The organism is Polaromonas sp. P1_H6, from assembly GCF_056405195.1.
Map to the genome: position 1 here is coordinate 1 of NZ_JBFUCN010000029.1, position 56,865 is coordinate 56,865.

49 protein-coding genes (1 of these 49 only partly in view) are annotated in these 56,865 nt (G+C 66.6%); 18 read left to right on the forward strand and 31 right to left on the reverse strand.

What is annotated here, in order from left to right; all coding sequences use genetic code 11:
- Window positions 1-271: 271 nt before the first annotated feature.
- On the reverse strand, window positions 272-1,108 hold the full coding sequence (gene pyrF, locus AC1D1F_RS20695; protein WP_477679343.1) for an orotidine-5'-phosphate decarboxylase: 837 nt from the start codon (window positions 1,106-1,108) through the stop codon (window positions 272-274).
- A gap of 80 nt (window positions 1,109-1,188) precedes the next feature.
- Between pyrF and AC1D1F_RS20700 the strand changes: the two genes are divergently transcribed.
- On the forward strand, window positions 1,189-2,076 hold the full coding sequence (locus tag AC1D1F_RS20700) for a DMT family transporter (protein WP_477696589.1): 888 nt from the start codon (window positions 1,189-1,191) through the stop codon (window positions 2,074-2,076).
- Between the two features lie 7 nt (window positions 2,077-2,083).
- Here the strand turns inward: AC1D1F_RS20700 and AC1D1F_RS20705 are convergent, their stop codons facing one another.
- Genes AC1D1F_RS20705 through tsaB form a run of 3 tightly spaced genes read right to left on the reverse strand, consistent with a single transcriptional unit; the run spans window position 2,084 to window position 4,085 of the window.
- Window positions 2,084-2,857, reverse strand: a complete 774-nt coding sequence (locus tag AC1D1F_RS20705; RefSeq protein WP_477679120.1) for a uracil-DNA glycosylase family protein — start codon at window positions 2,855-2,857, stop codon at window positions 2,084-2,086.
- Entirely contained in the window at window positions 2,854-3,333 is a 480-nt protein-coding gene (rimI, locus tag AC1D1F_RS20710) for a ribosomal protein S18-alanine N-acetyltransferase (RefSeq protein WP_477679121.1), read from the reverse strand. The genes AC1D1F_RS20705 and rimI overlap by 4 nt, the downstream gene beginning before the upstream one ends.
- Window positions 3,330-4,085, reverse strand: coding sequence for a tRNA (adenosine(37)-N6)-threonylcarbamoyltransferase complex dimerization subunit type 1 TsaB (gene tsaB / locus AC1D1F_RS20715; protein ID WP_477696590.1), 756 nt, complete (start codon window positions 4,083-4,085; stop codon window positions 3,330-3,332). Before tsaB ends, rimI begins: the two co-directional genes overlap by 4 nt.
- A 111-nt stretch (window positions 4,086-4,196) precedes the next feature.
- Here tsaB and dacB point away from each other — a divergent pair, with 111 nt between their 5' ends.
- Window positions 4,197-5,714, forward strand: coding sequence for a D-alanyl-D-alanine carboxypeptidase/D-alanyl-D-alanine endopeptidase (gene dacB, locus AC1D1F_RS20720; RefSeq protein WP_477677246.1), 1,518 nt, complete (start codon window positions 4,197-4,199; stop codon window positions 5,712-5,714).
- A 176-nt stretch (window positions 5,715-5,890) separates the two neighbouring features.
- The gene (cutA, locus tag AC1D1F_RS20725; RefSeq protein WP_477677245.1) at window positions 5,891-6,265 is read left to right on the forward strand and encodes a divalent-cation tolerance protein CutA; all 375 of its coding nucleotides are present in this window, start codon (window positions 5,891-5,893) and stop codon (window positions 6,263-6,265) included.
- Between the two features lie 79 nt (window positions 6,266-6,344).
- Here cutA and AC1D1F_RS20730 read toward each other — a convergent pair whose 3' ends face one another.
- From AC1D1F_RS20730 to purE, 4 genes are read right to left on the reverse strand one after another with little or no spacing between them, the layout of a single operon-like run.
- Entirely contained in the window at window positions 6,345-6,968 is a 624-nt protein-coding gene (locus AC1D1F_RS20730) for a LysE family translocator (RefSeq protein WP_477677244.1), read from the reverse strand.
- A 60-nt stretch (window positions 6,969-7,028) separates the two neighbouring features.
- Window positions 7,029-8,027: an L-threonylcarbamoyladenylate synthase gene (locus AC1D1F_RS20735; RefSeq protein WP_477677243.1), complete on the reverse strand. Its 999-nt coding sequence runs from the start codon at window positions 8,025-8,027 to the stop codon at window positions 7,029-7,031.
- The gene (locus tag AC1D1F_RS20740; protein ID WP_477696592.1) at window positions 8,027-9,268 is read right to left on the reverse strand and encodes a 5-(carboxyamino)imidazole ribonucleotide synthase; all 1,242 of its coding nucleotides are present in this window, start codon (window positions 9,266-9,268) and stop codon (window positions 8,027-8,029) included. The genes AC1D1F_RS20735 and AC1D1F_RS20740 overlap by 1 nt, the downstream gene beginning before the upstream one ends.
- A complete protein-coding gene (purE, locus tag AC1D1F_RS20745; protein WP_477696593.1) occupies window positions 9,265-9,774 on the reverse strand; it encodes a 5-(carboxyamino)imidazole ribonucleotide mutase in 510 nt (169 codons plus the stop codon). The genes AC1D1F_RS20740 and purE overlap by 4 nt, the downstream gene beginning before the upstream one ends.
- Window positions 9,775-9,948: 174 nt before the next feature.
- Between purE and trxA the strand changes: the two genes are divergently transcribed.
- Complete coding sequence (gene trxA / locus AC1D1F_RS20750) at window positions 9,949-10,842, forward strand: thioredoxin (protein WP_477696594.1); 894 nt, start codon at window positions 9,949-9,951, stop codon at window positions 10,840-10,842.
- A 3-nt stretch (window positions 10,843-10,845) separates the two neighbouring features.
- Here trxA and AC1D1F_RS20755 read toward each other — a convergent pair whose 3' ends face one another.
- The 5 genes from AC1D1F_RS20755 to AC1D1F_RS20775 form a co-directional block, all read right to left on the reverse strand.
- Window positions 10,846-11,235 carry a hypothetical protein gene (locus tag AC1D1F_RS20755; RefSeq protein ID WP_477677239.1) on the reverse strand — a complete coding sequence of 130 codons (390 nt, stop codon included), beginning with the start codon at window positions 11,233-11,235 and terminating at the stop codon, window positions 10,846-10,848.
- A gap of 25 nt (window positions 11,236-11,260) precedes the next feature.
- Window positions 11,261-12,169, reverse strand: a complete 909-nt coding sequence (locus AC1D1F_RS20760) for a phosphoribosylaminoimidazolesuccinocarboxamide synthase (RefSeq protein WP_477700817.1) — start codon at window positions 12,167-12,169, stop codon at window positions 11,261-11,263.
- Between the two features lie 103 nt (window positions 12,170-12,272).
- Window positions 12,273-13,337 (reverse strand): class II fructose-bisphosphate aldolase, encoded by a 1,065-nt coding sequence (gene fba / locus AC1D1F_RS20765; RefSeq protein ID WP_074579197.1) that lies wholly within the window; start codon window positions 13,335-13,337, stop codon window positions 12,273-12,275.
- A gap of 144 nt (window positions 13,338-13,481) precedes the next feature.
- Window positions 13,482-14,819 carry a histidine kinase dimerization/phospho-acceptor domain-containing protein gene (locus tag AC1D1F_RS20770; protein ID WP_477677237.1) on the reverse strand — a complete coding sequence of 446 codons (1,338 nt, stop codon included), beginning with the start codon at window positions 14,817-14,819 and terminating at the stop codon, window positions 13,482-13,484.
- A complete protein-coding gene (locus AC1D1F_RS20775; protein ID WP_477677236.1) occupies window positions 14,816-15,511 on the reverse strand; it encodes a response regulator in 696 nt (231 codons plus the stop codon). Before AC1D1F_RS20775 ends, AC1D1F_RS20770 begins: the two co-directional genes overlap by 4 nt.
- Window positions 15,512-15,638: 127 nt before the next feature.
- On the opposite strand from AC1D1F_RS20775, the gene AC1D1F_RS20780 reads away from it, so the two are divergent.
- On the forward strand, window positions 15,639-16,382 hold the full coding sequence (locus AC1D1F_RS20780; protein WP_477677235.1) for a phosphatase PAP2 family protein: 744 nt from the start codon (window positions 15,639-15,641) through the stop codon (window positions 16,380-16,382).
- Window positions 16,383-16,398: 16 nt separating this feature from the next.
- Here the strand turns inward: AC1D1F_RS20780 and pyk are convergent, their stop codons facing one another.
- The 6 genes from pyk to def form a co-directional block, all read right to left on the reverse strand.
- Complete coding sequence (gene pyk / locus AC1D1F_RS20785) at window positions 16,399-17,832, reverse strand: pyruvate kinase (protein ID WP_477677234.1); 1,434 nt, start codon at window positions 17,830-17,832, stop codon at window positions 16,399-16,401.
- 115 nt (window positions 17,833-17,947) lie between these two features.
- Window positions 17,948-19,141 carry a phosphoglycerate kinase gene (locus AC1D1F_RS20790; RefSeq protein WP_477677233.1) on the reverse strand — a complete coding sequence of 398 codons (1,194 nt, stop codon included), beginning with the start codon at window positions 19,139-19,141 and terminating at the stop codon, window positions 17,948-17,950.
- Window positions 19,142-19,257: 116 nt separating this feature from the next.
- On the reverse strand, window positions 19,258-19,593 hold the full coding sequence (locus AC1D1F_RS20795) for an AzlD domain-containing protein (RefSeq protein ID WP_477696596.1): 336 nt from the start codon (window positions 19,591-19,593) through the stop codon (window positions 19,258-19,260).
- Window positions 19,590-20,342, reverse strand: coding sequence for an AzlC family ABC transporter permease (locus AC1D1F_RS20800; RefSeq protein ID WP_477696597.1), 753 nt, complete (start codon window positions 20,340-20,342; stop codon window positions 19,590-19,592). The genes AC1D1F_RS20795 and AC1D1F_RS20800 overlap by 4 nt, the downstream gene beginning before the upstream one ends.
- A 7-nt stretch (window positions 20,343-20,349) precedes the next feature.
- Window positions 20,350-21,336, reverse strand: coding sequence for a methionyl-tRNA formyltransferase (fmt, locus tag AC1D1F_RS20805; RefSeq protein ID WP_477677230.1), 987 nt, complete (start codon window positions 21,334-21,336; stop codon window positions 20,350-20,352).
- An 82-nt stretch (window positions 21,337-21,418) separates the two neighbouring features.
- Entirely contained in the window at window positions 21,419-21,940 is a 522-nt protein-coding gene (gene def, locus AC1D1F_RS20810; RefSeq protein WP_477683203.1) for a peptide deformylase, read from the reverse strand.
- Window positions 21,941-22,169: 229 nt separating this feature from the next.
- On the opposite strand from def, the gene AC1D1F_RS20815 reads away from it, so the two are divergent.
- The 3 genes from AC1D1F_RS20815 to AC1D1F_RS20825 all read left to right on the forward strand — a co-directional run bounded on the left by AC1D1F_RS20815 (window position 22,170) and on the right by AC1D1F_RS20825 (window position 25,190).
- Window positions 22,170-23,393 (forward strand): LysM peptidoglycan-binding domain-containing protein, encoded by a 1,224-nt coding sequence (locus AC1D1F_RS20815; protein ID WP_477678761.1) that lies wholly within the window; start codon window positions 22,170-22,172, stop codon window positions 23,391-23,393.
- A gap of 96 nt (window positions 23,394-23,489) precedes the next feature.
- Window positions 23,490-24,596, forward strand: coding sequence for a DNA-processing protein DprA (gene dprA, locus AC1D1F_RS20820; RefSeq protein ID WP_477678760.1), 1,107 nt, complete (start codon window positions 23,490-23,492; stop codon window positions 24,594-24,596).
- A gap of 78 nt (window positions 24,597-24,674) precedes the next feature.
- A complete protein-coding gene (locus AC1D1F_RS20825) occupies window positions 24,675-25,190 on the forward strand; it encodes a Smg family protein (protein WP_477696598.1) in 516 nt (171 codons plus the stop codon).
- A 71-nt stretch (window positions 25,191-25,261) separates the two neighbouring features.
- On the opposite strand, the gene AC1D1F_RS20830 is transcribed toward AC1D1F_RS20825, so the two are convergent.
- From AC1D1F_RS20830 to AC1D1F_RS20850, 5 genes are all read right to left on the reverse strand, one after another.
- Complete coding sequence (locus AC1D1F_RS20830; protein WP_477696599.1) at window positions 25,262-27,976, reverse strand: DUF1631 family protein; 2,715 nt, start codon at window positions 27,974-27,976, stop codon at window positions 25,262-25,264.
- A gap of 27 nt (window positions 27,977-28,003) precedes the next feature.
- Window positions 28,004-28,957 carry a protein translocase subunit SecF gene (gene secF / locus AC1D1F_RS20835; protein WP_477679018.1) on the reverse strand — a complete coding sequence of 318 codons (954 nt, stop codon included), beginning with the start codon at window positions 28,955-28,957 and terminating at the stop codon, window positions 28,004-28,006.
- Between the two features lie 37 nt (window positions 28,958-28,994).
- A complete protein-coding gene (secD, locus tag AC1D1F_RS20840) occupies window positions 28,995-30,872 on the reverse strand; it encodes a protein translocase subunit SecD (RefSeq protein ID WP_477696600.1) in 1,878 nt (625 codons plus the stop codon).
- Between the two features lie 106 nt (window positions 30,873-30,978).
- A complete protein-coding gene (gene yajC, locus AC1D1F_RS20845; protein ID WP_477655865.1) occupies window positions 30,979-31,326 on the reverse strand; it encodes a preprotein translocase subunit YajC in 348 nt (115 codons plus the stop codon).
- Window positions 31,327-31,545: 219 nt separating this feature from the next.
- Window positions 31,546-35,112, reverse strand: a complete 3,567-nt coding sequence (locus AC1D1F_RS20850; RefSeq protein ID WP_477696601.1) for an indolepyruvate ferredoxin oxidoreductase family protein — start codon at window positions 35,110-35,112, stop codon at window positions 31,546-31,548.
- Between the two features lie 340 nt (window positions 35,113-35,452).
- On the opposite strand from AC1D1F_RS20850, the gene AC1D1F_RS20855 reads away from it, so the two are divergent.
- Window positions 35,453-35,926, forward strand: a complete 474-nt coding sequence (locus tag AC1D1F_RS20855; protein WP_477683197.1) for an Lrp/AsnC family transcriptional regulator — start codon at window positions 35,453-35,455, stop codon at window positions 35,924-35,926.
- Between the two features lie 71 nt (window positions 35,927-35,997).
- Here AC1D1F_RS20855 and AC1D1F_RS20860 read toward each other — a convergent pair whose 3' ends face one another.
- Window positions 35,998-36,393 carry a hypothetical protein gene (locus AC1D1F_RS20860; RefSeq protein WP_477696603.1) on the reverse strand — a complete coding sequence of 132 codons (396 nt, stop codon included), beginning with the start codon at window positions 36,391-36,393 and terminating at the stop codon, window positions 35,998-36,000.
- Between the two features lie 159 nt (window positions 36,394-36,552).
- Here AC1D1F_RS20860 and AC1D1F_RS20865 point away from each other — a divergent pair, with 159 nt between their 5' ends.
- The gene (locus AC1D1F_RS20865) at window positions 36,553-37,206 is read left to right on the forward strand and encodes a hypothetical protein (RefSeq protein WP_477675746.1); all 654 of its coding nucleotides are present in this window, start codon (window positions 36,553-36,555) and stop codon (window positions 37,204-37,206) included.
- A 73-nt stretch (window positions 37,207-37,279) separates the two neighbouring features.
- Here the strand turns inward: AC1D1F_RS20865 and AC1D1F_RS20870 are convergent, their stop codons facing one another.
- Together AC1D1F_RS20870 and mltA are read right to left on the reverse strand one after the other, a co-directional pair.
- Window positions 37,280-37,672 carry a hypothetical protein gene (locus AC1D1F_RS20870; RefSeq protein ID WP_477675747.1) on the reverse strand — a complete coding sequence of 131 codons (393 nt, stop codon included), beginning with the start codon at window positions 37,670-37,672 and terminating at the stop codon, window positions 37,280-37,282.
- 20 nt (window positions 37,673-37,692) lie between these two features.
- Complete coding sequence (gene mltA / locus AC1D1F_RS20875) at window positions 37,693-38,934, reverse strand: murein transglycosylase A (protein WP_477675748.1); 1,242 nt, start codon at window positions 38,932-38,934, stop codon at window positions 37,693-37,695.
- Between mltA and AC1D1F_RS20880 the strand changes: the two genes are divergently transcribed.
- Entirely contained in the window at window positions 38,882-39,025 is a 144-nt protein-coding gene (locus AC1D1F_RS20880) for a hypothetical protein (protein WP_477655858.1), read from the forward strand. The two genes, mltA and AC1D1F_RS20880, sit on opposite strands and share 53 nt — an antisense overlap.
- Before the next feature lie 13 nt (window positions 39,026-39,038).
- Here the strand turns inward: AC1D1F_RS20880 and AC1D1F_RS20885 are convergent, their stop codons facing one another.
- The 4 genes from AC1D1F_RS20885 to AC1D1F_RS20900 are packed head-to-tail and all read right to left on the reverse strand — an operon-like array spanning window position 39,039 to window position 46,820.
- Entirely contained in the window at window positions 39,039-39,665 is a 627-nt protein-coding gene (locus AC1D1F_RS20885) for a response regulator transcription factor (protein ID WP_477675749.1), read from the reverse strand.
- A 9-nt stretch (window positions 39,666-39,674) separates the two neighbouring features.
- Window positions 39,675-41,762 carry a two-component system sensor histidine kinase NtrB gene (locus tag AC1D1F_RS20890; RefSeq protein WP_477675750.1) on the reverse strand — a complete coding sequence of 696 codons (2,088 nt, stop codon included), beginning with the start codon at window positions 41,760-41,762 and terminating at the stop codon, window positions 39,675-39,677.
- 13 nt (window positions 41,763-41,775) lie between these two features.
- A complete protein-coding gene (locus AC1D1F_RS20895; RefSeq protein ID WP_477696605.1) occupies window positions 41,776-42,582 on the reverse strand; it encodes a carbon-nitrogen hydrolase family protein in 807 nt (268 codons plus the stop codon).
- 2 nt (window positions 42,583-42,584) lie between these two features.
- Window positions 42,585-46,820 carry a YhdP family protein gene (locus AC1D1F_RS20900; RefSeq protein WP_477675752.1) on the reverse strand — a complete coding sequence of 1,412 codons (4,236 nt, stop codon included), beginning with the start codon at window positions 46,818-46,820 and terminating at the stop codon, window positions 42,585-42,587.
- 73 nt (window positions 46,821-46,893) lie between these two features.
- Here AC1D1F_RS20900 and glnE point away from each other — a divergent pair, with 73 nt between their 5' ends.
- From glnE to AC1D1F_RS20935, 7 genes are all read left to right on the forward strand, one after another.
- A complete protein-coding gene (gene glnE, locus AC1D1F_RS20905; RefSeq protein WP_477675753.1) occupies window positions 46,894-49,665 on the forward strand; it encodes a bifunctional [glutamate--ammonia ligase]-adenylyl-L-tyrosine phosphorylase/[glutamate--ammonia-ligase] adenylyltransferase in 2,772 nt (923 codons plus the stop codon).
- A gap of 45 nt (window positions 49,666-49,710) precedes the next feature.
- Window positions 49,711-50,469 (forward strand): CerR family C-terminal domain-containing protein, encoded by a 759-nt coding sequence (locus AC1D1F_RS20910; RefSeq protein ID WP_477675754.1) that lies wholly within the window; start codon window positions 49,711-49,713, stop codon window positions 50,467-50,469.
- Window positions 50,456-51,226, forward strand: a complete 771-nt coding sequence (locus AC1D1F_RS20915) for a TolC family protein (RefSeq protein WP_477700818.1) — start codon at window positions 50,456-50,458, stop codon at window positions 51,224-51,226. The genes AC1D1F_RS20910 and AC1D1F_RS20915 overlap by 14 nt, the downstream gene beginning before the upstream one ends.
- Window positions 51,169-51,756, forward strand: a complete 588-nt coding sequence (locus AC1D1F_RS20920) for a TolC family protein (protein ID WP_477700819.1) — start codon at window positions 51,169-51,171, stop codon at window positions 51,754-51,756. The genes AC1D1F_RS20915 and AC1D1F_RS20920 overlap by 58 nt, the downstream gene beginning before the upstream one ends.
- A gap of 25 nt (window positions 51,757-51,781) precedes the next feature.
- Window positions 51,782-52,972, forward strand: coding sequence for an efflux RND transporter periplasmic adaptor subunit (locus AC1D1F_RS20925; protein WP_477675756.1), 1,191 nt, complete (start codon window positions 51,782-51,784; stop codon window positions 52,970-52,972).
- Between the two features lie 10 nt (window positions 52,973-52,982).
- Entirely contained in the window at window positions 52,983-56,099 is a 3,117-nt protein-coding gene (locus AC1D1F_RS20930) for an efflux RND transporter permease subunit (protein WP_477675757.1), read from the forward strand.
- 144 nt (window positions 56,100-56,243) lie between these two features.
- Window positions 56,244-56,865, forward strand: the 5' portion of a protein-coding gene (locus AC1D1F_RS20935) for an SDR family oxidoreductase (RefSeq protein WP_477696608.1). 425 nt of this gene lie beyond the right edge of the window; 622 of the gene's 1,047 nt are visible here — the first part of the coding sequence; it begins with the start codon at window positions 56,244-56,246; its stop codon lies off the right edge, out of view.

The following is a 56,865-nucleotide window of genomic DNA, read 5'->3' on the forward strand; positions in this document are numbered from 1 at the left end:
CCCACCCCTTGTGGATGCGCCGAGGAGCGCAGGTTCAGGCGGATCAGGGATCGCGTTGTTTGAGCCGAAGGCGAGTTTAGCGAGACCCCGCCTGAACCGAGCACCGCAGGTTGCCCGTAGCGCAGCGAAGGGACGCAGCAACCAGGGTCGCSKTTTCTTTTKCTTAMTTTTMTTTTKGCGAAGCAAAAGAAAAGTGAGTAGCCGCCGGGCTACCCCCGGCCAGCAACCCTATGCAGAGGGCGAGCGCGCAGAGACCGGCGCAAGACCCGGCCTACTTCGAAGCCTCACCCCGAGCCGCCTCCAACACATCCCGAGTCCGAACCGCCTCGCGCCGCGCAGCATCAGCAAAATCATCCCCACTGGACGCATACAAGATAGCCCGAGACGAATTCACGATGATGGGCGCCCCGGCCCGCCAGCCGGCTTTGACAGTGGCAACAGCATCTCCACCCTGCGCCCCAACACCGGGAATCAGCAAAGGCAGGACAGGCGCCACGACCCGCACACGCTCGATCTCCGCCGGATAGGTCGCCCCCACCACCAGCCCCAACTGGCCGTTGAGGTTCCACGGTCCCTGCGCCAGGCGCGCCACATGTTCATACAGCAGAGGCTGGCCTTCGATGGAAGCAAAACGCTGGTTCTGCAGGTCGTCGCCGCCGGGGTTGGAAGTGCGGCACAGCAAAAACGCACCCTTGCCTTCGTACTTCAGATAGGGCGCGACCGAGTCGAAGCCCATGAAGGGCGAAAGCGTCACCGCGTCGGCGCCGTAGCGCTCAAACGCTTCCTTCGCGTATTGCTCGGCGGTGGAGCCTATGTCGCCGCGTTTGGCGTCCAGGATGATGGGTACTTGCGGCGCGACGCGGCGCATGTGTTCCATCAGGCGTTCGAGCTGGCCTTCGGCGCGGTGGGCGGCGAAGTAGGCGATCTGCGGCTTGAAGGAAATCACCAGGTCGGCGGTGGCGTCGACGATCGCGGCGCAAAAATCGTAAATCTTGTTGGCGTCGCCCTTGAGCTTGCCGGGGAACTTGGTGGGCTCCGGGTCCAGGCCGACGCAAAGCATGGAATGGTTTTGGCGTTCTGCGGCGCCCAGCATGTCGAGGAAAGTCATAGCCCGTATTGTAAGAAGGTGGCTCCCCGAGCAGGTTTTGCCTCAAACCGGGACAATCGCGCAAAACCACCCGCCCACCCATGCAACTCTCCCGCCGCCAGCTCATACTTCTCGTCCTCCTCACCCTGGTCTGGGGCTTGAACTGGCCGGTGATGAAGATGGGCATCGCGGACTATCCGCCGCTGACCTTCCGGGCGATTTCAATCTGGCTGGGGATTCCGGTGCTGGGGCTGGCGATGGTGCAGCTCAAGGTGCCGTTTCTTGTACCGCGCAACAAGTGGCGCGAGCTGTTCTGGCTGGCGGCGGCAAACATGTTTGTCTGGCATGCGCTGATCATCCTGGCGGTGAAAAACCTCAGCAGCGGGCGCGCCGCCATCCTGGGCTACACCATGCCGATTTTTTCGGCGCTGCTGGGCGCCTGGTTTTTCGGCGCGAAGCTGAAAACCCGCAACTGGCTGGGTGTGGCGGCGGCCGCGGTGGGTGTGGCGCTGCTGCTCTGGTATGAGCTAACGAATCTCTCCGGCCGCCCGTTGGGGGTGCTGTGCGCGCTGGTGGCCGCCGCGGTGTGGGCGCTGGGCACGCAGATGCTGCGCAAGACCACGATACCAGCCGCCACGCTGACACTGTCGTTCTGGATGACGGTGATGACGGCCGTGATACTGACCGTGCTGGGCACCGTCTTTGAAATGCCGCAGTGGAAGGCGCCCTCTCCCACGACCTGGGCGGCGATTCTCTACAACGCGGTGCTGATCTTCGGTTTTGCCCACGCGGCCTGGTTCACCTTGGCGCGCGCACTGCCGCCGGTGGCCTCGACGCTGAGCGTGATGATGATTCCCATCCTGGGCGTATTTTCAGGCGCGCTGGGCCTGGGCGAGGTGCTGCACTGGCAGGACTGGGCGGCGGTGGTGTTGATGGTGGCGGCGATCGCCTCGGTGCTGGCGCCCAGCCGGGACACCGCCAAGGCCTGAAGCGGTCTTAACCGGCTGCGGGCCCGGCCACACGGCCCATGGCCAGGCACAGGTCGTCCCAGGCCTTGGCCTTGTCGGACGGGTTGCGCAGCAAATAAGTCGCGTCGTAAGTCACCACCGTGTGAGCGCCGTGCAGGCCGTGCACCTGGCCGCGCAGTTTGCCGAAAGGCTCGCTGGACTGCAGCAAAGCCTGTGCGGCCAGGCGGCCCATGACCAGCACCACGTCGGGTTGCGCGCTGGCCAGCAGGGTTGGCAGGGCCTCGGGCAGGGCGGCGCCCACACCGGCCGCCGCGCCACGCACCAGCGGCGCCAGCAGTACCACGCCGGCCTTGTGCAAGCGGGCGGCGCGCAGCATGTTGTCGAGCAGCTTGCCGGCCTCGCCCTCAAACGGGTTGAAGGGTTCGCGCTGGAGCGCGGCCGCCGGCGTTTCGGCCAGTACCAGCCAGCGAGCGCCCTCGGCATGGGCGGCCTCGGCGTACAGCGCCTGCGCGGCACCCATGCTCCAGGCACCGGCGGTGTACGCCGCGACGGCTTCACGCGCCTCGGCCGGCGCCGCGGCCACCACCGGTGGGCGGGGAGGCTGGGTGCGCACAGGCGGCGGGGCCTCACGCATGACGGGCACGGCGGGAGCCGGCGCCGGCCTGGTTTCCTGCGGGGCAAGCGCTGCCTCCACCACCGCCTCGACAGCGGTAACAGCAACAGGTTCCGACACCGGCAGCCACACGCGCACGCCCATCTCGCGCAGCATGGCGCGATGGCGTTTGTCGAGGTCCAGGCTCATAGGGCCAGGCTCATGACGACGGCGTCTTCGCGCGCCGACGCGCCGTTCGGGTAGTAATTGCGGCGCGTGCCGACGTGGCGAAAGCCGTAGCGTTCGTAAATCGCCTTGGCGCGCACATTGCTCACGCGCACCTCCAGCCACAGCCATTGCGCGCCCTGCGCACGCGACCAGATAGCCAGCGCATCGAGCATGATGCGGGCCCAGCCCTGGCGCTGGTGCTGGGACGCGACAGTGATGTTGAGCAGGTGCACCTCGTCCACGCCCTTCATGGCCACGAAGTAGCCCAGCAATTCGGCATCAGGCGGGTTGCCGCCGGTGAGCAGCTGCGCCTGGTAGCCGGCATTGAGCGAGTCGGTGAAGTTGCCCTGGGTCCAGGGGTGGTCGTAGGCACCCTGTTCCACGCGCACCACCGCATCCAGCCATGCGGGTGTCATGGCTTCGAACTGGGCTTCGAGGGGCTTGAGGATGGCGTTCATGGTGAAGGGGGCTGCGCGGCGAGTTTGGCGGCCTTGACCCGCTCGCGTTCTTCGGTGGTGAGCGCTACTTTATCGCGAACGTAGAGCGGCAGGGCGAGGTCGGCGCTCACACACTGCCCGGCGGCGGCCAGTACGGGCGCCAGGCGCAGCAGGGCGGCGGCCGTGGGCAGGGCCTCGGCCTGCACCGACAAGCCGGCCGGCAGGCGATCCGCGTAGACCGAAAACACATTGCCGGCGAGCAGGTCGACGGCGGCATCGGGCACAAAATCCTCGGGCCGGACCAGTTCGCATTCGCCCAGCGCGCGGCATTGCCCGCCGCTGAATTCAAAGCGCTGGACATACATCTCGTCCATGCGCGCGTCCAGCAGCGCCGTGATGCCGAACGGCCGTTCGGCGGCCGGCGCGCCGGCCTGCTGAAAGCGCGCTTCCTCGGCCACGGCCATCAGCGTGTCTATGGGCAGCACCGGCATGCCCGCGCCGTCCCGTGCACCCAGCGCCAGGCCCTGCGCCACGGCGCAGGCGGTGCGCAGGCCGGTGAAGGAGCCCGGCCCGCGCCCGAAGGCGATGGCATCCAGCTCGCCGAGTGCCAGCCCGGCCTCGGCCAGCAGCGCGAGAATGGCCGGGATCAGCGTGGTCGAGGCCTGCGCGCCGCCGGGGCCGCTGTGCTGCCAGTTGCGCACGCCGTCGGTCACCGCCACCGACATGCGGTCGGTGCTGGTGTCAAAGGCGAGGAATTTGAGGAATTGCGGCATTCGGTCAGAGCGGGTCTACCAGGGGCCGGCAGCGCTTGAATCAAGGACTACCGGGCATATGCACCCGATTATCCCCGCCAATGGCCGGTGGGCTGCCGCGATAATCCTCGCATGACCCAAGACCCGCCGCGCCCGCGCACGCCGCACCCTGTTGCGCTGCGCCTTCTGGCCGCCGCGCTGATCGCCGCCCTGCCCTTCGTCCCCCGCGCCGCCCTGGCGCAAGCCCCGCGCCTGCCCGCCCCGGTTGAAAAAGCCCTGGCGCGCGCCAAGGTGCCGCGCGACGCGGTGTCCATGCTGGTGGTTGAAGCGGCCAGCGGCAAACCGGTGCCGCGCCTGAGCTGGCGCATCGACACGCCGATGAACCCGGCTTCGGTCATGAAGCTGGTCACTACCTACTCGGCGCTCGATGCGCTGGGGCGCGATTTCACCTGGAAGACCCGCATCATCCTGGACGGCAGTACCTCGGGCGGGCTGCTCAACGGCAACCTGGTGGTGCAGGGCGGGGGAGACCCGAAGCTCGTCGTCGAGCGCCTGCAGGCCCTGCTGGCCCAGGTGCAGGCCGGCGGCGCGCGGGTGGTCCGCGGGGACATCGTGCTGGACCGCAGCGCCTTCAGCGTGCCGGCCACCGACCCGGGCGAGTTCGACGGCGAGCCGCTGCGCCCCTACAACGCCAGGCCCGATGCACTGCTGATCAACTTCAAGTCCATCGTGATGACGTTCACGCCGGACCTGCCCAGCGGCCGCGCGCTGGTGCGCTACGAGCCGCCGCTGGCGGGCGTGCAGGTGGGCGCCAGCGTGCCCCTGGTGCGCGTGGCCCGCTGCGGCGACTGGCGCAGCGAATTGCGCGCCAGCGTCGAGAACCCGGTCAACATCGAATTCCTGGGAACCTATTCATCGGCCTGCGGCGAAAAGATCTGGCCCAGCGCCTATGCCGACCCCGCCAGCTTTGCCGCGCGCGCCATCGAAGGCTCGTGGCGGCAACTGGGCGGCCTGTTGACCGGCACGGCGCGCGACGCCACGCCGCAGGAACTGGCCATGCTGCGCAGCACCGGCACGATCTCGGGCGAAAAAGCCTCGATACGCTTTGAGCACCAGTCGCCGCCGCTGCTGGAAGTGGTGCGCGACATCAACAAATATTCCAACAACGTGATGGCCCAGCACCTGTTTTTGACGCTGGGCTTGCATGCCAGCCTCGGCCAGCCCAAAAGCGGCACGCTCGACTCGGCGCACGCCGCGCTGGCCGCCTGGTGGAAAAAAAACCTGCCGGGCACGCCGCCGCCGGTGATGGACAACGGATCGGGCCTGAGCCGCCAGGAGCGCGTGACGGCGGCAGGCCTTGGGGCCCTGCTGCTGCATGCCGCCAGAAGCCCGCTGGCCGCGGACCTGGCTGATTCGCTGCCGGTGGCGGGCGTGGACGGCACGCTGCGCGAGCGCGGCAAGAACGTGGCGGGGCTGGCCTTCCTGAAAACCGGTTCGCTGCGCGACGTAACAGCCATCGCGGGCTACGCCAACGGCCACAGCGGCGCGCGCTATATCGTGGTGGGCCTGATCAACCATCCGAACGCTGGCGCTGCGCGGCCAGCGCTGGATGCGCTCCTGGAATGGGCGGTGAAAGAAGTACCACGCTAGGCCTGAAGGCCCGAGTTATCCCTGCCGCCTGTGGACAAGTCTGTTGATGACGCCGGGGCTGGAAGACGAGAGCACCATTTGGCGCGGCCTGCGTCACAATGCCTGAAATTTGGGCACTTTCCGCGCTTCCCGCGGTTTCTGTCTGTCTATACCGACAACCCACCGGAGCTCACGGCATGTCAAGCTTCAACGAACCCGGCTATTGCCTGGTCCTGACCACGGTTTCCACCGTGCAGCAAGCCGAGGCACTGGCGCGCCGGATCGTCGAGGCCGGGCTGGGCGCCTGCGTTCAGATAGAGGCCATCCGCAGTATTTATCGCTGGCAAGGCGTGCTGTGCGACGAACCGGAACAGCGCCTGTCCGTCAAGACGAGGACCGCGGGTTTCAAGGCGCTGGAATCTTTTATCCGGGCGCACCACAGCTACGAGACGCCCGAGATCGTGCAGATCCCGATCACCGCGGGTTCAACTGCTTACCTGCAGTGGATTGGCGAAGGAAGCCGGGGCGGGCCGGATGAGCCGGAGCCCGACGCGCAATTCGCGTTGCCCTGAGAGCCGCTCACGAAATCCTCCTGGCGTTGTTGCGCCGCCTTGCCAGGACCGCTTCGCTGGGTTTTGTGAGCGGCTCCAGCTAGGAACGCGCTTCGCGCAAAGATGCCGCCAGCAACCCAAGGCCCAACGCACCCACGGCAACCGAGGCGATGCGGTTGGCCGCGACGCGCGAGCGCGAATACGCCAGCCGCACGCGCTCACGCGAGAACAGATAGGCCAGCAGCATGTGCCAGCACAGGGCATTGGTGACGATCATGGCCACCGCCGCGGCTTGCAGGCCCGCGCTGGGTGCCGCCGGGAAGGAGGCTGCAAACACACTCCCGAAAAACAGCGCCGATTTGGGATTGGTGATGTTGGTCAGGAAGCCCAGCCTGAAAGCCGCCGGCGAAGACACCGTCGGGCCGGTATTGCCCAGCGCCACCCCGCCGGCACGCCAGAGCCGGCTCGCGACATACAGCAGGTAAAGCCCGCCGGCCACCTGCAGCGCCAGGCGCAGCCCCGGAAATACCTGGAAGACCGCATTGACTCCCAGCACCGCGCACAGCGCCCAGATGGCGGCACCTACTGTTACGCCCAGGGCCGCGAAGACCGCGCTGCGCGCGCGATCACTGGCGGCCAGCTGCGACACCAGCAGCACGTTGGCGCCCGGGCTCATCATGGCCGCGACGTGAAGAAACCAGATGGTGATGAGGATGGAGAGCATGGGGATCACCTTTGATGACGGTGTGCCGGCCCATGATAGCGGCGCGCGAAAAAACGCGCTTCAGCTCGCGGCAGCCCGCCCCAGCCGGTCGCGCACGCCGTCCCATTCCGCATCAGGCGGCGGGTTTTCCACCCAGATCAGCTTGACGCCTTTGGCGTCGAAGTCGCGCAGCACGGCGAACAGCTGCTGGGCGGTGGCCAGCGCGTCGTCGGGCATGCGGCGGTACAGCACCCGCTCGGACTTGATGCGCACGATGCTGCGGGCATAGACAGCGATGTGGGCTGCCTCGGCGCCCAGCAAATCGAGTGCGGTCTGGATCGGCCCGGCGTCCATCAGGCGCAGCTTGGCGTTGGGCGCGTAATGCGCCTCCAGCGTACCGGAGGCGCGCGGCGCATCGCCAACCAGGCCCAGGGCCTCCTGCTCGAACTCGTCCTTGCCCAGCACCGCTTCGCCGCAGGCGGCCTCAAGCTGCGCGCGCGTGAGCACGCCCGGACGCAGCAACACGGGCCGGCCGCGTGTGCAGTCGACGATGCTGGACTCGATGCCGACGTCGCAGGGCCCGCCGTCCAGCACCAGCAGGCTGTCGCCGAACTCCTGTTGCACATGCTGCGCGGTGGTGGGGCTGACGCGGCCGAAGCGGTTGGCGCTGGGGCCGGCGACGCCGGTGTTGCAGGCTTTGAGGAAAGCCAGCGCGACCGGGTGCGAGGGGCAGCGCAGGCCGATGGAATCCTGCCCGCCGGCCGCGGCGGCGGCCACGCCGGGCTTGCGCGGCAGGATCACGGTGAGCGGCCCGGGCCAGAAGGCCTTGATCAGCTTCGCGGCAAAAGGCGGCACGCCGGTGGCGTAATCATTCACTTGCGCGGCGTCGGCCACATGCACGATGAGCGGGTGGTCGGCGGGCCGGCCCTTGGCCGCAAAAATCCCGGCGACGGCGGCGTCGCTGGACGCGTCGGCGCCCAGGCCGTACACCGTTTCGGTCGGGAAGCCGACAAGCTCGCCGGCCTGGATGCGGCGGGCGGCCTCAGCAATGGCCTGCGGGTCGGTGCCGGGCAGAATCATCAGATGTCTTCAAGCCCGGGCAGCCCCAGGATGGCTGCCGCCTGGCGTGCCGTGGCCTCGACGGAGGCGACGTCGGCACCGGTGATGTTGAGGTGGCCCATCTTGCGGCCGGCCCGCGCTTCGGTTTTGCCGTAAAGGTGCAGGTGCGTGCCGGGCAGGGCCAGCACGGCCTGCCAGTCGGGTGTGCGGGCCTGGCCTTGCGCGTCCAGCCACACGTCGCCCAGCAGGTTCAGCATGATGGACGGCGAATGCTGGCGCGGCTGCGGCAGCGGCAGGCCGGCCATGGCGTGCACCTGCAGGTCGAACTGCGAGACGTCGCAAGCGTCCATCGTGTAGTGGCCGCTGTTGTGCGGGCGCGGCGCCATTTCATTGACGACCAGCGCGCCGTCGGCACTGCCGTCGTCGACCAGGAAAAACTCGACGCAGAGCACGCCGACGTAGCCGACGTGATGGGCAATGGTGTGGGTGGCCGCCAATGCTCGTTGCGCCAGGGCCGCAGGCATATTGCCCTCGTAAGCCTGGGTGACGGCCAGGATGCCGTCGACGTGCACATTGCGCTGGGGCGCGAAGCCCACGACGCGGCCGTCCCAGCCGCGCGCCACGATGACCGAGCACTCGGCCTTGAGCGGCAGCATTTTTTCGAGCACGCAAGAAGCCTGCTTCAGGCCGGCCCAGGCGGCGGCGAGTTCGGCCGCATTTTTGACGCGGACCTGGCCCTTGCCGTCGTAGCCCATGCGCGCGGTTTTCAGGATGCCGGGCAGCAGGTCCGTGGGAACTGCTTCGAGTTGCACCGGCGTTTCAATCACCGCATACGGCGCGCAACTGACGCCGGCCAGCACGCCGGATTCGGCGGCGCTGGCCGTGAAGTGCGATTTTTCCTCGATGCGGTTCTGCGCAATGGCGACGGCGGCGGCGCCCGGCGCCACGGGGCGGCTGGCGGCCAGCGCCTGCAACGCGGCGGCGGGCACGTTTTCAAATTCGGTGGTGATGGCGGCGCACAGTGCGGCCAGTTGCTTGAGCCCCTGTTCGTCGCCATAGCCCGTCTGGATGTGGTGGTGGCTCACCAGGCCCGCGGGGCTTTGCGCGTCGGGATCCAGCACCGCGGTGAAATAGCCCAGGCGCTGCGCGGCGTGCACAAACATTCGGCCCAACTGGCCGCCGCCCATCACGCCCAGCGTGGCGGGCTGGCCGGAAGCGGAAACGGTGCCGGGGAAAACGGGGAGGCCGGAAGGAAGGCTCATGCGGGCGGCAGGGTCATGGCGTGGGCGGCGGCGGTCTGCTCGGCGCGGAAGGCCTGCAGCCTGGCGGCCAGTGCCTTGTCGTGCAGGGCCAGCATGGCGACGGCAAACAGGGCCGCATTGGCCGCACCCGCATTGCCGATGGCAAAAGTGGCGACGGGAATGCCCTTGGGCATCTGCACGATGCTGTGCAGCGAATCGACGCCCTGCAGGTGCTTGCTGGCCACCGGCACACCCAGAACGGGCACGGCCGTCTTGGCGGCCAGCATGCCCGGCAGGTGGGCGGCGCCGCCGGCGCCGGCGATGATGGCCTGCAGGCCGCGGCCCTGGGCGGCTTCGGCGTAGGCGAAGAGTTCGTCGGGCATGCGGTGGGCCGACACCACGCGGGCTTCATGCGCCACACCGAACTGGCTGAGGATCTGCACCGCGTGCTGCATGGTCTCCCAGTCGCTGCTGGAGCCCATCACCACGCCAACCAGGGGGGCGGCCGTATTGTTTGTCGTCGTCATTGGGACCTTCTGGGTCTTGGGGGTTTGCGGGGGCCGTTCGCCCGTAACCCCCGATTTTAAGGGTTAGGCGTGCATGCTATCGTTTGGGCTTGCGCCCAGGCACCCTGCCGGGCTGTGGCCGCGCCGCGCCACGGCGGTTGAAACCCTTCTTTCCAGCCCCAATTTCCAGAAATCATGATAGACGTCACCATTGCCAATTTCGAAGCGGAAGTCGTAGCCGCCTCCATGACCACCCCCGTGCTGATCGACTTCTGGGCGCCGTGGTGCGGCCCCTGCAAGTCGCTGGGCCCGATTCTGGAAAAAGTGGAAGTGGAATACGCTGGGCGCTTCAAGCTCGTGAAGATAGATTCCGACCAGGAGCAGCAGCTGGGCGCGGCTTTCGGCATCCGCAGCATCCCGACCTGCATCCTGATGATGAACGGCCAGCCGGTGGACGGCTTTGCCGGCGCCCTGCCCGAGGGCAAGGTCAAGGAGTTCCTCGACAAGCACCTGCCGCCGGCGGACGAACTGGCCGAGGAGCAGGAACTGGCGCTCGAGGAAGAAAGCACCGATCCTGCCGCCGTGCTTGAAAAATTGCAGCACGCGGTGGCCGCCAACCCGGCCGACGACAACGCACGCTTCGATTACGTGAAGCTGCTGCTGCAGGTGGGCCGCGAGGACGACGCCAAGGTGGCCTTCGCGCCGGTGATCGCGCAAACCACGGTGGTGCGCCGTTTTGACTCGCTCAAGCGTTGGATGGATGCGATGGACTTTGCCGCCACCCAGGGCGCGGGTGCCGCGGCAGGCCTGGACGCCAGGATCGCGGCCAACAAGCGGGATTTCGAAGCGCGTTTTGACAAGGCCCGTGGGCTGATGGCCCAGCAGCGCTGGACCGACGCGCTCGACGAACTGCTGGAAATCCTGATGCGCGACAAAGCCTGGAGCGAGGAACTCGCGCGCAAGACCTATATCGCCGTCCTTGACGTCATGGAAGCGCCCAAACCCAAGGTCGCCGACGGGCAGATTCCGCCCGAAGACCCGACCGTGGCCACCTACCGCCGGCGATTGTCCAGCGTGGTGTTGAGCTAGGCCCTACTGGCCGAAAAGCCAGCGGGTCAGCGCGAAGGCAAAACCAAACAGCGCGGCGTAGCCGGCTACTTCGACACTGAACTCGCGGCGCGACTCGCGCCAGGCGCGCAGCCGTTCGACCAGCAGGCCCGCCACCACGGGCGCCAGCAGCAGGTTGAGGATCTGCAGCCAGTGCAGGCGAATCGCCAGGTGGGGCACGACCAGCACCGTCAGCACGCCGGCGGCAATGCCGGTCATGACGGACCAGCTGGCCTCCTGCGTCGCCGTCAACTCATGGTCGCGGCCGCGCAGCTTGTACCAGGCGGCTTTGCAAGCGCCGCCGAACATCTCGCCGAAGAGCTGCAGGAACAGCTCACCGAAAAACTCGAACAGCAGTTCCAGCAGGAATTCCATCGCGGCGCCGGGCCAGGCCTGCGCTTCAGGCTGTCAGCCGGGTCAGCGCTTCCTGGTACTTGGCGGCCGTTTTGGCGACCACATCGGCCGGCAGGTGCGGCGAGGGCAGTGTTTTGTCCCAGGGCTTGCCGTTGATGCGCACGGCTTCCAGCCAGTCACGCACGAACTGCTTGTCGTAGCTGGGCGGGTTCTGGCCGGCCGCGTAGGCGGCTTCATAGCCTTCGATGGGCCAGTAGCGGGATGAATCGGGGGTCAGCACCTCGTCCATCAGCGTCAGCGTGCCGTCCTCGTCGAGGCCGAATTCGAATTTGGTGTCGGCAATGATGATGCCCTTGGTCAGCGCGAAGGCGGCGGCGGTGCTGTAGATCTCGATGCTGATTTTTTTTATCCGCGCGGCAAGCTCGGGGCCGACCACCTTGACCACCTGCTCGTAGCTGATGTTCTCGTCGTGCTCCCCGGCTTCGGCCTTGGCGGCCGGCGTGAAGATGGGCTCGGGCAGCTTGCCGGCGTTCTTCAGGCCCGCGGGCAGGGGCACGCCGCAAACCGCCTGGCTTTCCCGGTATTCCTTCCAGCCGCTCCCGGCCAGGTAGCCGCGCACCACGGCCTCGACTGGAATCGGCTTCAGGCGTTTGACCAGCATGGAGCGGTTCACCACCTGTGGCACTTCGGCCGGCGTGACCACGCTTTCGGGCGATTCGCCGGTCAGGTGGTTGGGGCAGATATGGCCCAGCTTGCCGAACCAGAACAGTGCCATCTGCGTGAGCAGCGCGCCCTTGCCGGGAATCGGTTCACCCAGGATGACGTCGAAAGCGCTGAGCCGGTCGCTGGCCACCATCAGCAGCCTGTCCTTGCCCACGGCATAGTTATCGCGCACCTTGCCGCGCGCGAGCAGGGGCAGGGAAGTCAGGGCGGAGGTGTGGAGTGCTTGGGTCATGGTGGGAGGCATGGGAGAAGGGTCAAAGTAAAAAGCCCGCGACTCGCAAGAGTCCGCGGGCTTTGAATTATCGCCAATCCGCGCGGGCGGACGGCGGGAATTTTCAATGGACGACTTGAGCCAGTTCGCCCTTGGCGTATTTGGCGGCCACGACCTGCAGGGTGTCGCCCTTGATCTTGGCGCCCTGGCCTTCGCAGCCGAACTGGATGTAGCGCTGCTTGCAGATCTGCTTGGCGGCTTCGCGCGCGGGCTTGAGCCATTCGCGGGCATCGAACTTTTCGGGGTTCTCGGCCAGGAACTTGCGCACGGCGGCCGTCATGGCCAGGCGGATGTCGGTGTCGATGTTGATCTTGCGCACGCCGTGCTTGATGGCTTCCTGGATTTCCTCGACGGGCACGCCGTAGGTTTCCTTCATGTTGCCGCCGTACTGGCGGATCAGCGCCAGCAGCTCCTGCGGCACCGACGAGGAGCCGTGCATCACCAGGTGGGTGCTCGGAATGCGCTTGTGGATTTCCTTGATGCGGTCGATGGCCAGGATGTCGCCGGTGGGCTTGCGGGTGAATTTGTAGGCGCCGTGGCTGGTGCCGATGGCGATGGCCAGCGCGTCGATCTGCGTGCGCTTGACGAAGTCGGCGGCCTGCTCCGGGTCGGTCAGCAGTTGCTCACGCGTCATGGTGGCGTCGGTGCCGTGGCCGTCTTCCTTGTCGCCCTTCATGGTTTCCAGCGAGCCGAGGCAGCCGAGTTCGCCTTCCACGGTGACACCATATTTGTGGGCCAGCTGCGAGACCTTTTTTGTCACCTCGACGTTGTAGTCGTAGCTGGCGATGGTCTTGCCGTCCGCCTCGAGCGAGCCGTCCATCATCACCGACGAAAAACCGAGGTCGATGGCGCCCTGGCAGACGTCGGGGTTCTGGCCGTGGTCCTGGTGCATGACCAGCGGGATGTTGGGGTACATCTCGATGGCCGCCTGGATCAGGTGCTTGATGAAGGGCTCACCGGCATATTTGCGCGCGCCGGCGCTGGCCTGCAGGATCACCGGTGCGCCGGTTTCCTTGGCCGCTTCCATGACGGCTTGCACCTGCTCGAGGTTGTTGACGTTAAAAGCCGGAATGCCGTAGCCGTTGACTGCCGCATGGTCCAGCAGCTCGCGCATCGAAACGAGTGCCATGATCAAAATCCCCAGAAAGTTAAAAACGCTGCCCAAAAGGCGGGTTCCCGGCGGAAGGCCGCGCAGCACGAGGGCTGCCTTTATGGGCCGTAACCGCGAAGTAACCGAGGTCTTCATTCTAACGGCTGCGTGAAGGCGGGTTATTCAGGGAATTAGCGGCAGAACCATGCGGTAACACCGTGTAAAAGGCACGGGCGCGGGTATCTGCGCAAAGCGGCCGCCGTGCACGTCCATCACGCGGCTGACGATTTTGTGGCCCAGGCCCAGCCTTTCGGTGGAGGGCGCCGCGGCGCCCGGACGGGACTGGCCGTCATCGCAGACTTGCAGCCACACCCCGTCGGTGTCGTGGCCCCACTGGACACAGACGGCGCTACCCCGGGCCGTGTGCTGCAGCGCGTTGTCGACAAGATTGCGCAGGGCCAGCTCCAGCAGCAGCGGATGGGCCAGCACCGCGAGCCCGTCCTCGCCCTGCACGCTGAGCGTGTGCCCGCTTTCCCAGGAGGCCTGCGCGTAGCCGGCGACTACCTGCCCGGCCAGGGCACCCAGGTCCAGGCGCCGCATTTGCTGCTGCAGGTCGCCGCGGCTGGCCCGCGCCAGCGAAAGCAGCTGGGCGATGACGTGCCCGGCGCGCATCGCGTCGGCGCCTATCTGCGCCAGTGCCTGCTCGCGCGCGGGCGGCGAGAGTTCTCCGCGCAGCGAGGCCGCCTGCAGGGCAATGGACGACAGCGGGGTACGCAGTTCATGCGCCACCTCGCTGGCCAGCTCGCGCTCACGCTCCAGCGAGGCCTGCTGCTGGCCCACCAGCGTGTTGATGGAGCGCACCACCGAGTTGAACTCGCGATAGGGATGGCGCGCCTGCAAGCGCTCGGCCTTGTCCACTTCCAGCTCGGCCACGTCGCGCGACAACGCCTGCAGGGGTCGCAGGCCGCGCCAGATGGCCACGCCCAGCGCGAGCGCCACCACCGGCAGCAGCCACAGACCCGGCTCGGCCAGCTGGCCGGCGACGTCGGCGGCCATTTCATCGCGCTCGTCGGAGCGCACCAGCACCATAACCTGCCGCGCGCGCGAGGCGTCCCACTGCGAAAAACTGCGCCAGGTGGCCGGCGGCGTACCCAATTCCAGGTCGGCGAAACCGGGCCGCTCGCTGAAGGGCGGCAGGGGCGCATCGCCCGAGCGGGCCAGTAGCCGGCCGCCGGCGTCGCGCACCAGCACGCTGAGCGAAGGCTGGTAGTCGTGGCTCTTGAGGGTGGGAAGGACGGGGCGGGGGGTTTCCCGCGCGGCATCCACGAAAGGCGGCAGATCCAGGTTGAGCATCAAGGCCGCTGTTCCGGCCAGGTGCCCATCGGTCAGCTCGCCCGCCTCATGGACGCCTGTCCGGTAGCCCACCGCCACGAAGCCGGCCCACACCAGCAGCAACGCCGCCAGCACCCATAGCAGGAGGCGGCGTGTGAGGGAAGCCTGCGGAAGGACAGCCGGCTTCACGCGTCGTCCTCCCGCGGAATGAAATAACCGACGCCGCGCATGGTCTGGATCAAGCCCTCGCCCAGCTTGCGCCGCAGGTGGTGCACATGCACCTCGACCGCGTTGCTGCCGACGGCGTCCTGCCAGTTGTAAAGGCGCGCTTCGAGCTGCTGGCGCGACAGCACCCGGCCGCGCGACTCCAGCAGCAGGAGCAGCAGGGCGAACTCGCGCGGCGCCAGCTCAACGGCCGCACCCGCGCGCAGCACGGTGCGGGCCGCCGGGTCTATCACCAGTTCGCCGTGGACCAGCAGCGGATGGGCACGGCCCGCCGCGCGCCGCAGCAGCGCGCGCATGCGTGCCTCGAGCTCGTCGAGGTCAAAGGGTTTGACCAGGTAGTCGTCGGCGCCCAGGTTGAGGCCGGAAATCCGGTCGGCGACCTGGTCGCGCGCGGTCATGATGAGCACCGGCGTCAGCGGGTCGGGTAACGCCCCGGGCGCGCCCGCGCGGACATGCCGAAGCTGCAGCAACAGCTCGCCGCCGTCGCCATCCGCCAGGCCCAGGTCCAACAGGACCAGGTCAAAGTGCTCGCCGGAAAGAGCCGTCCACGCCGAGGCCATGCTGGCGCAGACATCGACCGCATAGCCCCGTTGCTGCAGATTGGTCCGCAGGCCCAGGGCGATGCCGGCATCGTCTTCCACCACCAGGATTCGCATCGCGCCATTGTCGGCGCTTCGGCCGGCGGCGGGGGCTTTCGCGGCCCGCCGCAAGGCCTTAAGGATGAGTTAAGACGCTCCCACTATCTTGCGGCATCCCCTGCCCACATGCTTGCGCGAAATTCCCATGACCGCTTCCCGATCCTTTCACGATGGCGCCCCTGTTTTGCCCCATGTTTTCCTGGGAACGCTGCTGAGCCTCGCGGTGTTACTCGCCTGGGACCATTCGGGCCTGGACCTGTGGATGGCGCGCTGGTTCGGGTCCCAGGCAGGCTTTGCCTATGAAAATCACTGGTTCTGGCGCGGCACGCTACACGACGATATCCGCTGGCTACCCTGGCTGGTGGAACTGGGGCTGCTGGCAGCAGTCGCGCGGCCTTTCGGTGCCCTGCGGCGACTGGCCGTGGAGCGGCGCGTGCAGCTGGCGCTGACCACACTGGTGTCGCTGCTGGTGGTCTCCACCCTCAAGCTGCACAGCCTCACCAGTTGCCCCTGGGAGCTGCATGAGTTCGGCGGCACGGTGGCCTATGTATCGCACTGGGCCTGGGGCGTGCGCGACGGCGGCAGTGGCGGCTGCTTTCCGGCCGGCCACGCTTCGGCGGGCTTTGCTTTTATCGGTGGATTTTTTGCGTCCCGCCACACCCTGCCCCGGACGGCGCAACGCTGGCTGGCCGGTGCATTGCTGGCAGGTCTGGTGCTGGGCCTGGCCCAGCAGGTGCGCGGCGCCCATTACATGAGCCACACGCTCTGGACCGCCTGGCTGTGCTGGACCTCGGCTGCGCTGGTCGACAGCGTCGTCAGTCAAATGATTTCGCAAAGGCCATCGCCGGCTCGGGCTCGGGTGCCCGCCCTCGCGGCGCCGGGACCATAGGCCCAGGCGGAAAGGTTCAGGCTACCCTACAGATCTTCAGCATGTTCGTGCCGCCCGGCGCGCCCATGGGCTCGCCGCAGGTAATGGCGTACACATCGCCGCTTTGCACGATATTGCGGCGCAAGAGGTGGCCTTCAGCCTGTTCAAGCGCGGTGTCCCGGTCAGCGCTGGTGTCCATCAGCAGGGGGCGCACATTGCGGTATATGGCCATCTTGCGCTGCGTCGCCAGGCGCGGCGTGAGCGCGTAAATCGGGACGCGGATGTCGTGGCGGCTCATCCACAAGGGCGTGGAGCCGCTGTCGGTCAGCGCGACGATGGCCTTGGCGCCCAGGTGGTGCGCCGTGAACAGCGCGCCCATGGCGATGGACTGGTCGATGCGGCTGAAGGTCTTGCCGGAAAAATCGCCCTCCAGCTCCTTGTATTCGGCCTTCTCGGCTTCCTCGCAGATCTTGGCCATTTCCTCGACCGTCTCCAGCGGGTATTTGCCGGCGGCGGTTTCGGCGCTGAGCATCACCGCGTCGGTGCCGTCCAGCACCGCGTTGGCGACGTCGCTGACCTCGGCGCGCGTGGGCACCGGGTTGACGATCATGGACTCCATCATCTGCGTGGCGGTGATGACGACCTTGTCGCCGGCGCGCGCCATCTTGATCATGCGTTTTTGCAGCGCCGGCACGGCGGCATTGCCGACTTCCACGGCCAGGTCGCCGCGGGCCACCATGATGCCGTCACTGACGCGCAGGATTTCCTCGAGCTTGGGAATGGCTTCGGCGCGCTCGATCTTGGCGATCAGGCCGGGCTTGTGTTTGTAGGGCGCGGCGGCCACGTTGCAGAGCTGGCGCGCCATCTCCATGTCGGTGGCGTTCTTGGGAAAGCTCACCGCGACATAGTCGGCCTGGAAACTCATGGCCGTCTTGATGTCTTCCATGTCCTTGGCCGTGAGCGCCGGGGCGGTCAGGCCGCCACCCTGCTTGTTGATGCCCTTGTTGTTGGACAGCTCGCCGCCCAGCTTGACGGTGGTGTGCACTTCTTCGCCGCGCACCACGTCGACGGTGAGCACGATCAGGCCGTCGTTGAGCAGCAGCACGTCGCCGGCTTTGACGTCGCGCGGCAGTTCCTTGTAGTCCAGGCCGACGCCCCTGAGGTCACCAGGCTCGGTGCGGGAGGCATCAAGGATGAATTTCTCGCCGGGCTCGAGCTGGACCTTGCCTTCGGCGAACTTGCCGACGCGGATCTTGGGGCCCTGCAGGTCGGCCATGATGGCGACTTCACGACCGGCGCGCTGGGCGGCTTCGCGAACCAGCTTGGCCCGGTCCACATGGTCTTGTGCGGTGCCGTGGCTGAAATTGAGGCGCACCACGTTGACGCCGGCGCGGATCATCTTCTCCAGCAGTGCGGGGTCGCTGGAGGCGGGTCCGAGGGTGGCAACGATCTTGGTGGCGCGACGCGGCATAGGAAATGTCTCCATGTAATTTAGTTTCCGATTTTCACACGGAAACAGTTACGGAGGCGTTACCAATTTGGCCGCCGGGGCCATTACAGCCCCTTGTCGCAGACGGCGAAAGCGCTCAGCCTGCGGCGCGTTTCTGCAAAATCTCAAAGGCCGGCAGCGTCTTGCCTTCCAGCACTTCGAGGAAAGCGCCGCCGCCGGTGGAGATGTAGCCCACCTGCTTTTCGATGCCGTACTTGGCGATCGCGGCCAGCGTGTCGCCGCCGCCGGCGATGGAGAACGCGCTGCTATCAGCGATGGCGCGCGCAATGCCTTCGGTGCCTTTGGCGAAGGCGTCGAACTCGAAGACACCGACAGGGCCGTTCCAGACAATGGTGCCGGCAGCCATCAACTGCGCCGCGAGCCGGGCTGTGGTTTGCGGGCCGATGTCGAGGATCAGGTCGTCGTCGTCCACCTCGGTCGCGGCTTTGACAGTGGCCGGTGCGTCGGCGGCAAAGGCCTTGGCGGTGACCACGTCGGTCGGGATGGGCACTTCGGCGCCACGCGCCTTCATGGCCTCGATCACGGCTTTGGCCTCGGCCAACAGGTCGGCTTCGGCCAGGCTTTTGCCGATGTTCAGGCCGGCGGCCAGCATGAAGGTGTTGGCGATGCCGCCGCCCACGATGAGCTGGTCGACATTGGCGGCCAGCGATTTGAGGATGGTGAGCTTGGTCGACACCTTGCTGCCGGCGACGATGGCCACCAGCGGCCGGCGCGGGCTGGACAGCGCCTTGGAGATCGCGTCCATTTCAGCCGCCAGCAGCGGGCCGGCACTGGCCACAGGCGCGTACTGCGCGATGCCGTAGGTGGAGGCTTCGGCGCGGTGGGCGGTGCCGAAGGCATCGTGCACAAAAATATCGCAGAGCGCGGCCATCTTGCGCGCCAGCTCTTCACTGTTCTTCTTCTCGCCCTTGTTGAGGCGGCAGTTCTCGAGCAGCACCAGCTGGCCGGGTTTGACGTCCACGCCGTCGACCCAGTTGGAGGCCAGCGGCACTTCGCGTTTCATGAGTTCGCCCAGTCGCTTGCCCACGGGGGCCAGCGAGTCGGCCGGCTTGAATTCGCCTTCCACGGGCCGCCCGAGATGGGAGGTCACCATGACGGCGGCGCCGGCGTCCAGCGCCATCTGGATGCAGGGAATGGAGGCGCGCACGCGCGTGTCCTCGGTGATGTTGCCGGCGTCGTCCTGCGGCACATTGAGGTCGGCACGGATGAACACGCGCTTGCCGGCAACTTTGCCGCTGGCGCACAGGTCGGAAAAACGGATGAAATTCATGGAAACGGCTCGCAAGGGAAGTGGATTTTCAGGCCGGCGCCGGCCTGAGCTGCCGCAATTGTAGGCGGGCGTTTTCCCCGTAAACCCGGCCGCGAGGCGCCTTTGCGTTTGCTTACCTACCAGCCGAGGGCTATGTGCAGCGGCAGGTAGACCGCCATGCCGGCCAGGATGGTGCCCAGCACGCCGTGGCGCCAGTAGTACCAGGCCGTGCCCGCAATGACGGCAAAAAGGCGCGCGTCCTTCCAGGTGGCGATCAGATGGCCCTGGGTCATCACCATTTCCGGCACGATGACCGCGGCCAGCGCGGCGATGGGCGCGTAATGCAGGCCGCGCTGGGCCCAGGCCGGCAAGGTCCAGGGTTTGTCCGAGAGAAAAAAGAAGCAGCGCGTGAGGACGGTGATCGCCGTCATGCCGAGGATGGTGGCCACGGTCCAGAGGTCGGTCTGGTTCATGCGGCGTCTCCTGTTCCGGGCGTGGGCGCGGGCGCGGCGGGCTTGGCCGGCACTGGTTTTTCCAGCAAGAGGCAGACGGCCACCGCTGCGGCGATGCCCACCAGGATGTTGAGCTTGAGCGGCAGGGCAAAGGTGGCCACGGCAGCCGCGCCGGCGATGCCGGCCGACACCACGCGCAACCGGGTGGTGGCCAGCGAGCACATGATGCCCAGCAGCGCGAGGATGCCGGCGAAGCCCAGCCCCCAGGACAGCGGGATGGAATTGGCCAGCGCGATGCCGAGCAGGCTGGCGCCGACCCAGCTGACCCAGCTGACCCCGCAGCTGCCGGCCCAGTAGGCCTCTTGCCCGCGGATGACCAGCGGGTCGGTGGAAGGGTGCGGAAAGCGCTTGGTGAACAGCACGTAATTGAGGTCCGCCATGCCGTAGCCGTAAATCAGGCGCCGCCACAGGCTCTGGTGCATCACATAGGGACGCAGATGGGCGCTGAAGACCATGAAACGCAGGTTGACGCAAAACGAGGTCGCCAGGATCACCCACATGGGGGCGCCTGCCACGATGAGCGGAAGGGCCGCCAGCTGCGAGCTGCCGGCAAACACCAGGATGGCCATCAGCAACACCTCGATCAGGCTCATGCCCGACTTGGCCATGGCCACGCCCGTCATCAGGCCCCAGGCGGCAATGCCGGGCGCCACCGCCGCGAGTTCGCTGGCCCCTACCCGGAACTCCGGATGCTTGAACAATGTTTTCACAAAACCCTCATTCCTGTTGACCTGCCGGCGCCTGGCTGAACACCATGCCGGGCCGGATGTCGAAACCGCGCAAAAAATCGGCCGCATCCAGCGCCTTGCCGCCGGCTTTCTGCAGCCGGCTCACGCGTAGTACGCCGTCCACGGCGGCGATGTCTATGCCCTCTGCAGTGGCGGCCAGCACCTGGCCGGCCTCCGCACCGGCGGGCCGGGCCGCGCCTGCGAGGATTTCGGCGCGCCAGAACTTGAGGGTCTGGCCCGCCAGCACGCCGGCCGCGCCCGGAAAGGGATTGAAGGCGCGGATGCGGCGCTCCAGCACGGCGACGCTTTGCATCCAGTCGATCATGGCCTCGTGTTTTTCAATCTTGTGGGCGTAGCTCACGCCCTCCGAAGGCTGGGGCGTGGCCGTGAGACCGCCGCAGGCCGCGAGTTCCAGCGCCTCGACGATGAGCCGCCCGCCCAGGCCGGCCAGCCCGTCGTGCAGGGAGGCCGTGGTGTCTTGCGCGGCGATGGGCAATCGGTCCACCAGCAGCATGTCACCGGTGTCCAGCCCGGCATCCATTTGCATGATGGTGATGCCGGTTTGCGCATCGCCGGCCTCGATGGCGCGGTGGATGGGCGCCGCGCCGCGCCAGCGCGGCAGCAAGGACGCATGGATATTGAGGCAGCCCAGCCTGGGCGTGTCCAGTACCCATTGCGGAAGGATCAGGCCGTAGGCCGCGACCACCATGAGGTCCGCACGCGCGGCGGTGATGGCCTCACGGGCGCTGGCCGCGTCATCGGGGAATTTGCCGTCCAGGCGCAGGCTGCGGGGCTGGGCGACCGTGATATGGGCGGTTTCAGCCCATTGCTTGACGGGGGAGGCCTGCAATTTCATGCCGCGGCCGGCGGGGCGGTCGGGCTGGGTCAGGACCAGGGGAATCTCAAAACCGGCGGCGTGCAATCTTTCGACAGCGACTCGGGCGAACTCAGGGGTACCGGCAAAAATGACGCGCATGGCGCCTGATTCTAAAGAGTCCTAGGGAAATCCCGGACTGCGGGCGGCAAAGCCCGCGTGCCGGCAAACGGCCGGCGAACGCTCAGTGGGCGGCCTCGCGGTCTTCGTCCTTCTTCTGCTTGATCATTTTGGTCTTGATGCGGTTGCGCTTCAAAGGAGAGAGGTATTCGACAAACACCTTGCCCAGCAGGTGGTCCATCTCATGCTGGATACAGACCGCCAGCATGCCCTCGGCTTCGTACACCTGGGACTTGCCGTCCAGGTCCAGGGCCTGGACTTTGATCGCCGTGGAGCGCTCCACCCCATCATAAATACCGGGCACCGACAGGCAACCTTCGTCGCCGACACGCGTTTCCTCGCTGGCCCAGACGATTTCGGGGTTGATGAGCACCATCGGCTGGTTGCGGTCTTCGCTCACATCGATGACGATCAGGCGCTCGTGAACGTCCACCTGGGTGGCGGCCAGGCCTATGCCCGCCGCCTCGTACATGGTTTCAAACATGTCGTCGGCCAGTTTGCGCAGGCGGGCGTCCACGGCCGCCACGGGTTTGGCCACCGTGTGCAGGCGGGGATCGGGGTAACGAAGAATGGTCAGCTGGCTCATGGGGGAAGGCAAGGGAAAAGGAGGGGCGAAGGGGAGATGTCGCTATTTTCGCCACTTTTCTCGGTTTTTCAGCATCCTGATATTCCCAGAATCGTGTATTCGTTGCTTAATCAAGGGCTTAGGTACAAAATCGTTAGTAATTTATCAAGATATGACACGCTCTTTTCCGCCCGCATCCGTTGCGGATCGTGCCGTGCCAGTCCTCAAAAAGCGCCGAAGGCCTACAAAGATGCAAACAATTTTTGGTCGTTTCAGTCAAATTTCAATAGCCGCCACCGCCCTTCTGGGCATTGCCGGCGGCCTGCATGCCCAGAATTTCCCCATCACACCGGGCCAAAAAGCAACAGCCACCCAGGTCGCCCAGGCGGGCGTCCCGCTCAGCGAACTGGCGCCGAACGCCCCGGACGAGTACACCGTCAAGCGCGGCGACACACTGTGGGCCATCTCCGGCTTGTTCCTCAAAAGCCCCTGGCGCTGGCCGGAACTGTGGGGCATGAACCTGCAGGACATCCGCAACCCCCACCGCATTTACCCCGGGCAGCACCTTTACCTGGACAAGACCGGCGGCCGTGCCACCTTGCGCACACGCCAGGCCTCAAGCGACGGCCCGCCGACGGACACGGTGCGCGTGTCGCCCCGCACCCGCTACGAATCCCTGGCCGACAACTCGATCCCCACGCTAGAGAACAATGTCATAGAACCCTTCCTCTCAGAAGCCGTCCTGGTTGACGATGCGACCTTTTCAAGGGCTCCCCGTATCGTCGCCGCCCAGGAGGGGCGTGTGCTCCTGAGCCGTGGCGACCGCGCCTATGCGCGCGGCGAGTACGTGGGCGGCGTCGCCACCGGCACTCCCCTGAGCGACGCAAAAGGCCAGCCTCTGGATTACCGCGTCTACCGCAATGCCACGGCCCTGAAAGACCCGACCACCCAGCAGATCCTGGGCTACGAGGCGCAATACATCGGCAAGGCCGAACTCATGCGCGGCGAATCCGTCACCCAAATTCCAGGCAAGGACGGCAAGCCCCAGCCGGAAATCGTGCCCGCCACCATCGACATCGTGTCCACCAAGGAAGAAATGCGCGTCGGCGACCGCCTGCTCCCCGACCCTCCTCGGGAATTGGTCAGCTACGTGCCGCATGCGCCCGCCACCCCGATCACGGGCCAGATCGTCTCCATTTACGGCAGCGCTGTGGCAAACGCGGCTGAAAACCAGGTCGTGGTGATCAACCGGGGCGCCTCGGACGGGCTTGAACGCGGCCATGTCATGGCCATCCTCAAGGACGGCGAGCGCCTGGCCGACAAGACCGACAGCGCGCGGCCGCAGATCAAGCTGCCCAACGAGCGCAACGGCTTGCTGATGGTGTTCCGCACGTTTGACAAGCTCTCCTACGCGTTGATCCTGCAGATCACCGACGGCGTCAAAGTCGGCGACCGCTTCGCCAACCCGAATTAAGCGCGCCGCCTGTGCCCGGGCGCGCCACGGCGCGGCCCGCGGACGCAGTGCTCGCTCGCCCGCCAACCGCCGGCCCTCTCCCAAAGCCAGACCGACGTGGACACGCAAGAGCTCCAGGCCTGGCTGCGATTGACCCTTTCCCCCGGCGTGGGAAACGACACCGCGCGCAAACTGCTGGCGGCTTTTGGGTCGGCCCAGGCCATCTTCAACCAGAGCGCGGCCGCCCTCACGCAACTCGGCACGGCCAAGTTGGCCAAAGCCATTCTGGCGGAACCGCCGGCTTTGGCCGCCCAGTTGCAGGTCACCCTCGAATGGCTGCAGGCCGGCGAGGACAGGCAGGTCGTCACGCTGGGCAACGCCGCCTACCCCACAGCCCTGCTCGACATCGAGGACCCGCCCCTGATGCTCTACATGCTGGGCACGCTGGCCGGGCGGCCAACGGCGGCGCCGCTCATCGCCATCGTCGGCAGCCGCAACCCGACACCGCAGGGGGAGGCCAATGCCCGGCAGTTCGCCAAGGCCTTCGGCGCCGCCGGGCTCTGCGTGGTCTCGGGACTGGCCCTCGGCATTGACGGCGCGGCGCATGACGGCGCCCTGCTGGGCGGCGGCGAAACGATTGCCGTGGTGGGCACCGGGCTGGACAGGGTCTATCCCAAGAAGCACCTCGCGCTGGCACACCGGATCGTGCAGCAGGGCATGATCGTCAGCGAATTTCCCCTCGGCACGCCCCCGCTGGCGGCGAATTTCCCGCGGCGCAACCGCATCATCTCGGGCCTGTCCCGCGGCACCCTGGTGGTGGAAGCGGCACTGCAATCGGGCTCGCTGATCACAGCGCGGCTGGCGGCGGAGCAGGGCAAGGAAGTCTTTGCCATTCCCGGCTCCATCCACTCGCCCCAGTCCCGCGGCTGCCACGCGCTGATCAAGCAGGGCGCCAAGCTCGTGGAAGTGGCGCAGGACGTGCTGGAAGAGCTGAACCTTTCTAGCGCCCCCCGCGCGACCGGCACTGATGAGACGGCGACCGGCCCGGACGCCGGCGACCCGCTGATCGCGGCCCTGGGCTTTGACCCCGTCAGCCTGGACGCCCTGCAGGCGCGCACCGGGCTGGACACCGCGCGGCTGCAGGCCAGCTTGCTGGAACTCGAACTGTGCGGGCAGGTGGTGCGCCTGCCGGGCGGGCTGTTCCAGCGCCTCGCAGCCGGTTGACGAAGCGAATTCCGATGCGCCTCAAGCGCCCGGCCGGAGGATTGACACGGCCGGCTGCATCTGCGTTATATTGGGTGCATGTTTGAAGTACTGGTGTACGTCTACGAGAATTACTGGCAAGGTGACGCTTGCCCCGAACTCCACCGACTGAGCCGCAAACTCACCGCGGCGGGCTTCGATGCCGAGGAAATCCAGGCAGCCCTTGTCTGGCTCGACGGCCTGAACACCGCGGCCCAGGGCACGCAAATCAGCCTGCCGGCCAAAACCCCTCAGGATAGCGGTGACTCCTCCGCAACAGCCTCCGCCATCCAGCCGCAATCCGCCGGCAGCCTGCGTGTGTACTCCGTCGCCGAGCAGGTGCACCTGGGCGCGCAGAGCCTGGGTTTTGTGAGCTTTCTCGAATCTTCCGGCGTGTTGCCGCCGCACATGCGCGAGATCGTCATCGACCGCGCCATGGCGGCGCCGGGCGACCCGGTGACGCTGGACGACCTGAAAATCATCGTCCTCATGGTGTACTGGAGTTTCGGCGAAGAGCCCGATGCGCTGGTGCTCGACGAGCTGTGCGACGACTCGGAATTCCGCCTGGCCCACTGAGCGCTGAACGCCAGGCGCCGGCGACTATCCCGCGCGCCAGGAGAGCCCCTTCCAATGCGTAATTTAGAGGCCTAGCCCAGCAGGCGCTCGGGATTGGCGTCGAGCTTGGCCAGCGCGTCGCGCGTGGCGCGCACCGTCAGCGCCTCTTCTTCGGTCGGCACCAGCAAGCCCGCCTGCAGGTAAGCGGCCAGGCGGCGCGCCTGGATCAGGAAATTGCGGCCGTCAGCGGAAGCAAACAGGTGCAGCTGCTTGCGATCGCTGCACCAGGCGAACTGCACATGGCTGACTTTTCCGTTGTGGTCCAGGCTGAACCATGAGCCCAGCTGCAGCTCCTTGGCCCAGGCGCGCATGGCCTCGGTGGGATGGCTGCCGCCGTCGGCGATCACCTCGATGTCGGTGGCGTCTATGCCTATCATGGTCACCAGGCTGTCGGTGTCCAGCGGCAAATCCCCCACATCCTCGTCGGACAGGTAATCCTCGAGGTTGGTCAGGCGCTTGGCCATGGCCTCCACCTTCTCCACGGGAATCGCGTCGGTCTTGGACATGAAGGCGTCGGCCAGCGTGTCGCTGATGATTTTCAGGTGCCCGTCCTGGTCGGCCACGCCCAGCCCCAGCATGGACATGCCCAAGCGCAACAGCTGCAGCAACTTGGGCAGGTCGGCGATGACGCGGGCGCGGTCGTTGCGGTTGGGCTTGGCGCTGGCCGCCCACACCAGGTCGGCGGCGGCCCGCTTGAGCGTGAGGGTCTCCTCATGCTGCGGGCCGTTCTTCATGGCGGCGATCGCCAGCACTTCGGCCCAGACCTTGAACAGGAACTCGCGGATTTCATCGCGGACCGGCATGTCATTGAGCATGTTGCGCATCTCAATGGTGTACTGGATGGTCATGGTCTCTTTTTGCTCGACCTGCTGGGCCACGCTCACCACGCGCGCTGCGCTGCCGTGCTCCGACAGAAACCTGGACAGGAATTTGTCGAATTCATCGTAAACGAGCTGGAACACCCGGCGCCCGGTTTCGGGGTATTGCTCGATCACCTGCACGACGCGCTTGATCTCGGCTTCCAGCACGCCGCCCGCCACCGTGACATCGAAGCCAAGCACGCAGGAACCCATGCGGTCTATCAGGCGGCGCGCGGGATGCTGCAGGGACTCGAAGAACTCGGGCTCGGAGATCGCCACACGCAGCACCGGCATCTGCAGGCGCGCGAACCAGACACGGATCACGGCGGGAATACGGTCTTCCGCCAGGATGCTCTGGAACATCAAGGCCACGATTTCGATCGTCGCTTTTTCGGAGGAGGTGGAAGCGGCCTCCTTGAGCTTGGTGGTGCGCTCACGCAGAACGCCCGCGGCATGGTCCACCTGCGCCTGGCCGTAGACCTGGCCTTGCGCATCCGCGAGCAGGGTGCGTTCCGCGCCGGTTTCTTCCGCGCGCTCCACGCTGGCCATGGCCTGCGCCAGCGGCGGCGATGCCTGGCTGGGGCGCGTGTCGTCGAAGCCCGCCGCCTGGTTCGACAGCAGGCGCTTGAGTTGCCCCATCACGCCTTGGGCGCGCATGCGTGCCCTGGCCAGGGGTGTGGTAGCGGTCTGCATGCGGGTTTCTTCGTGCACCCCCTGGCCGGGACCGGTGTTCGCTTCAGGGCCTTTTGCCGCATTGGACTTGCCGGCATTCTCAGCGCCGCTGCCCGCATTGCCGGGACGGCCCGCGGCGCCAGGAGCGGCCGCGCCACCGCCCGAAAAACGGCCCGCCGCCTGCCCACCAGAAACGCCGCCGCCGGCCGCGCCGCTTGCGCCTCGCGCGCCACCGCCCGCCACACCGTTGCCGGTCCCGCCGTAGGGAGAGCCGGCGCCGCTCCTGGATGATGAAGGTGAAGATGAAGTTGCGCCGGAACCGCCTCCTCGGGCACCGCCCGCGGAAGCCGGGCCCCGGCCGCCGGGGGACGACGGATTGCCACCGGAGTCACCATAGGAAGATGAGGCATTGTTCCCGCCAGCGCCGTCGTAAGCCGCAACACCGCCTGAAGCACCTCCGCCCCCCATGCCGGACCCCGCCCGGTGGTCACCGCCCTGTGGGGCTTTGTCTCTCTGCGCTTCAGCTGCCGTTTTGGCGGCGGCGCCAGCGCCGGCACCGGCGGCCGAAGGCGTGCGCTTGACCAGCGGCCTCAGGTCGATTTCGGCCATGACGCCGTGTTGCACCAGGAATTCGTTGGTGGCGTGGTAGGTCTCCAGCAGGTGCTCGCCCATGTCCTTCTGGATGGAACTCTGGACCGCAACCAAGACTTCGCGAGGCAGGGAAGCAATGCTCCATTGCTCGACCAGATGCTGGGCGAGCACTTCGGGACGCAGGATGTCCTGCTTGTGAAGCTCGGAAATCCCCTCCAGGTTCTGGATGCGCAAGCGAAGGTCGTTGAGTTCCCAGCTGGTGAAATCGAGCAGGCGCAGGGCCAGGCGTGAGGCGAGGATTTTGTCCTCCATCACGTCGTTACCCATCAGTTCGAATTTACCGCTGTCCAGAAAACGGGCGGGCGAGTTGGCGGCGGGAACGGCCTGCGCGTTGGCCCAGGCCGCGGCGGTACCGCGAACCCAGGCATCGCCGCTTTTCTGGAAAGCCAGCCAGCCGTCGCGCCTTTCCTGCATGTCGCGGGCGCTGCCCGGCTGGTCGACCAGCGCGGACAGTTTGTCCTTGATGGTTTTGGCGAGTGCGGGCAATATCCGTGCGGCACGCTCCGTAAACAGCGCGCGAGCCTGCTCGACCAGAAGACTGTTATTTTTGTTGCTTGGAGCCACGACCGCCCTGGATGATTAGCCTATAGCTTACACCGTGGCCCCTGCGTTGGGGTCATTGGGATCTTCGCCTTTTTTGGCCGGTGCCTTGACCAGGTCTTCCCGCTTGATGCCCAGCCACATCGCAATCGCGGCCGCCACAAAAACCGATGAATAAATGCCGAACAGGATGCCGATGGTCAGGGCCAGGGCAAAGTAAAAAAGTGTAGGACCGCCGAATAACAACATGGACAGGACCATGATCTGGGTCGAGCCGTGGGTGATGATGGTCCGGCTGATGGTGGAGGTGATCGCGTTGTCGATGATCTCCACGGTGTTCATCTTGCGGTAGCGGCGGAAGTTCTCGCGGATCCGGTCGAAGATCACCACCGATTCATTCACGGAATAACCGAGCACCGCCAGCACCGCCGCCAGCACGGCCAGCGAAAACTCCCACTGGAAGAACGCGAAGAAGCCCAGGATGATGACGACGTCGTGCAAATTGGCGATGATGGCCGCCACCGCGTACTTCCATTCAAAGCGGAAGGCCAGGTAAACCATGATGCCGAAGACCACCATGGCGAGCGCTTTCAGCCCGTCATGGGCCAGCTCCTCACCGACCTGCGGGCCCACAAATTCCGTGCGGCGCAGCGTCACGTCGGGGCTGGCCGCCTTCAGGGCTCCCAGCACCTTGTCGCTTTGCTGGGCGGTGCTCACGCCCTTCTGGGCGGGCAGGCGGATCATCACGTCGCGCGAGGTGCCGAAATTCTGCACCTGCACGTCGGTGAATCCCAGGCCGGCCACGGTGTCGCGGATCTTTCCGACGTCGGCGGCCTGGGTGTAGTTCACCTCCATCAGGGTACCGCCGGTGAACTCCACCGACAGGTGCAGGCCGCGCGTGATCAGGAAGAAGACGGCCAGCGCAAAAGTCGCAAAACTGATGATGTTAAAAATCAGGGCATGCCGCATGAACGGAATGTCGCGCCGGATTTTGAAGAATTCCATCTGGGGTCCTTGGGAAACTCAGGAAAAAAGGCCGGGATTACTTGGTCGCCACGGCGCCGGACGCGGCGGGCCGCCACACGGTGCCGATGGAAACCGACTTGAGCTTTTTCTGGCGGCCATACCAGAGGTTGACCAGGCCACGCGAGAAAAACACCGCCGAGAACATGCTGGTCAAAATACCGATGCAGTGCACCACCGCGAAGCCGCGGACCGGGCCGGAACCAAAGGCCAGCAAGGCCAGGCCGGCGATCAGCGTCGAGATGTTGGAGTCCAGGATGGTGGCCCAGGCCCGTTCATAGCCCGCGTGGATGGCCGCCTGCGGCGATGCCCCGCTGCGCAGCTCTTCACGCACGCGCTCGTTGATCAGCACGTTGGAGTCGATGGCCATGCCCAGCGCCAGCGCCATGGCCGCCATGCCGGGCAGGGTCAGGGTCGCCTGCAACATGGACAGCACCGCCACCAGCAACAGCAGGTTGACGGCCAGTGCCAGGCCGGAGAACAGGCCGAAGAGCATGTAATACGCCGCCATGAAGGCCACGATCACGACAAACCCCCAGGACACGCTGTGAAAGCCCTTGGAGATGTTGTCGGCGCCCAGGGTCGGGCCTATGGTGCGCTCCTCGATGATTTCCATGGGCGCGGCCAGCGAGCCGGCGCGCAGCAGCAGCGCCAGGTCGTTGGCTTCGGTGACGCTCATGGAGCCGGAAATCTGGAAGCGGTTGCCGAGCTCACCCTGGATGACGGGCGCCGTCAGGACCTCGCCCTTGCCTTTTTCGAACAGCACGATGGCCATGCGCTTCTTGAGGTTTTCGCGGCTGGTGTCGCGCATGATGCGCCCGCCCTTGGCATCGACCGTGAGGTCCACCTTGGGCTGCTGGTTCTGCGAGTCGAAGCCGGGCTGGGCATCCGTCAGGCTCTCGCCGGTCAGGATCACCTGCTTCTTGACGATCACCGCCTGGCCGTTGCGTTCGAAGAAGCGCTCGTCGCCGAAAGGGACCGCGCCGGTATTGCCCGCGGCGGCCCGAGCCTCGGCGCTGTCGTCCACCAGGCGCATTTCCAGCGTGGCGGTGCGGCCCAGGATGTCCTTGGCCTTGGCCGTGTCCTGCACGCCGGGCAGTTGCACCACGATGCGGTCTATGCCCTGCTGCTGGATCACCGGCTCGGCCACGCCCAGCTCGTTGATGCGGTTGTGCAGGGTCACGATGTTCTGTTTGAGCGCCTGGTCCTGGATACGGCGCGCGGCTTCAGGCTTGATGCTGGCCGTCAGCTTGTATTCGGTGCCGTCCGGCGCATCGACGGTCTGCAGGTCGGCGAACTGGTCCTGGATCAGCCCTTTGGCGGAGGCCAGGGTGGCGGAGTCGCGCACCTTGATTTCAATGGCCTGCCCATTGCGGCTGATGCCGCCGTGCCGGATGTTCTTCTCGCGCAACGACAGGCGGATGTCGCCGGCCAGGGATTCGGCACGCTTGGTCAGCGCCGCCTGCATGTCCACCTGCAGCATGAAATGGACGCCGCCGCGCAAGTCCAGCCCGAGGTACATCGGGAAGGCATGCAGCGAAGTCAGCCAGGCGGGCGAACGCGACAGCAGATTGAGCGCGACCACATAGGATTGATCGTTCGCATCGGGCGCCAGGGCTTTCTGGATGGCATCCTTGGCCTTGAGCTGCGTGTCGGTGTCGCCGAAGCGCGCCTTGATGGAATTACCTTCGAGCGTGATGGCGTCGGCCGCGATGCCGGCGTCCTTGAGGGACTGCTCGACCTTGGCGAGGGTCGTGCTGTCGACTTTGACGATGGATTTGCTGCTGGACACCTGGACCGCAGGCGCTTCACCGAAGAAATTGGGCAGTGTGTACAGAGCCGCGATCAGCAGCGCGACCACGATGATGGCGTACTTCCAGGCCGGATAACGATTCATGGGAGGGCTGTTCCTGGTGGACAAATGAACAAAAGGGGCGCCCGCATCAAGCAGCAGCCCCGATATACCGCAAGCCCCTGTGGATCCTCACAAGGGGCCTGATGCCTTACTTGGCCGTGCCGATCGCGCCCTTGGGCAGGACCTGGATGATGGCGCTGCGCTGCATCTGCACCTCAACGCCGGGGGCCAGCTCAAGGGTCAGGTAAACGTCACCCAGCTTGCTCACCTTGCCGAGCAGGCCGCCGGCCGTCGCGACTTCATCGCCCTTGGCCAGCGCGTCGATCATGGCGCGATGCTCCTTCTGCTTTTTCATCTGCGGGCGGATCATGACGAAATACAGCACCACAAACATCAGCACCAGGGGCAGCATGCCCTGAAGCGAGGACAGCGACATCATGTCGCCACCGGCGGCTGCGGCTGGAGCGGTTTGGGCAAAGGCGGAAGAAATGAACACGGCTAACTCCACAACATATTAAAGACACACTGGCGCGCGCGCCGTCCAGCACGGACGGCGCGCGGAGTCCACGATTGTATGCGGCAGGGCAGCCGCACAAAGGGGTAACTGGCGCACCCCAGGGGCTTTTCAAGCCGGGTTTACGCGCAGCGGGCCGCCGCGGGCTTTGCCGCGAGGCCGGCTTGTCGGGGAAAGGCCGGGGTCGGGGCGGCCCCAGGCTCAGGCGGCTTTCCGCTGGACGGTAGATCCGGGGGTACGAAAGGACTGCATCAACGCGGCCCATTGCGGCCGCGCGGCGGCCAGGTGGCGCGCCTTGACGTGGCCATAGCCCTTGATCATTTCGGGAATCCGGGCGATTTCCAGCGCCGTGGCGTGGTTTTCGGCCGTCAGGCCCGCCAGCACTTCTTCCAGGCTGGTTTTGTATTCCTCGATCAGGGCCCGCTCCGTGCGCCGCTCTTCGGTGCGGCCAAAGACGTCCAGCGGGGTGCCGCGCAGGCCCTTCAGGCGGGCCAGCACCTTGAACGCACCCAGCATCCAGGGGCCGAACTGCTTCTTCTGCAGTTCGCCTTTGTCGTTTTTCGACGCAATGAGCGGCGGCGCCAGGTGGTAATGAAGCTTGAAGTCGCCTTCAAACATGGCGTTCACTTTGCCCAGGAAGGCCGTGTCGGTGTGCAGGCGCGCCACCTCGTACTCGTCCTTGTAGGCCATCAGCTTGAACAGGTAACGCGCCACGGCTTCGGTCAGCGTCGTTTTGCCGAGCACCGCCTCGGCGCCCCGCACCTGCTCGACAAAGGACTGGTAGGACTGGGCGTAGGCGGCGTTCTGGTAGGCCGTGAGGAAGTCCACCCGCTTGGCCAGCATTTCGGCCAGTGCCGGCTTCTTCACGAATTCGATGACCTGCGCCGCCTTGAACAAAGCCTGCACCGATGCCAGGTCGTGCGCGCAGCGACGGCCCCATTCAAAGGCCGCCTTGTTGTTGTCGACCTGCACGCCGTTGAGCTCGATCGCGCGCATCAGCGCGGCATGCGACAGCGGCACGCGCCCTTTTTGCCAGGCGAAGCCCAGCATCAGCGGGTTGGTGTAGATCGAATCGCCCACCAGCTGCACCGCCACTTGCTCGGCATCGAAGCTGCCCAACAAGTCAGCGCCCACTGCGGAAGTGACGGCAGTTTCGCAATTGCCGCCCGGAAACTGCCAGCCGGGGTTGGTCACAAAAGCCGCCGTCGGCGTGCCATGCGAATTCATGGCTACGTAGGTGCGGCCCGGCTGCATGACGGTCAGCGTGTATTTGCTGGCGGCCACGATGGGGTCGCAGCCTATGACCAGGTCGGCCTTGGCGGTGTCGACCTTGGTGGTGTAAATCGCTTCGGGCCGGTTGGCGATCTGGATGTGGCTCCAGGTGGCGCCGCCTTTTTGCGCCAGGCCGCCCGCGTCCTGGGTGACCACGCCCTTGCCTTCAATGTGCGCGGCCATGCCCAGCAACTGGCCGATGGTGATGACACCGGTACCGCCTACGCCGCCGACCACAATGCCCCAGGCGTGTTCGGCCACGGGCAAGATGGGTTCTGGAACCGGCGGCAGGCTGTTGGGCGCGCCCTTCTTTTCTTTCTTCGGTTTCTTCAACTGGCCGCCCTCGACCGTGATGAAGCTGGGGCAAAAGCCCTTCACGCAGGAATAATCCTTGTTGCAGGTGTTCTGGTTGATGCGGCGCTTGCGGCCGAACTCGGTCTCCAGCGGCTCCACCGACAGGCAGTTGGACTGCACCGAGCAATCGCCGCAGCCTTCGCAGACCAATTCGTTGATGACCACGCGTTTTTCCGGGTCCACCAGGGTTCCCCGTTTGCGGCGGCGGCGTTTTTCCGTCGCGCAGGTCTGGTCGTAAATGATGGCGGTCGTGCCCTTCAGTTCGCGGAACTCGCGCTGGATGCGGTCCAGTTCGTCGCGGTGGTGCACCGTCACGCCCTCGAGCAGCGGCGCGCTGTCGTATTTTTGCGGCTCGTCGGTCACGATCACCAGTTTGGCCACGCCCTCGGCGCGCAGGCTTTGCATGATCTGCAGCACCGAGTGGCCCTCCGGCCGCTCACCAACCTGCTGGCCGCCGGTCATGGCGACCGCGTCGTTGTAAAGAATCTTGTAGGTGATGTTCACGCCCGAGGCGATGGCCTGGCGTATCGCCAGCAGCCCGCTGTGGAAGTAGGTGCCGTCGCCGAGGTTGGCAAAAATATGCGCGTCGGTTGTGAAGGCCGCCTGGCCCACCCAGGTCACGCCCTCGCCGCCCATCTGGGTGAAGGTGGAGGTGGAGCGGTCCATCCAGGTCGCCATGTAGTGGCAACCTATGCCGGCCACGGCGCGTGAGCCTTCTGGCACGCGTGTGCTGGTGTTGTGCGGGCAGCCGCTGCAGAACCAGGGCGCGCGCTCGCCGGTGTCGGCCTTGCCTTCAGCGAGAGCCCGTTCACGCCCCTCGATCACGGCCAGGCGCTCGTCCATGCGAGAGATCACATCGGCCGGCACGCCGAGTTTTTTCAGGCGCTTGGCGATCGCCTTGGCGATGATGGCAGGCGTCAGGTCGGCCTTGGCGCGCAGCAGCCAGTTGTCGCTCGGGTTGGAGCGGCCCCATTCGCCGCCCGAGGCATCGCCCTCGGGTTCGTCGAACTTGCCCAGCACGTTGGGCCGCACATCGGCGCGCCAGTTGTAGAGCTCTTCCTTGATCTGGTATTCGATGACCTGGCGTTTTTCTTCCACCACCAGGATTTCCTGCAGGCCTTCGGCGAAGTCGCGCGTGATGGTGGCCTCCAGCGGCCAGACCACGTTGACCTTGTGCAGGCGAATGCCCAACTGGTGGCAGGTCTCTTCATCAAGCCCCAGGTCGGCCAGCGCCTGCCGCGTGTCGTTGAAGGCCTTGCCGCTGGCGATCAGGCCGAAGCGGTCCTTGGGACCGGCGATGACGTTGTAATTAAGCTTGTTGGCGCGGATGTAGGCCAGCGCGGCATACCATTTGTAGTCCATCAGCCGCGCTTCCTGCTCCAGCGGCGCGTCGGGCCAGCGGATGTGCAGGCCGCCGGGCGGCATCTCGAAGTCTTCGGGGATGATGATCTTCACGCGGTCCGGGTCGACCAGGATGGAGCTCGAGGACTCCACGACTTCCTGGATGGTTTTCATGCCCGACCAGACACCCGAAAAACGGCTCATGGCGAAGGCGTGCAGCCCCATGTCCAGGATGTCCTGCACATTCGACGGGAAGAACACCGGCAGGCCGCAGGCCTTGAAAATGTGGTCGCTCTGGTGGGCGGCGGTGGAGCTTTTGGAGACGTGGTCGTCGCCGGCGATGGCGATCACGCCGCCGTGTTTGGCGGTGCCGGCCATGTTGGCGTGCTTGAAGACGTCCGAACAGCGGTCCACACCCGGGCCCTTGCCGTACCAGATGCCGAACACGCCGTCGAATTTCTTGCTTTGCGGGTACAGGTCCAGCTGCTGCGTGCCCCAGACGGCAGTGGCCCCTAGTTCCTCATTGACGCCGGGCTGGAACACGATGTTCTGCGCGGCCAGGTGCTTTTTCGCGGCCCACAGCGCCTGGTCATAGCCGCCCAGCGGCGAGCCGCGGTAGCCGCTGACAAAACCCGCCGTGTTCAGGCCTTCCATGGCATCGCGCGTGCGCTGCAGCATGGGCAGGCGGACCAACGCCTGGACTCCGCTCATGAAAGCACGGCCGCGGCCTAAGCTGTATTTGTCGTCGAGCGTGACGGTTTCCAGCGCCCTGCGGATGTGCTCGGGAAGTGGGGCGTTCATGCTGCATCTCCCATGCGAACAAACTCGACGACAAATACAGCACAGCCGGCTTCGCCGCCTGAATACTTATGCCTTCGGCGAAACCCGCTTCGCGAGTTTTCGTCGAGGGTGACGGTCTCCAGGGCCTTGCGGATGTGTTCAGGTAGGGGCGCGTTCATGTTCGTGGGTCTCCAGGGGCTGTTTTTGGTACCGCCTTGTGGGCAGGCTTGCAAAGGGCAGTCCGGTTAGGGCTGGCCCTCTATATGCATGCAAAGTGTATGCCGCCGGCCCTGATATGTCTTTGCTTTGTTTGCCTGATTTAGGGTGGTTTTAGAAAGGATCTTGCTGCAAAATAGCAAATATGGAAACATTAGATAAGTTTGACATCGCAATCCTGAATGAGTTGCAGCTGGATGCGCGCCTGACGAACACCGAGCTGGCTTCGCGTGTGGGCCTGTCGGCCGCGCCCTGCTGGCGGCGTGTGCGGGCGCTGGAAGAAAGCGGTTTCATCACCGGCTACCGGGCCGAGATCAACCGCCACAAGATCGGGCTGGGCGTGCTGGCTTTTGTGCGGCTGGACGCCGACCGCAACAGCGGCGACGCCACGCGCCAGCTCGAGGAGGCCATCAAGAAGCTGCCGGAGATCGTCTCCTGCCACTACATCAGCGGCACCGGCACCTTTGAACTGCAGGTGGTGGCACAGGACCTGGAGGCCTTCAGCAAGTTCGCGCTGCAAAACCTGATCAACCTGCCCAATGTGAAGGACCTGCACACCAGTTTTTCACTGGGCGAGGTCAAAGCCAGCAGCGCGCTGCCGCTCGGGCATTTAAGCTAGTCCGCAGGCCGGCAACGCTCTCCAAAGCAGCCCCGGGAAACCTGGGAATGCTCGAACCCGCGCTCAGGCCTTCATTTCGAGGGCGGTTTTTCGGCGTTCACCAGGTTGCCGCTGGGCAGAACTATCCACTTGTCCGTGTTCACTTTATTGCCGTCAACATTGATTTGCCACCTGCCGAGGTCCACATAGGCAATGATGGAATGACAGTCGGCCGAAGAGGTGCAAAGTAAAAATTGGGCCCACCCGTCCGAGGCGCTGTTTTTGAAATACCAGGAAGACCACCATTTAAAGTGAATCGGCTTGTTGGCTTCACGTGACCCCGTGGCAACCAGGTATGCGGCCAAACCGTTCTTCGCCATCGGAAACATATCCGCCGAAGCGATGCGATAAGCACCGAGGCCGACGCTGGCGGCGTACGCGGCAACAATGCCAAAAATCCAGGCGATAACTTTTGTTTTGGGGTTCATGGGAACACGGATTTAATCACGGCGCTCACACCCTCTGAGGCGTGAGACGGCGGTCGGGCAACTGACTTCAGTACCATGTTAGCTTGCCTTGACCGGAACAAGCACTTTATATGGGGGGCTCTGCTCTCTCCCCTTGGTTCGCCTGCCCTGGAGATCTCCATGACGAAATTCCGAAACGCCGTTTGCGCCCTGTGCCTGCTGCCATCCATGTTCGCCCCCGCCTGGCTCATGGCGCAGCCATCGGCCAATTCAAGCCCTGAAGCGCTGCCCATGCGCAACCTGCAAATTGAAGTTCGGCAGGCCGGCAGCAGCCTGCGCTCCCAGAGCGCCTTGGGCGCACAGGGCGGTATCGTCCTGCAACCGGGACGTTCGGGCGCGAACGCCCACATCACGGCCCAGGACAGCCAGCGTAGCGACACACGCGACCTGGTGCAACGGGTGCTGGTACTCAACGGCCGACCCGCCAACATCAACCTGGGCAACAGCCAGCCGCTGCGGCTGGTGCAGGGGCGCCAGGCCGCCACCGTGTTCATCGATGCCAACAGCGGCTTTTCGGCACGGCCCCTCTGGTACGGCGGCGACAGCGTGGAGCTCGAACTGGCCGCCGGACAAGCCAGCCGCACAGGCTCGTCGCCGACGGCGCCCTTGTCCTCATCGTCCACCAGCACCTCGCTGAGCGTGCGCCTCGGGGAATGGGTCACCGTGGCCGAGTCCGACGACGCGAGCGCCGGCAACAGCAGCGGCATCGCCGACAGCCGGCAATCGACCCGTCGCGACGGGATGCGCGTGGAAGTCCGCCTCTCGGTACGTTAAAAGCCACTCAAAAACCCCTCCTGGCGTTGTTGCGCCGCCTTGCCGTACTGGTGTACTGTCTGCGGCGACGCGCCTAGCCAGGACCGCTTCGCTGGGCTTTGTGAGCGGCTTCGGCTCGGGAAATTCGGGGAAGGTCAGTCGCGCAGCGCACGCAGCGCGCCACCAAAGGCAGCAAGGGATAGCGCAACACCGCTTCACGACCGCTGGCGCCCAGGCCGAATTCGGCGCGCATGCGCGGGTTGCTGTACACCGTCTGGCGCGGCCCTTCGCCGCCGGCGTCGCGCTGGAGCAGGTCACGTCCGCCTGAGCCTTCCAGCACCGCCGTGTCATCGATGAACCTGGCGCGAAACTCGATGCCGTGCTCGCAGCGGTACAGCGGGCCCGCATCCTGCCAGTTGCCGCCGGCGCAGCCGCCCAATGCCGCCATCGCCAACAGCGCCGCAAAGGTATTCCTTGCCTTGTTCATGATGACTCCTGAAGAAGGGTTCAGCGGGGCCAGAGCACCCACAGCCGCAGCGGCTGGTTCATGCGCGCGGCGAACTGGCCGGCCTCGGGTCCGGTGCCGGCGAAATAGTCGGCCCTCACCGCACCCACGATGGCGCTGCCGGTGTCCTGCGCCAGCACCAGTTTTTGCAGGCTGCCCGCCGCGCCGCGAGAGGCCAGCCACACCGGTGTGCCGTAGGGAATGCTGCCCGGGTCGACCGCGATGGAGCGTCCCGGCGTGAGCGCCACGCCCTGCGCGCCCTTGGGGCCGAAGGCTGTGTCGAGTTCGCTCAGGGGCTGCTCCTGAAAGAATGTATAGCGCGGGTTGCTCCAGAGCATCTGCTGCACGCGTTGTGGCGGATTTTTCGCGGCCCAGGCCTTGGTGGACTCGATCCAGGGCGCGGTCATGCGGCCTTCGCCCTGGTCCAGCAGCCATTGGGTGACGCTGCGAAAGGGCTGCTCGTTGGAACCGGCATAGGCCACGCGCACCATGCGCTGCGAGCCGTCGGGCTCGGTCAGGCTGAGCCGGCCCGAACCCTGGATGTGCAGCGACATCGCCTCGACCGGATCGGCCAGCCAGGCGATCTCGCGGCCACGCAGCGCCGACTTCGCTTCGGGGGAGGTGTCGATCTCCTGCCGCGAGAACCACGGCTTGCGGCTGGCCAGCGAGGCCGGCGGACGGTACAGCGGCACCTCGTAGCCCGCGCCGGCCTGGCGGCTGGCCTTGAGCACGGGCTCGTAATAACTGGTCAGCAGCCCGTCGGCCGCCCCCTGCAGGCTTTCGACGCGATAGGGCTGCAGCCGGCTCACCATCCAGTTGCGCTGTGCGTCGGCCGAGGCGATGCTCAGGCGGCGCACCTCGGCGCACAGGGGCGCGAAGACAGGGCCCGGCCGCTCGCAGCTCTTGAGCCAGGCGTTCCAGGCCTCGAACAGCGCGTCTTCTTCAAAGCCCGGCAGCTCGGCCCAGCGGACCGCCACCCAGCGGCTTTTGCCCTGCACCAAGGGCGCGGGCAAGGGGCCGGAATCGCCGGTACGGCTGCCGGCCGCGGCAGGCTCCCCCGCCGGCGCCGACGAGGGCGGCAGCGGCGGGCTGGCGCAAGAGGCCAGAAAGGCCGTGATGGCGATAATCGTCCCAAGCCGCATGGAGCGTTTTTCATGCACGGCGCGTATCGACGGTATCCAAGGAAATGTCATGGCCTTACTTTTGCTGGAAGCCCTGGGGGCGTTGCTGCTGCTGGTGTTCATTGTGTGGTGGACGATGTTCTCGGGCCGCAAGAACGGTGAACTGAAGGAGCCGGAACCGCCGGCGCCCGGCCTGGAATCCGACAAGAAGTAAGCGGCCTCCGGCGCTACAGGTTGCGCAGCAGGTTGGCGAGTTCCACCGCCGATTTGACACCCATTTTGTCAAACACCCGCGCCCGGTGAACCTCCACCGTGCGCACGCTGATGTCCAGCTGGTCCGCGACCAGCTTGTTGGGCAGGCCGCCCACCACCAGGCGCATCACGTCGCGCTCGCGGTCGGTGAGGCCGTCGATGCGCGCCTGCAGGCCGGTGGACTGGCTGTGCTGCGCCAGCGCCGCGGCGGAATGGTTGAGCGCCTGCTCGATGCGGTCCACCAGCGCGTTGTCCGAAAACGGTTTTTCGCAAAAATCAAAGGCGCCGCGCTTGACGGCATCGACGGCCGTGGGAACGTCGGCATGGCCCGTGAGGAAAATCACCGGCAGCGTCGGCAACAAGCCGTAACCAATGAGCTTTTCAAACATGGCCAGGCCGCTCAGGCCCGCCATGCGCACGTCCAGCAGCACGCAGGAGGGCGAGCGCACTTCGAAGCCCTTTGACACCCGGGCGTCGAAGGCCTCGGCGCTGTCGAAGGTCTCGCTCAGCAGGCGGCGTGAGCGCAGCAGCCAGGCCAGCGCGTCGCGCACGCTGGCGTCGTCGTCGACGATGTAGACGGTGGCATTGTGAATCGGTTCCATGGCTGTCCTTCAGGCTTGCGGTGATTCGCCGTCCCGGGCCGGCGCCGCGGGCAGGGTGAAACTGAAAATCGTACCCTGCGGTTCGGCCGCTTCAAATCCGAGGAAACCGCCGTGCTGTTCTATCACGGTGCGGCACAGGCTGAGCCCCAGGCCCATGCCCTCCTCCTTGGTGGTGAAAAAAGGCGTGAAGAGGCGCTCCGCGACATCCCCGGCAATGCCCTCGCCGCGGTCGATCACGGCGAACTCGACCCAGCGGCTGTGCGCGTTGGAAGCGGCGGGGCGTATGCGCAGGGTCAGCACCTTTTCGGCCGGCGCCCCGCCGCCGGCGGGCTGCGCGCCCTCCGGCGGCCCCTGCATGGCCTGCATGCCGTTGCGCGAGAGGTTGAGCAGCACCTGCTCGACCATGGTGCGGTCGCACAGCACGGGCTCGCAGGCCGGGTCGACCTCGATCACGACGCGCACGCCGAGCTTGCGGGCCTGCAGGCTCACCAGCGGCATGATGGCGTCGAGCAGCGCGCGCGGCGGCACCGCCTCGCGCACCTGGTCGCGCCGGCGCACGAAGTCGTGCACGCTCTTGATGACCTTGCCGGCGCGCTCGGCCTGCTCGGCGATGCGGCGCATGGCCAGCTGCAGGTCTTCGGACAAAGGCGCTGGCGTCGGGGCGGCCGCGCGCACCCGCTCGGCGCCGGTTTCCTCCTGCAGCAGGTTGAGCGAGCCGGTGGCGTAGCTGGAAATCGCCGCCAGCGGCTGGTTGAGCTCGTGGCTCAGCAGCGAGGCCATTTCACCCACCATGGCCAGCCTGGCCGTGGCCTGCAGGCGGTCCTGGCTGGCGCGCGAGAGTTCCTCGACGCGGCGCTGCTCGCTCACGTCGAGGATGGCGCTCATCCAGCCGGTGTGCTTGCCCACCGCGTTGATCAGCGGTGCCTCCATGATCAGCACCGGAAAGCGCGTGCCGTCGCGCCGCATGAAGACCGATTCATGGCCTTCGCGCGGCAGGTTGCTGCCCGCCAGCCGGATTTCCTGGCGCTGCTGGTAGACGCCGGCGAGTTCCGGCGGCCAGTAGGGCGAAGGAAAGCTCTGGTTCAGCAAATCCTTGGCCTCCACGCCCACCATCTTGCAAAACGCCGGGTTCACATAGGTGATGCGGCCCTGCAGGTCGCGCGCGCGCAGGCCTGTCAGCACCGAGTCTTCCATGGCCTTGCGAAAGGCCAGCGCCTCGCCCAGGTCGTGCTCGACCTTGAGGCGCCGCCGCATGTCCCTGGCCAGCAGGAAAAGCACCGCCATCAACGCCAGCGACATGGCGGTTACCAGCGCCGTCAGCACATTGGGGAACAGGGCCGGCGTGCCCAGCCGGCTTTCCATCCGGACCACCAGCGTGTTGCCCGGCAAATCGAGCAGTTGCTGCGCGATGTAGATGCGGTTGCCGCGCGAGGGCACACCGTGCAGCGCCAGCCGCGTGCCGTCGGCCTCGGTGAAGGACAGGCCGACGCCGCGCGCCAGCTGCCGGCCCACCAGTTCGCCCAGGATGTCCTGCAGAGAATAGGTGGCGACCGTATAGCCCGTGAGGCGGCCGGACACCACGATGGGCAGGCACATGTCCAGCACCTCCAGGCCCAGGCCGTCGCGCTGCGGCATGAAATAGCTGGTGGAGTAAGCCGCACCGCTCAGGCGCCGGGCGGTGGTGCAGGTCAAGCCCACGTCGGCCTGCATGCCGGCCCTGCCGAGCCGTTCGAACACCGAACTGCGGTAGGGCGTTTCGACAAAGGCCAGCACGTCCAGCGACTCGCCGCGCCACTCGAGCCGCATGATCTCGCGGTGCTCGCGCAGCACTTCGGCGGCCGGCGCATGCCATGCGCCGGGGGAGCGTTCGCCGGACTGCAGCGCCTGGAAGGTCTGGATGTTGCGCGTGAGGCCCGAACGGATGTCGGTGACGGTTTCGGCGGCGTCGTGCTCGAGCCGGCTTTGCACCATGCTGGATTCGTAACGCCCCGCCAGCCATACCAGGATGCCGAGCAAGGCCGCGACCAGCACCAGCAACAGGGCCCACAGCGACCAGCGCCGGCTGGCCCGGCTCACGTTGACGCGCGGAAACTTCACGCCCTGCGGCTCCTCACAGGACGCAGTGGCGCAAGGCCGGCAGGCGGTCGCGCACGCCCTGCAGGTTGGCGGCCAGAACTTCGGCCATCACCACCCCCGCACCCTCCTCGCGCCCGGCCAGGATCTGGCCCCAGGGATCGATGGCCATGGTGTGGCCCCAGGTGTGGCGCCCGTTTTCGTGGATGCCGCCCTGGGCCGCCGCCAGCACATAGGCCTGGTTCTCGATGGCCCGCGCGCGCAGCAGCACTTCCCAGTGCGCCTGGCCGGTGGTGTAAGTAAAGGCGCTGGGCACCAGCAGCACGTCGGCCTTCAGGGCGCGGTAGAGCTCGGGAAAGCGCAGGTCGTAGCAGACGCTCATGCCTATGGTGTAAACATGGCCGTCGCGCGATGCCAGCTCGAAGCGCACGGGCTGCGTGCCGGGCTCCAGCACGCGCCTTTCGTCGTAGTCTTCCTGGCCCTGGGCGAAGCGAAACAGGTGGATCTTGTCGTAGCGGGCCGCGCATTCGCCCGAGGGCGCATAGGCCAGCGAGCAGTTGCGGGCGCGGCCGGGGTCGGCCGTGGCCATGGGCAAGGTGCCGCCGACAATCCAGAGCCCGAGTTCGCGCGCCGACCGGCTCAGGAAATCCTGGAGAGGGCCCTGGCCGGGCGTCTCCTGGAACTGCAGCTTGTCGGTGTCCTTGCGGCCCATGATGCAGAAATACTCGGGCAGCACCGCCAGTTCGGCGCCCTGCGCCGCGGCCTGCCCGAGCAGCTGGTGCGCCACTTCGAGGTTGTCCTCGATGCGGGTGCCCGACACCATTTGGATAGCGGCTACTTTCATGGTCAGCGTGTCTCCGTGGAAGCCTGGCTGGGCTTGTTGTCGGCCTGGGCCTTGCGGTCCAGCTTGGTGACCCGAGGGTCGGACCAGGTGCCGTCGATGTGGAACTCCTGGGTGGCCGCCTGCATCAGGGGCCGGCGTAAAAACATCTGCGCCAGGAAGCTGCCCAGGCCGATGGCGGGGTTGATGGCGGTGGCGATCAGCGAGGCCGTGCCGGCGTTGATTTCCGGCACCACCACGACCTTGATGTCCTGCGTTTCCTTGGCGATGTCAGCCGAGCCTTCCATGAGCACGGCGGCGTTGACGCCGCGCATCTGCAGGTTGTTGGTGTAGGCCACGCCCTGGTTGATGTTGACGTCGCCGCGGACGAAGTCGAAGGCGAAGCCCTCGGAAAAAACATCACGGAAATCCAGCGCCAGCCGCCGGGGCAGGGACTGCAGGCTCAGCACGCCCAGCAGCTTGGCGATGCCCGGGTCGGCCTTGACGAACTGCCCCGACTCGACGTTGACGTTGAACTGCCCGCTCATGGACGGGTAGTCAAAGCTCAGGGGTGAGCCCACCCAGGCCACCTGGCCTTCGAGCTTGCCCTTGCCGCGGCGGATCACCTCGCCCATGCCGAAGCGCTTGAGCAGCGCCCCCGAGTCGGAGATCTCCAGCTTGAAGTTCATCACCGTGCGGCGGCGTTCGGCGGCCGTGCGCGCGGCGGCGCGGTTGGCGCCCGCCGCGGCGGCGCCCTGTGCATTCAGCGCCACCCAGTTGCCGTTGGCGGTCAGCACGGCTTCGGGAAGGATCACGTTGAGTTTGTTCAGCCGCCATTCGCGCACACCCTCGCGCGCTGCGGCCGACGCGCCGCGGTTGACGGCCTCGATCTCGACCCGGCCCAGCTTCTTGCCGCGCAGCTCCAGGTCTTCCACCACGATGTCCAGGGCCGGGATGCTGGAGGGCTGCTCGTTCAGGATGGCCTCCACGTCGTTGGCGGTGCCGGGCTCCAGGCTCAGGCGTGAGAGCCGCGCATAGACGCGCCCGGCGCCTATGCCGCCGGGCTGGCGGAATTCCACATAGCCATTGAGTTCGGTCGCGTCGATGTTGGCGCGCCAGGTCAGGCCCTCACGCGAGCCGCCCACCACCACGTTGTTGAGCTTGCGTCCTTCCACCACCAGCTCTTTGGCGCGTATGGCCATGGTGGTCGGCAGATAGCTCATGGCGGCAGTCGCGGCGGCGCGATTGAGCGCGGCGGACGCCGCCGGCGGAGCCGCCTGCAGCGTGCCGCCGACCGTCGAGTCGCCCAGCAGCTTCTGCCAGGCGTCGAGGTCCACATGGGCCAGGTTGATGTTGGCCGCCACGCCGGCCTCCTGCAGCGGCGCGGTCTCGCCCGGCTCCAGCCCCACGGCGATGCCGCCGCGCAACACGCGCGGTTCGGTGCCGCTCAGGTCGCGTACATAGACGATGGAGGCCGTGCGCCCCACCGAGATCGACATCTGGTCTTCCAGCTTCTGCCCGGGAGCCATGGAGGCCTGCAGCAGGGCGTTTTCAAAACGCAGCGGCAAGGCCGCATCGGCGGTTTTGCTCAGGGGCGCGGGCAGGCTCAGCGCCATGCCCTGCAGGTTGCTGGCGACGGTCAGTTCCGGCATGCCGCGGCGAAACCCGAGCGTCGCCGTGTAGGCCGTGCTGCCGCTGGCGTTTTGCGCCATGCGCGCGAGCGGGCCCAGTTCCCTGGCTTGGCGTAAGCCTTCCGCGGTGACGCTGCCTTGCGCCTTGAAGGTCGTGACGGTTTCGGTCTCGCCGCCGCCCGTGGCGCGTGGCTGCGAGCGCAGGCCGCCGTCAAAACGCACATCGCCGCCCAGCAGTTTTGCCTGGCCGCCGGCGACGGAAAAGCCCTTTTCGCTCACGTTGACCACGCCCTTGAGTTTCGACAACATGGGCACAGCTGCCGAGAACTGCACGTCGTTGCCGGGCAGCGTGACAGTCCCTTCGACGCGGGACTTGTCGATCGAATGGATGGGCAATTCCAGGCGGAAGCGGTAGTCGCCCGTGCCGGTGGCGGTAGCCGCAGCCAGCGCGTGGCTGGTCATGCCGCCCACCGGCGACTGGTTGACGAAACCCAGGGCGTCGGCCAGCGCGCCCTTGAGGTCGACGTTCACATTGACCGTCGAGTTGTGGGTCAGGTCCGGAATGCGCGCCTCGCCCTTGACCAGTTGCAGGCCCGGCAGGCCCGCAACCTTGCCGCTGGCGCCGTTCACTTCAAGCGCCGCGCGGTTGAAGACCAGTTCACCGCCCAGCTCGGTCAGGGCCGGCCACGGCGCCGCACCGGCCGGCTGTATGGTCTTGGGCACATAGGCGAAATGACCGTTGCGGATTTTGGCGGACACCCGGAAGTCCCCTTGCGCGGGGTTGGCAAAGGGCAGGTGCTCGAGCGGGCCCTTGACCTTGAACTTCACGTCGCTGACCTGGCCCTGCACCACCGCATCGCGCACATAGTGGCGTACGGGGTCGGGCAGCACCAGCGGCAGGTAGCGGTGCACACGTGTGCCGTCACCCCGGCTCAGGCTGCCCTGCAAATCGAGCACACCGGGGAAGCGCTGGTCCGGCGCGCCCGCGACGAGCGCCGGGCCGGCCGCGTCCTGGGTGCGCCAGCTGACCTGCGCCTCGCCCTGGGCATCCGCGTTGGCGAACTGCAGGTTGCGCAGCTGCGCCTCGATTTTCCGGCCCGAGAATTTCCATTGGGCATCGACCGCCAGTTGGTCGAAGGGCACCAGCGAGTCTTCAAAGACGCCGGGCAGGTCGAGCGCGCCGTTGGTGATCCTCACCTTGGCCTGCCCGCCGTCCTGCGTGAGGTCAAAGTCGATCGCGGCGCCGCTGATGCCCGGCCTGCCGGGCTTCGGATGCGCCGGGGCGCCTGCCGTGGGCGCCGAAGCCGGGGCCGGCGGCGGCGGCAGCGCGGCAACGCTCAGGCCCGCGACCCGGCCTTTCGCGGCATAGCTGCTGGGCGCGGCCATGGTCCCCTGCCAGCGCGCCTCGACGGCCTCTACCAGCCCCTTGGGCGCGAAGGACGTGATGAAGCCGTGCGTGGCGGCATCCAGCGGCAGGCGGTTGGCGATCTGCGCGAGCGCGGCCAGGTCCAGCTTGTCGGCCTTGAGTTCCGTGTGCTGCGGCACGCCGGCCTCGTCGCCGGTGTGCACCAGGGCCACATTGCCGCCCGGCCACTGCAGGCCGTCACGGGTGCGAAAACGCAGGCCCTCGGTGTTGAAGTCGAAGCCGTTGGCGCGCTGGCTGCCGCCTATGCGCCCCGCGACGGATTCGAAAGCCAGCGGCTGGAGCTTGGCGCCGAAGCGGGCATCTACGTCCTGCAGCGCCACGTCGGCCGTCCCGCCGGTGATCCGGCCCTTGCTCACGTCGGCCCAGGCGCGCAGCGCGCCGTTGCCGCGCGCCAGCTCCACGCCCAGCGTGTCCATGTTGACGTACTGCCGGACGCGGGACGCATCGACGCGGGCGAACTCGGCGAACAGCTGTCCGGTCCAGGCGTCGAAATCGCCGGCGCTGCCGGAGAGCAAGGATTGGCGGAATATGCCCCTGACGCTGAAGCGGTCACCCCATTCGGCCGGCGGCGTGGCGTCCAGGCGCAGCAGGTGCCGACGGTGCGCGTTGCGCATGACCCAATCGACCTGCGTGAGCGCCAGCGGCGGCGCGCCTTGCAATTCGTCGGTCCAGCGCACGGTGCCGCCGCGCATGACAAATTCGGTTTGCGAGAAGAACCAGTCGGCCGCGGCGCTCTCGCCGCCCGCCCGGTCCTGCGAGACGTCCAGGCCGCCCACATAGATTTTTCCGTTCGCGGCGCGGCGGATGTCCAGCTCGGGCTTGTCGATGGAGATCTGCTCGAAACCCAGCCCCCAGATGGAAGAGGGCGACAGGGCGCCGAGCACGCGCGGCAGCCTCAGGGCTTCACGGCCCTGCGCATCCAGCAGGGTGACGTCGCGCAACTCGAAGGACGGGATCATCCCCTGGGTGTGCGCGGTGATTTCACCAATGCGCACAGGCACCCCCAGGGCCTTGCTGGCCTCTATTTCCAGGCGCGGACGGAATTCGCCGATTCGCGGCACAATCCAGCCATGCAGCACGAACCAGCTCAGGCCAAAGAGCAGCCAGGCAGCGGCGACAAGCCACAACAGGACGCGCAGGATGAGGGCAAGCCAATGCAGGCGGCGCGGCGGCAGGGTGGACAGGCTGGGAATCGTTGGCTCCATTGACTTGAGAATTATGACCGCCGGGGCCGGTATGCGCCCGGCGGGGGACCATGAAGTTTTGTGAAGTAGTGTGATGACCGTTGCTCTGACCGCCAGCCCTGACTCTCCTTCCGCCGCCGGACCGGCTGCACCGGGCGCGTCGGGCTATTCCCGCTTCGTCCAACGTGTTCGCCGCCGCTATGCAGAATTGCTGCCGCTGTTGCCTCCCGGTGCGCCGGTGCGCGCGGGCATGCAACTCGCCCTGGACGCGCTGCTGGCGCAGGGCCTGGAAACCGGCGCCGCCCTGCGCGTGCTGCGCCAGCTGGTCATGGAAAGGCTGGTGGTGCTGGACTGCGACGGCACCTGCGAAGATCAGGCGCCATTGAAGGTCGTGACCTGCGCCATGACTGAACTGGCGGAGCTGGCGCTGGATGTCGCGATGCGGGATTCGGCCCGCATGCTCGATGCGCAGCACGGCGCACCGCAGGGCCCCGGCCCGGAGCGCGCCCGGATGTGGGTGGTCGGCATGGGCAAGCTGGGGGCGCGCGAACTCAATGTCTCCAGCGACATCGACCTGATCTACGTCTACGACCACGACGGCGAAACCGCCGGGCGCGCCGACGGGCGCGGCCAGATATCGAACCACGAATATTTCGCGCACCAGGTCAAGGCCGTCTTCAGCCTGATCGGCGACGCCACCGAGCACGGCTTTGTATTCCGGGTGGACCTGGCGCTCAGGCCCAACGGCAATTCCGGGCCGGCCGCCGTCTCACTCAGCGCGCTGGAGGAATATTTCCAGGCGCAGGGCCGCGAATGGGAGCGCTTTGCCTGGCTCAAGAGCCGGGTGGTGGCGCCGCTGGAATGCATACAGAGCGGCTCCGCCCAGGCCCTGCGCGGCTCGGTGCTGCCCTTCGTGTTCCGGCGCTACCTGGACTACAACGTGTTCGACGCGCTGCGCACCCTGCACCGGCAGATCCGCGAGCACGCGGCCAAGCGCTGCGCCGGCCATCCCGAGCGCGCCAATGACGTCAAGATGTCGCGCGGCGGCATACGCGAAATTGAATTCACCGTGCAGCTGCTGCAGGTGGTACGCGGCGGGCAGTTTCCGGAACTGCGCACCCGCCCCACCGTCGACGCCCTGCAGCGCGTGGCCCGCGCGGGCCTGATGCCGCAGGAAACCGCCGACGCGCTGGCGCGGGCCTACGATTTCCTGCGCCGGGTGGAGCACCGCATCCAGTACCTGGACGACCAGCAGACCCATGTGCTGCCGACACGCGACGACGACCTGGCCTGGATCGCGGACACGCTGGGCTACGGCAACTGCTGCCCCTTCCTCAGCGAACTCGACGCGCACCGCGAACTGGTGGCCGGCGAGTTCGACAAGCTGCTGGGCGGCAAACCCGACTGCAAAGGCTGCGGCGGCAAGGCCAAGGCCCCGCCGCAACAGCTCGACGACCTGCTGGAGCAGCTTTCCGAACAATGGCCCGAGCAGTTCCGCGCCCGCCTGGCACTGTGGCGCCAGCATCCCCGGGTGCTGGCCCTGCGCGAGGATTCGCGCGCGCGCCTGACGCGGCTGGTGCAGCGCACCGCGGCCTGGCTGGCCGAGGGCGCGGTGACCGAAGAAGCGGCGGTGCGCATCATCGACTGGATAGAGCCCCTGCTCAGGCGGGAGAGCTACCTGGCGCTTCTGCTCGAACGCCCGGCCGTGCATGAGCGCCTGCTGCGCCTGCTGGGCGCGGCCAAGTGGCCCGCGCGCTATTTGCTGCAGCACCCCGGCGTGATCGATGAGCTGGCCAGCGACGAGCTGCTCAAGGAGCGCTTTGACGGCGCGGCCTTCGCCCACGACGTGGAACAGCGGCTGGCGGCCCTGCGCAGCACCGGCGAGGACGACGAGGAAACCTGCCTGAACCTGCTGCGCCGCGCCCACCACGCGGAGGTCTTCCGCACGCTGGCGCGCGACCTCGAAGGCGTGCTCACGGTCGAACAGGTGGCCGACGACCTGAGCGCGCTGGCCGAAGCCGTGCTGGACATCACCACCCGCTGGTGCTGGCAGCGCCTGAAAAACCGGCACCGCGAGACGCCGCAGTTCGCCATCATTGCCTACGGCAAGCTGGGCGGCAAGGAACTGGGCTACGGCAGCGACCTGGACATCGTGTTCGTCTACGAAGACGAGGATGAGCGCGCCCCCGAGGTCTATGCGGCCTTCGTGCGCAAGCTGATCAACTGGCTGACCATCAAAACCGGCGAAGGCGACCTGTTCGAGATCGACACGGCCCTGCGCCCCAACGGCAATTCGGGCCTGCTGGTCACGAGCTTCGAGGCCTATACCCGCTACCAGCAGCAGCGCGGCAGCAACACCGCCTGGACCTGGGAACACCAGGCCATGACGCGCGCGCGCTGCGTGCTCGGCGGCGATGCGCTGCGGCAGCGCTTCGACCAGGTGCGCGAGACCGTCATCACGGCCCCGCGCGACACCGTGGCGCTGCGCGGCGAAATTGTCGCCATGCGCGAGAAGGTGCGCAGCGCGCGTCCAGTGCGGGGCGACAAATTCGACGTGAAGCACAGCCCCGGCGGCATGGTGGACGCCGAGTTCGCGGTGCAATTCCTGGTGTTGTCCGAGTCCGCGCGGCATCCGGAGCTGATCGCCAACGTGGGCAACATTTCCCTGCTGCAGCGCGCCGAAGCCGCCGGCCTGTTGCCGGCCGGCGTGGGCCAGCGTGCCGCCGCGGCCTACCGCGAATTGCGGCGCGTCCAGCACCACGCGCGCCTCAACGAGGAGCCGACCCAGGTCAGCCCGCCGGCGCTCCAGGCCGAGTGCGACGCCATCCGGCAGCTGTGGATCTCCACTTTCAAATCAAACGACTGATTTAATTCAATCATTTGTTTGATTCATGTGCTTTAATGCGGGCACATGAATGCCGTTCCTCGCCCCAAAACAGCCTCGCGCGCCGCCGGCCCCGAAGGCGAAACCCGCAAGCAGCGTTCCGACGGCGCCCACGCCAGGACACACCTGCTGCACACGGCGCTGCGCCTGTTCTCCGAAAAAGGCTTTGCCAAGACCTCGATACGCGACATCGCCCAGGCCGCAGGTGCGAACGTGGCGGCCGTCAGCTATTACTTCGGCGACAAGGCCGGGCTCTACCGCGCTGTGTTCACCGAGCCGCTGGGCAGCGCGCGCGACGACATCGCGCTGTACAACCAGCCGCACTTCACGCTGCGCCAGTCGCTGGAGGGGTTTTTCTCGGGCTTCCTGGAGCCCTTGCGCCAGGGGGAACTGGTACAGCTCTCGACGCGGCTGCACTTTCGCGAGATGCTGGAGCCCACCGGGCTCTGGGCCGAAGAAATCGACAAGGGCATCAAACCCGCGCACGCGGCCCTGGTGACGGTGCTGTGCCGCCACCTGGGGCTCACCAAAGCCGACGACGAGGTGCATCGGCTGGCGTTTTCCATCACCGGGCTGGCGATCCACATGTTCATCAGCCGCGAGGTGGTGGACGCAATCCGGCCGCAGCTGTTCGGCGCGCCCGACGCGGTGGGGCAATGGGCCGAAAGCCTGGTGGCTTACGCTGAAGCCATGGTCGCCGTCGAAACAGGGCGCCGAAAACACCTTCCCGACCATCCCGCGGCCGGTACGCCGCGCCTGAAAACCGCAAGCCATGAAAAAACCTGATTTCCGGCGCAAGCCATCCCGCCTGCCGGCGCTGGGGCTTCTGGCCGCCTGCGCGCTGCTGCTGGCCGGGTGCGCCACCGACCTTTCTCCCTACCGCATGCCGGCCGCGCCCATTCCCACGCAATGGCAAGCGCCCCTGCCCGCCGCGGCGCCGGGCACCACCTCGGCCTTGCCCCATGACGGCAGCCTGGCCGGGCTGTCCCGGTGGTGGGGGCAGCAAAACGACCCCTTGCTGGTCGAGTTGATCATGGCCGCGGAAGCGGTCAGCCCCAGCGTGTCGACGGCGCGCTCCAATATCGAGCAGGCGCGGGCTTCACGCGTGGCCTCGGATGCGGCGATGCTGCCCGCACTGGATGCCGTTGCCAGCGCGAGCCGCGGACGCTCGGCGCCGGTGAACCGTGCGGTGCCGCCGATTGCCACGACCCTGGAGGCGGGCCTGCAGGCATCCTGGGAAATCGACCTGTTCGGCCAGTACGCGGCCAGCCGGGATGCCGACCAGCACCGCTTTGAAGGCGCCCAGGCGACCTGGCATGCCGCCCGCGTGTCGATGGCCGCCGAAGTCGCGACGCAGTACTACAGCCTGCGCGCCTGCGAAAAACTGCTGGAGGTCGCGCGCGCCGACGCCGCCTCGCGGGCCGAAACCTCGCGGCTCGCGGACCTGAGCACCAAGGCCGGCTTCCAGGCGCCCGCCACCGCGGGGTGGATGCGGCCCGCCTGGAAGTGGGCAGCGCCCGCGCGCAACGCTTTCCCAGGCTGAGCCTCAGCGGCTCGGTCTTCACCACCAAGTCCCGCACCAGCGCTTCGACACAGCGTTTCGACACCTGGACGGTGGGGCCGCTGCAGCTGACGGTTCCGCTCTTTGACGGCGGCGCCAGCGAAGCCAACGTCGAAGCCGCCAAGGCGCGCTACGAGGATGCCGCGGCCCAGTACCGCGCCAACGTGCGCAAGGCCGTGCAGGAGGTGGAGGAAGCGCTGGTCAAGCTGCATAGCACCGCCGAACGCAACGAGGACGCGCGAGTCGCCGCTCAGGGCTACCGCGCCTCCTTCACCGGCACCGAAGCCCGCTACAAGAGCGGGCTGGCCAGCCTGGTCGAACTCGAGGACGCGCGCCGCACGCTGCTGGCCGCGCAAAGCAATGTGGTGACGCTGCAGCGCGAGCGCCGCAGCGCCTGGGTCGCGCTGTACCGCGCACTGGGCGGCGGCTGGACCACCACCGAGCCGCCGGTGCCGCCCCTGGCCTCGGAAGTCTCCGCCCCCTTCACGCCCGCCGCCATCACCGCGCCCTGAGGCCGCAACCCGATCACCCGACACCATGACAGAACCCCTGCATACCATGCCAAAACTCAAGCCCACCCCCTTTGCCATTGCCTTGATCGCCGCTGCCGTACTGCTTGCGGGCGGCGCCGCCTTCTTCCTCCCCAGGTCGCAGGCCAAAGGCGATGTCAACCCCGAAGCCAAGCCGGCCCTGACTGTCGCCACGGCGCTGCCGCAACAAATGAGCCTGCCGGTCAAGCTCAGCGCCAACGGCAACATCACCGCCTGGCAGGAGGCGGTGATCGGATCGGAATCCAACGGCTTGCGGCTGGTGCAGGTGCAGGCCAACGTCGGCGACCAGGTCAAAGCCGGGCAGGTGCTGGCCGTGTTCTCGGGCGACAGCGTCTTGGCGGATACCGCGCAGGCCCGCGCCAGCCTGATCGAGGCACAGGCCACCGCGGCCGACGCGGCCGACAACGCGGCGCGCGCGCGCACCCTGGCCAGCTCCGGCGCGCTGAGCGACCAGCAGATCAACCAGTACAACACCGCCGAGCAGACCGCCAAGGCGCGTGTCGAGGCGGCCAGAGCCGTGCTCGACGCGCAGCAGCTGCGCGGCAAGAACACCCAGGTGCTGGCGCCCGACAGCGGTGTGATCTCCGCCCGCACCGCGACCGTCGGCTCGGTGGTGCCCCAGGGCACCGAGCTGTTCCGCCTGATACGCGGCGGCCGCCTCGAGTGGCGCGCGGAAGTCACCTCGGCCGAGCTGGGCCGCATCAAGGCCGGCACGACGGCCAGGGTGCTGGCCGCCAGCGGGGCCGAGCTCAAGGGCCGGGTGCGCATGATCGCCCCCAGCGTGGACCCGCAGACCCGCGCGGCGCTGGTCTATGTGGACCTGCCGGTTTCCGCCGGCATGGCGTCGCCGGCCAAGGCCGGCATGTTTGCCCGTGGAGAATTCGAGCTGGGCGAGACGCCCGCGCTGACCGTGCCGCAGCCGGCACTGGTGGTGCGCGACGGTTTCAACTACCTGTTCCGGCTCAACGCCGACAACCGCATCAGCCAGCTCAAGGTGCAGACCGGCCGGCTGGCCGGGGACCGGATCGAGATCACGTCCGGCCTGGCCGCGGACGCGCGCATCATCGTCAGCGGCGCGGGTTTCCTGAACGACGGAGACCTGGTCAGGGTGAGCGATGCAGTCCCCGCCACGCCTGGCACCGCCCCAGCCAAGCCGGCGCCGGCCGCCAGCAAGTAAGGAGCAAGCCATGAATGTCTCCTCCTGGTCGATCAAGAACCCGATTCCGGCGGTCATGCTGTTTGTGCTGCTGACCTTTGCCGGCATGCTGTCCTTCAAGGCGATGAAGGTACAGAACTTTCCCGACATCGACCTGCCGACGGTATCCGTGACGGCCTCGCTGCCGGGCGCGGCGCCCGCGCAGCTTGAAACCGAAGTGGCGCGCAAGCTGGAAAACTCCATCGCCACGGTGCAGGGCCTCAAGCACATCTATACCAAGGTACAGGACGGTGGGGCGACCATCACCGCCGAATTCCGGCTCGAGAAACCCGTGCAGGAAGCCGTGGATGACGTGCGCGCCGCGGTGTCCAAGGTACGCGGCGACCTGCCCGCCGACGTGCGCGAGCCGGTGGTCTCCAAGATCGACATTGCCGGGCAGCCGGTGCTGGCCTTCACCATCCGCTCGCCGCGCATGGACGACGAAGCGCTGTCCTGGTTTGTCGACAACGACATCTCTCGCAAGCTGCTGGCCGTGCGCGGCGTGGGTGCGGTCAACCGCGTGGGCGGCGTGTCGCGCGAAGTGCGCGTGGCGCTGGACCCGTCGCGGCTGCAGGCCCTGGGCGCCACGGCATCCGACATCTCGCGCCAGTTGCGCCAGGTGCAGACGGAAAGCGCCGGCGGGCGCGCCGACCTGGGCGGCAGCGAGCAACCCATGCGCACCCTGGCGACGGTGAAATCGGCCGCGGAACTGGCCAGCATCGAGCTGGCACTGAGCGACGGCCGCCGCATACGCCTGGACCAGGTCGCCACCGTGACCGACACCACCGCCGAACCGCGCGCGGCAGCGCTGCTGGACGGCAAGCCCGTGGTCGGCTTTGAGGTCGCGCGCAGCCGCGGCGAAAGTGAAGTCGCGGTGGGCGCGGCCGTGCAGGCGGCGCTGGCCGAGCTGAAGCAGCAGCATCCCGACGTGGAACTGGTCGAAGCCTTCAATTTCGTCAAGCCGGTGCAGGAGGAATACGACGGCTCCATGCACCTGCTCTATGAGGGCGGCATCCTGGCCGTGCTGGTGGTGTGGCTGTTCCTGCGCGACTGGCGCGCCACTTTCGTCTCCGCGGTGGCGCTGCCGCTGTCGGTGATCCCGGCCTTCATCGGCATGCATATGCTGGGTTTTTCCATCAACGTGATCACGCTGCTGGCGCTCTCACTGGTGATAGGCATCCTGGTGGACGACGCGATCGTCGAGGTGGAAAACATCGTGCGCCACCTGCGCATGGGCAAAACGCCCTACGAAGCCGCCATGGAAGCCGCCGACGAGATCGGCCTGGCCGTGGTGGCCACCACCTTCACGCTGATAGCGGTGTTCCTGCCGACCGCCTTCATGAGCGGCGTGGCCGGCAAGTTCTTCAAGCAGTTTGGCTGGACGGCCTCGCTGGCCGTATTCGCCTCGCTGGTGGTGGCGCGGGTGCTGACGCCCATGATGGCGGCCTACATCCTCAAGCCCGTGGTGGGCACGCACACCGACCCGGGATGGATGAGGTGGTACATGCGCGCCGCCTCCTGGTGCCTGCATCACCGGCTGAAGACCATGATCCTGGCCACGCTGTTCTTCTTCGGCTCGGTGGCCTTGATCCCGCTGCTGTCCAAGGGTTTCATCCCGCCCGACGACAACTCGCAGACCCAGGTCTACCTGGAACTGCCGCCCGGCGCCACCCTGGCCCAGACCAAGGCCTCGGCCGAGCATGCGCGCCAGCTCATCGGCAAGGTCGAGCACGTCAAGAACGTTTACACCACCATAGGCGGCGGCACCGCCGGCGGCGACCCCTTCGCCATGCAGGGCGCGGCCGAAACCCGCAAGGCCACGCTGACCGTGCTGCTCGACGAGCGCAATGAGCGCCCGCGCAAGCAGGGCATCGAAAGCAAGATGCGCACGGCGCTGGAGTCCTTGCCCGGCGTGCGCAGCAAGGTCGGCCTGGGCGGCTCCGGCGAAGCCTACATGCTGGTGCTCACGGCGGAGGACGCCAATGCCCTGCAGACCGCCGCGATGGCGGTGGAAAAAGACCTGCGCACCATCCCCGGCCTGGGCAATATTTCATCGAGCGCCAGCCTGGTGCGGCCCGAGATCGCCATCAAGCCGGACTTCGCGCGCGCCGCCGACCTGGGCGTGACCAGCGCCGCCATGGGCGAAACGCTGCGCATCGCCACCGTGGGTGACTATGAGGAATCGCTGTCCAAGCTCAACCTCTCGCAGCGCCAGGTGCCCATCGTCGTGAAGCTCGACGACGCGGCGCGCAAGGACCTCAGCGTGCTCGAGCGCCTGGCGGTGCCCAGCGTCAAGCCCGGCGTCGGCCCGGTCATGCTGGGGCAGGTGGCCACGCTGGAAGTCACCGGCGGGCCGGCCGTCATAGACCGCTACGACCGCTCGCGCAATGTCAAATTCGAGATCGAACTGTCGGGCCGGGCCCTGGGCGACATCACCGAAGCCGTGAAGCTGCTGCCGGCCATCAAGAACCTGCCGGCGGGCGTCAAAGTGGTTGAAATCGGCGATGCCGAAGTGATGGGCGAATTGTTTGGCAGCTTTATCCTGGCCATGGCGACCGGCGTGCTGTGCATCTACATCGTGCTGGTGCTGCTGTTCAAGGACTTCCTGCATCCGGTGACCATCCTGGCGGCCCTGCCGTTGTCCCTGGGCGGCGCCTTCGTCGGCCTGCTGATCGCGCAAAAGAGCTTTTCCATGCCCTCGCTGATCGGCCTTGTCATGCTCATGGGCATTGCCACCAAGAACTCCATCCTGCTGGTGGAATACGCCATCGTGGCGCGGCGGGACCACAATATGTCGCGCTGGGACGCGCTGCTGGACGCCTGCCACAAGCGCGCGCGGCCCATCATCATGACCACGCTGGCCATGGGCGCCGGCATGATGCCGATCGCCCTGGGCTTCGGCGCGGCCGACCCGAGCTTTCGCTCGCCGATGTCGATTGCCGTGATCGGCGGCCTGATCACCTCCACCGTGCTCAGCCTGCTGGTGGTACCGGCGGTGTTCACCTATATCGACGACCTGGAGCACTTCATCCGGCGCACCACCAGGCGGTTGCGCGGCGAGCATGGTGATGCGCCCAAGCCGGACACACCCGCGCCGGCCGGCGAATAAAAACAACCGCCGGGCCCGAGGGCACCGCAAAAGCCCGGCTAGCGTGCGATTTTTGCGGATTTAGACGGTTTTACCCAATGGGGTTTTACGGCCCTGTCATCTGGGCTGGCTTATACTTACGGGCTTAGCTTTACATTTCTTCACATGTCTAAACGCGTACTGCTTTCGGGCGCAACCGGCCTGATTGGCGGCGAGTTAATGCTTCTTCTGGCCGCGCGCGGCGTCTACAGCACCGCAGTGGTGCGCGCCGCCGATTCGAACCAAGCCCGTGACCGCCTCCTGGAGCGCCTGAAAAAGAGCGTTCTGTGGAAACCCGAGTTCGCCGACATGGTATCCGCCGAGGCAGGCGATGTCATCGAGCCCAATTTTGGCCTGAGCACCGCCGTGCTTCAGTCCGCCGACGTGATCCTGCACTCGGCAGCCAGCACCTCCTTCAAGCCCGGCGCAGGGGTTTACCCTATCAATCTCAAGGCGGCCGAGCATTTTTCCGCCATCCTTAAAAATCTGCGCCCCTCGCAGCGCGGCTTTTTCGTCGGCACGGCCGCGGTCACCACCGAACCGCGCGGCGTGATCACCGAAGACATGCCTTTCGCCGGCTATGCCAATGACTACATCCGGTCCAAGCGCGATGCCGAAACCCTGTTACGCGCCAGCGGCAACCCCTTCGTCAGCCTGCGCCCCGGCATTGTGCTGTCGCGCGGCATTGACGACGCCAAGCTCTCGCGCAACATGCTGTGGTCGATTCCCGTGATGGCCGAACTCGGGG

Coding starts and splice junctions, on each gene's coding strand:
- pyrF (WP_477679343.1), bottom strand. CDS start 1,108: ATGACTTTCCTCGACATGCTGGGCGCCGCAGAACGCCAAAACCATTCC.
- AC1D1F_RS20700 (WP_477696589.1), top strand. CDS start 1,189: ATGCAACTCTCCCGCCGCCAGCTCATACTTCTCGTCCTCCTCACCCTG.
- AC1D1F_RS20705 (WP_477679120.1), bottom strand. CDS start 2,857: ATGAGCCTGGACCTCGACAAACGCCATCGCGCCATGCTGCGCGAGATG.
- rimI (WP_477679121.1), bottom strand. CDS start 3,333: ATGAACGCCATCCTCAAGCCCCTCGAAGCCCAGTTCGAAGCCATGACA.
- tsaB (WP_477696590.1), bottom strand. CDS start 4,085: ATGCCGCAATTCCTCAAATTCCTCGCCTTTGACACCAGCACCGACCGC.
- dacB (WP_477677246.1), top strand. CDS start 4,197: ATGACCCAAGACCCGCCGCGCCCGCGCACGCCGCACCCTGTTGCGCTG.
- cutA (WP_477677245.1), top strand. CDS start 5,891: ATGTCAAGCTTCAACGAACCCGGCTATTGCCTGGTCCTGACCACGGTT.
- AC1D1F_RS20730 (WP_477677244.1), bottom strand. CDS start 6,968: ATGCTCTCCATCCTCATCACCATCTGGTTTCTTCACGTCGCGGCCATG.
- AC1D1F_RS20735 (WP_477677243.1), bottom strand. CDS start 8,027: ATGATTCTGCCCGGCACCGACCCGCAGGCCATTGCTGAGGCCGCCCGC.
- AC1D1F_RS20740 (WP_477696592.1), bottom strand. CDS start 9,268: ATGAGCCTTCCTTCCGGCCTCCCCGTTTTCCCCGGCACCGTTTCCGCT.
- purE (WP_477696593.1), bottom strand. CDS start 9,774: ATGACGACGACAAACAATACGGCCGCCCCCCTGGTTGGCGTGGTGATG.
- trxA (WP_477696594.1), top strand. CDS start 9,949: ATGATAGACGTCACCATTGCCAATTTCGAAGCGGAAGTCGTAGCCGCC.
- AC1D1F_RS20755 (WP_477677239.1), bottom strand. CDS start 11,235: ATGGAATTCCTGCTGGAACTGCTGTTCGAGTTTTTCGGTGAGCTGTTC.
- AC1D1F_RS20760 (WP_477700817.1), bottom strand. CDS start 12,169: ATGACCCAAGCACTCCACACCTCCGCCCTGACTTCCCTGCCCCTGCTC.
- fba (WP_074579197.1), bottom strand. CDS start 13,337: ATGGCACTCGTTTCGATGCGCGAGCTGCTGGACCATGCGGCAGTCAAC.
- AC1D1F_RS20775 (WP_477677236.1), bottom strand. CDS start 15,511: ATGCGAATCCTGGTGGTGGAAGACGATGCCGGCATCGCCCTGGGCCTG.
- AC1D1F_RS20780 (WP_477677235.1), top strand. CDS start 15,639: ATGACCGCTTCCCGATCCTTTCACGATGGCGCCCCTGTTTTGCCCCAT.
- pyk (WP_477677234.1), bottom strand. CDS start 17,832: ATGCCGCGTCGCGCCACCAAGATCGTTGCCACCCTCGGACCCGCCTCC.
- AC1D1F_RS20790 (WP_477677233.1), bottom strand. CDS start 19,141: ATGAATTTCATCCGTTTTTCCGACCTGTGCGCCAGCGGCAAAGTTGCC.
- AC1D1F_RS20795 (WP_477696596.1), bottom strand. CDS start 19,593: ATGAACCAGACCGACCTCTGGACCGTGGCCACCATCCTCGGCATGACG.
- fmt (WP_477677230.1), bottom strand. CDS start 21,336: ATGCGCGTCATTTTTGCCGGTACCCCTGAGTTCGCCCGAGTCGCTGTC.
- def (WP_477683203.1), bottom strand. CDS start 21,940: ATGAGCCAGCTGACCATTCTTCGTTACCCCGATCCCCGCCTGCACACG.
- AC1D1F_RS20815 (WP_477678761.1), top strand. CDS start 22,170: ATGCAAACAATTTTTGGTCGTTTCAGTCAAATTTCAATAGCCGCCACC.
- AC1D1F_RS20825 (WP_477696598.1), top strand. CDS start 24,675: ATGTTTGAAGTACTGGTGTACGTCTACGAGAATTACTGGCAAGGTGAC.
- secF (WP_477679018.1), bottom strand. CDS start 28,957: ATGGAATTCTTCAAAATCCGGCGCGACATTCCGTTCATGCGGCATGCC.
- secD (WP_477696600.1), bottom strand. CDS start 30,872: ATGAATCGTTATCCGGCCTGGAAGTACGCCATCATCGTGGTCGCGCTG.
- AC1D1F_RS20850 (WP_477696601.1), bottom strand. CDS start 35,112: ATGAACGCCCCACTTCCCGAGCACATCCGCAGGGCGCTGGAAACCGTC.
- AC1D1F_RS20855 (WP_477683197.1), top strand. CDS start 35,453: ATGGAAACATTAGATAAGTTTGACATCGCAATCCTGAATGAGTTGCAG.
- AC1D1F_RS20860 (WP_477696603.1), bottom strand. CDS start 36,393: ATGAACCCCAAAACAAAAGTTATCGCCTGGATTTTTGGCATTGTTGCC.
- AC1D1F_RS20865 (WP_477675746.1), top strand. CDS start 36,553: ATGACGAAATTCCGAAACGCCGTTTGCGCCCTGTGCCTGCTGCCATCC.
- AC1D1F_RS20870 (WP_477675747.1), bottom strand. CDS start 37,672: ATGAACAAGGCAAGGAATACCTTTGCGGCGCTGTTGGCGATGGCGGCA.
- AC1D1F_RS20880 (WP_477655858.1), top strand. CDS start 38,882: ATGGCCTTACTTTTGCTGGAAGCCCTGGGGGCGTTGCTGCTGCTGGTG.
- mltA (WP_477675748.1), bottom strand. CDS start 38,934: ATGAACACCAGCAGCAGCAACGCCCCCAGGGCTTCCAGCAAAAGTAAG.
- AC1D1F_RS20885 (WP_477675749.1), bottom strand. CDS start 39,665: ATGGAACCGATTCACAATGCCACCGTCTACATCGTCGACGACGACGCC.
- AC1D1F_RS20895 (WP_477696605.1), bottom strand. CDS start 42,582: ATGAAAGTAGCCGCTATCCAAATGGTGTCGGGCACCCGCATCGAGGAC.
- AC1D1F_RS20900 (WP_477675752.1), bottom strand. CDS start 46,820: ATGGAGCCAACGATTCCCAGCCTGTCCACCCTGCCGCCGCGCCGCCTG.
- glnE (WP_477675753.1), top strand. CDS start 46,894: ATGACCGTTGCTCTGACCGCCAGCCCTGACTCTCCTTCCGCCGCCGGA.
- AC1D1F_RS20910 (WP_477675754.1), top strand. CDS start 49,711: ATGAATGCCGTTCCTCGCCCCAAAACAGCCTCGCGCGCCGCCGGCCCC.
- AC1D1F_RS20915 (WP_477700818.1), top strand. CDS start 50,456: ATGAAAAAACCTGATTTCCGGCGCAAGCCATCCCGCCTGCCGGCGCTG.
- AC1D1F_RS20925 (WP_477675756.1), top strand. CDS start 51,782: ATGACAGAACCCCTGCATACCATGCCAAAACTCAAGCCCACCCCCTTT.
- AC1D1F_RS20930 (WP_477675757.1), top strand. CDS start 52,983: ATGAATGTCTCCTCCTGGTCGATCAAGAACCCGATTCCGGCGGTCATG.